Origin of the sequence: Micromonospora trifolii (assembly GCF_022229005.1) — a bacterium.
Taxonomy (GTDB): Bacteria; Actinomycetota; Actinomycetes; order Mycobacteriales; family Micromonosporaceae; genus Micromonospora; species Micromonospora trifolii.
The window spans coordinates 1-55,570 of record NZ_JAKKFD010000058.1 but is presented as its reverse complement, the minus strand read 5'-3'; the positions used below and the strand labels follow the sequence as shown (position 1 = coordinate 55,570).

The following is a 55,570-nucleotide window of genomic DNA, read 5'->3' as shown; positions in this document are numbered from 1 at the left end:
TCACCCCTTGACCCCAAGCCGAGGCGGCGGGCGATAACCTCATGATCAACCGGATGAGGCTGGGGGCCCGGGGGCTGGGGGGTTAGGGGAGGAGGGCTGCGGCGTGGCGGCCGGCGGCGGCCGCCGCCAGGAAGTACGCGTGGTCGGCGTCGAGGCCGCGGCCCATGGTGGACAGCGGCACGGCGCTGGCCCGCAGCGCGGCGTCCAGACCGTCGGTGGACACCCGGACGATCCGGTGCCGGGCAGCCAGGGGCGCCAGCGCCGCGTGCACCTCGGTCGCGAGCGACGGCGCCAGGTCCTCGGGCACCACCAGCTCCGCCGGGGCGAGCGCCACCCGGCCGTACGCGGTGAGGCTGTGGTGTGACACGCCCCGGTGCCGAGGGCGGGGGTCGGCGTCGGAGATGCGCAACGAGCCGACTGGCTTTCCGCCCAGCGTGGCGATCGCGTTGACGGCCTCGCCGACGGCGACGCCGGAGAAGCCCCACCGGGTGCCGGTGCCCAGGTTGCCCGGCCCCTGCGCCACGATCGCCACGTCCGCTTGGAGCACGTACCGGGCGGCGAGCAGACCGCCGTGCAGGGTGGTGGCCTCCAGGTCGCCGCCGAACGCCTGCCCGACGGTGATCGTGCCGGCCAGCTCGGCCCGCAGCCCGGCGAGGGTGCGGGAGAACCAGGCGGGCAGCGCCCCTCCGTCGGTGAGCAGGTACGCCACCCGCGCCTGCGGGGCGTCGGCCCGGATACCGGCCAGGATCGCCGGGAGCGCCGAGTGTAGGTCGGCGGTGACCACTGGCAGGCCGCCCAGGCCGTCCGCGTCGGCCAGCACGTCGCGGTGCGGGGACGCCTCCTCGTCGACGCCGAGGAGGATCGGCTGCAATGGCGTGTAGCGGGCCTTGACCAGGTGCCCGGCGTCGCGGGTGTCGGCCACGTCCGGCGGGTCCGGCGGCAGCCGGTCCGGCAGGGCGACCACCAGGGCGTACCCGCCGGTGCCCAACCCCATCAGCAGGGCGCCGGCGTTGAGCAGCACCCGGTCGCCGGGCTCGGGCGTGCCGACCAGCTCCGGGTAGGCCAGCGCCCGCATCCGGGTGCCGTCGGGCAGGTCGACGTCCAGCTCCACCGCCCCGGTCCACTGCCGTCGCAGCGTCGCCACCGTCCCCGTACGCCATCGCACCATGACGGGCACGCTAGCCGCGCGGGCCCGGCGGCCCGCGCCCGGGTGTGGGTCAGGTCGGTTCGGGGCCGCCGGCGTCCGGGCTCGGCCCGGCCTGGGTGTGCCGGGCCGTGCCGGTGGCGCCCGGCATCGAACGGGTCGGGTCGAGGAAGACGAACCGGATCTCCGGGTACCGGTCGGTGAGCCGCAGCTCGGCCTCGTCGGCGGCGGCCTCGATCTGCGCGCCGGTGGCCTCGTCGCGGAAGTCGACCTTCGCGGCGACCAGGATGTCCTGCGGGCCGAGCTGCATGGTCAACAGCGTGTCGATGCGCTCCACCTCGGGCAGCCCGGCCAACTCCTGCTCGATCTCGTGGCGCAGCCGCTCCGGGACGGCCCGGCCGACCAGCAGCGACAGGTTGTTGCCGGCGAGGACCCCGGCGACCGTCAGCAGCAGGAGCCCGATCAGGATCGACGCGACGCCGTCCCACACCTCGTCGCCGGTTGCGTGCGACAGGCCGACGCCGAGCCCGGCCAGCACCAGGCCGATGAGGGCCGCGCTGTCCTCCAGGAAGACCGCCTTGACCGTGGTGTCGGCGGTCAGCCGCAGAAACCGCCGAGGCGTGGTCTGCCAGCGTCGCGACTCGCGGCGGACCTGCCGCACCGCCCGGGCCAGTGAGATCGACTCGATGACGAACGACACCCCGAGCACGATGTACGAGATCAGGTAGTCGCCGCTGTGCTCGTGCACCAGGATCGTGGTGACGCCGTGGGTGACGGCGAAACCGGCGCCGGCGACGAACGTGAACATGGCCGCGAAGAACGCCCAGACGTAGCTCTCCTTGCCGTACCCGAAGGGGTGCCGCTGGTCGGCCGGGCGGGCACCGCGGCGCAGCGCCTGGAACAGCAGCACCTCGGTGGTGGTGTCGGCGACCGAGTGGGCCGCCTCGGAGAGCATCGCGGCGGACCCGGAGATCAGCCCGGCGACCAGCTTGGCGATCGCGATGGCGAGGTTGGCGGCGCCGGCGACGACGACGGTGCCGACGCTCTCGCTCTCGGGCCTGACGTCCGCTTGCGACATGAGGATCACCCTATGACCGCGGGCGGCGACGCGCCGGGGGAGGCCCCGATCCGAACAAGTGTGCGGCACGCCCGCGTGGGTGCACGGTCTGGGCGGGTCGGCTGCTAGCGTCTACCGCGTGTCGCGGACCCGCACCGAACGCCTGGTCAACCTGGTGATCTGCCTGCTGTCCACGCGACGGTTCCTGACCGCCGCGCAGATCGCCGCGACCGTGCCCGGTTACGAGCACGATCCGGACGACGCGCGCGACCACGAGGCGTTCCAGCGCAAGTTCGAGCGGGACAAGGCCGAGCTGCGCGAGTTGGGTGTGCCACTGGAGACCGGCACGGCGAGCGCCTTCGACGCCGAGCCCGGCTACCGGATCGCCCACCGCGAATACGCGCTGCCCGACATCCTGCTCGAACCGGACGAGGCCGCCGCTGTCGGCATCGCCGCCCGGCTGTGGCAGCACGCCGGGTTGGCCGCCGCCGCGTCGTCGGGGCTGGCCAAGCTGCGCGCCGCCGGGGTGGACGTGGACCCGCAGGCCACCCTCGGCCTGGAGCCGATGGTCACCGTCGACCCGGCGTTCGCGCCGCTGACCGCCGCCGCCCGGGACCGCCGCGAGGTGGGGTTCGACTACCGGGTGCCCGACCGCGACGCGCCCAGCCGGCGTCGGCTGCAACCGTGGGGCGTGGTCTGCTGGCGCGGCCGGTGGTATGTGGTCGGCCACGACAAGGACCGGGAGGCGACCCGCTGCTTCCGGCTGTCCCGGGTCGTCGGCGCGGTCCGGGTGTCCGGCGCCCCCGGCGCGTACGAGCCGCCGGCCAACGTCGACCTGATCAGCCACGTCGCCCGCTGGTCGGGTCCGGTGGAGCGCACCGGTCGGGCCACAGTGCTGGCCGCGCCCGGGCGGGCCGCCGGGCTGCGCCGCTGGGCGGTGGAGGTGACCGCCGGGCCGGACGGCGACCGGCTGGTCCTGCCGTACGCGGACCCGGACGGGCTGGCCGGTCATCTGGTCGGCTACGGCCCGGACGTGCGGGTCCTCGACCCACCGGAGGTCCGCGAGGCGGTCATCCAACGACTCAAGGAGATCGCCGTGCGCCACGACGAGCTGGCCGTCAGCGGGGGCGCCCGGTGACCCGCCCGGCCGGCCGCAACGGTTCCCGCGCGTCCGCCGACCGGTTGGCCCGACTGCTCAACCTGGTGCCCTACCTGCTGGCCCGGCCCGGCATCGAGGTCGCCGAGGCGGCCGGTGACCTGGGCGTCACCGAGCGCCAGCTCCGGGAGGATCTGGAGCTGCTCTGGGTGTGTGGGCTCCCCGGGTACGGCCCCGGTGACCTGATCGACATGGCGTTCGACGGTGACCGGGTGACCATCACCTACGACGCCGGCATCGACCGGCCGTTGCGGCTGACCCCCGACGAGGCCCTGGCGCTGGTGGTGGCCCTGCGGATGCTGGCCGAGACACCCGGGGTGGCCAACCGGGAGGCCGTCGAACGCGCCCTCGCCAAGATCGAGGCCGCCGGCGACCTGGTGGGCGCGCCGGTCGCGGTCCGGTTGCCCGGGGACACCCCGCGGGTCGAGGCGCTGCGCGCCGCCGTGGAAGGCGGCAAGGCCCTACGGATCACCTACTACACGGCCGCCCGGGACGAGACCACCGAGCGCGTCATCGACCCGCTGCGGATTCTGATGGTCGGCGGCCGGGCGTACGTGGAGGCGTGGTGTCGGCGTGCGGAGGCCGTCCGACTGTTCCGCGCCGACCGGATCGACGCGGTCACCGAGTTGGACGAGCCGGCCACGGTGCCGCCGCAGGCCGTCCCGCACGACCTCACCGAGGGCGTGTTCCGCCCCTCGGCCGACCTGCCGCTGATCACCCTGCGCATCGGTCGGGGCGAGCGGTGGATCACCGAGTACTACCCGTGTGAGCGGGTGGAGGCCGGCGACGGCGACCAGTGGCTCGTCTCCCTGCGGGTCACCGACCTGGGGTGGGCCCGCCGCTTCGTGCTGGGCCTCGGGCCGGAGGTGACTGTGGTCGCCCCGGTCGAGTTGGCCGAGCAGGTGCGGGCGACGGCGGCCGCCGCGCTGGACGCGTACGCCGTGCCCACGCCCCGGCCGTCGGAGGTCGACCCGGAGCGCGCGCCGTCGGGTGACCCGGCGGTGGCTGGCCGCACCCAGTAGGCTGACCGCCGTGCTGATCTGGATCGTGCTCGCGGTGGTGCTGCTACCCCTCGTGGCGCTCGCGTTGGCCGTGCGCCCGGTGCTGGCCCGGCTGCCCCGACTGCAACGGGCCGCCGTGGCGTTGCAGCGGCGGGCCGCCGAGGCCGAGGCGCTACGGGAAACCGCCGAGGCGCTGCAACAGCGTGCCGAGGAAGTCCAACGGCGGCTCGACACCACATCCCAGCGACTCGCGGTGATCAAGGCCAAGCGCGGCTGATCGAGCACGCACCCGACGGTGGTTGACGGATCATCGCGGGTTGGTCAAGACTTCACCCTCCCGCCCAGACCACCACCACCCAGCGGGTGGCGGGCAGCCGATCCGCACGTACGATGGGCTGCGTACCACCCCCCGGACACAGAGCGACTGGAGCTTCTCATGGGTGCCCTCAAGCCGTGGCACATCGCTGTTCTCGTGGTTGTGCTGATCCTGCTCTTCGGTGCGAAGCGGCTCCCCGACGCGGCCCGTTCGCTGGGTCGGTCGCTGCGGATCATCAAGGCCGAGACCAAGAGCCTGCAGGACGACGACCGCGACCTCGCCGAGAAGGCCGACGCGCAGGCCGGCTACCAGCCGCTGCCGCCGCACGCCGGGCAGCAGGCGCCGTACGCTGGCCAGCCGCAGCAGGCGCCCTACCAGCAGGCGCCGCCGCAGCAGCCGGTCGTCGACCCGGTGCACCGCGTCCGCGACAACTGACCGAAGGGCCCCACCACCGTGGCCTTCGCACTGCGTAAACGCGCCCCAAAGGCGTTCGAGCGGGCCGCCGACGGGTCGATGACGCTCATCGAGCACGTCCGTGAGCTGCGCAACCGCCTCTTCCGCGCGTCGCTGGCGATCATGATCGGCTTCGGCGTCGGCATCTGGCTGGCGAAGCCGGTCCGGATCCTGTTGTCGGAGCCGTACTGCAGCCTCGACGCCTCGCTCGACCCGGTCACCGGCAAGTGCAAGTTCGTCCAGCTCGGTGTCGCGGACGTCTTCCTGCTGAACCTGAAGATCGGTCTGTGGGTGGGCCTGATCATCGCGGCGCCCATCTGGCTCTACCAGCTGTGGGCGTTCATCGCGCCGGGTCTGCACCGGCACGAGCGGCGCTACGCGTACATCTTCACGGCGCTGGCCGCGCCGCTGTTCGCGGCCGGCGCGGTGCTGGCCTTCTTCGTCACCACCAAGGGCCTCGAGTTCCTGCTCAACGTGTCCGGCGATGACATCGCGACGAATCTGGAAGTCACCCGGTACATCTCGTTCGTCACCAACCTGATCCTGCTGTTCGGTGTGGCGTTCGAGTTCCCGCTGATCGTGCTGATGCTCAACTTCGTCGGCCTGGCCAGCGCGAAACGGCTGCTCAGCTGGTGGCGGGTGGCGATCTTCGTGTTCTTCGCCTTCTCCGCGGTGGTCACCCCGACACCGGACCCGTTCGGGATGACCGCTCTGGCGCTCTGCCTGACCGCGCTCTACTTCGCCGCGGTCGGCGTCGCGTTCATCAACGATCGGCGGCGTGGGCGGGGCAAGGAGGTCTACGCCGGCATCGACGACGACGAGGTGTCGCCGTTGGAGTTCGACGCGGACCCGGTCGTGGCCGGGCAGCGGGTCGACTCGACAGCGCCGATCGGCGTACCCGAACCGGTCGCCCCACCGGCGCCGATCGAACGCCGCTACGACGACATGACCTGACGGCCCCGCGCCGACTGGTCCACCGACGCCGTCCCCGTTTTCCGGGGGCGGCGTCGTCGCGTCACCTCGCGCGCCCGTAGCGGAACTGATGGTGACGACACCTGCCCCTGGTGAACGGCGGGCGTCCGACCGGTACGGTGCTGCCCGTGACCGCAGACGATCACCTGCCCGGCCCGGTCGCCGTGCTCGCCAACCCGACCGCTGGTCGCGGACGGCACCGGGCGTTGCTGCCCCGGTTGCTGGACGGCTTGGCCGCCGCCGGGCGGCCGGTCCGGTTGCTGCCGGCGTCCAGCCCCGCCGAGGCGGAGGCGGCGTGCCGGGCCGCCGTCGCCGAGGGCGCTGGCGCGGTGGTGGCGGTCGGTGGCGACGGCACCGTGCACCGGGCGTTGCAGGCGGTCGCCGGGACCGCCGTGCCGTTCGGCCCGATCCCGGCTGGCACCGGCAACGACTTCGCCCTGGACACCGGCTTCCCGGCCGATCCCCTCGCGGCGGCGGCGGTGATCGCCGAGGCGGTGCGTGACGGCCGCAGCCGACCGGTCGACCTGGCCCGGATGGTCGGCGTCGACGGCGTCGAGCGCTGGTACGGGGCGGTCCTCGCGGCCGGGTTCGACGCGATCGTCAACGAGCGGGCCAACCGGATGCGCTGGCCCCGCGGCCCGCGCCGGTACGACCTGGCGATCCTGGTCGAGCTGGCCCGGCTGCGCCCACGCCGCTACACGCTGCGCCTCGACGGGGTGTCGCACGACCTGGACGCGGTGCTGGTGGCGGTGGGCAACTGCCCCACGTACGGCGGTGGGATGCGGATCTGCCCCGACGCGGACCCGACCGACGGGCTGCTCGACGTGGTGGTGGCGGGTCGGGTCAACCGGCGGACGCTGGTGCGGGTGAAGCCGAGCATCTACCAGGGCACCCACGTCAGCCACCCGTTGGTGCGCAGCTTCCGGGCCCGCACGGTGGAGTTGGCCGCCGAGGGCATCACCTCGTACGCGGACGGGGAACGTTCCCTGAAGCTGCCGCTGACGATCAGCGCGGTTCCAGGCGCCCTGCGGCTGCTGCGTTGACCCGTACCGCGCCGATGCTGGCGGCGATGACCAGCACGATGGCGGCGCATTCCAGCACCGTCAGCGCCTGCCGCAGCACCAGCCACCCGGCGAGCGTGGCGACGGCCGGGCCGAGGCTCATCAGCACCGCGAAGGTGGCGGTGGGCATCCGTCGCAGCGCCAGCAGCTCCAGGGTGTAGGGCAGCCCGGAGGCGAGCACCGCGAGGACGGTGCCCAGCGCCAGCACCTGTGGGTCGAGCAGCACCGCACCCCCGTCGACGATGCCCAGCGGCAGGGTGACCAGTGCGGCGAGGGTCAGCGCCAGGGCCAGCCCGTCCGCGCCCGGGAACCGCCCGCCGACCCGGGCGCTCAGCACGATGTACGCGGCCCACATCGCGCCCGCGCCGAACGCGAAGGCCACCCCGACCGGGTTCAGCCGGTCGAAGCCGCCCTGCCCGAGCAGCGCCACCCCGGCCAGTGCCAGCCCCGCCCAGCCCCAGCTGGCCAGTCGTCGCGCGGTGAACACCGACAGCGCCAACGGGCCGAGCACCTCCAGCGTCACCGTCAGGCCCAGCGGGATGCGTTCGATGGCCTGGTAGAACAACGAGTTCATGCCGGCCAGCGCCAGCCCGAACCCGCCGGCCGCGAGCCAGGCGGACCGGTCGTGTCCGCGCAGTCGGGGCCGGCAGATGATGAGCAGCAGCACCGCCGAGATGGTCAGCCGCAGGGTCACCGCGCCGGCCACTCCGGTACGCGGGAAGAGCAACGCGGCCACGGCGGAGCCGAACTGCACCGACAGGGCCCCGCCGAGCACCAGCCCCACGGCGGCGACGCCACCGCGCCGGGCCGGTCGTGTCTCGCCCGAGGGTGGCGTGGGCAGCAGGGTGTCCGTCACGGGCACGACGGTAGGCCGTCAGCTCCGGCTACCTCGCGGCGGTGTCCACCGGCGTGACAAACGGCGGGCACGGCACGGCACGGGCGGTACCGGTCAGCCCGGCAGGGCGAGGTCGAGCACCGCGCCCAGCCCGTTCTCCCGGCCCGGGTCGGCTGCCGGGAGCACCAGCACCGAGCAGCCGGCGGCCACCGCGCCCGCGTCCGCCGGGGTGTCACCGACCATCAGGGTCTGCTCCGGGTCGACGCCGAGCATCCCGCAGGCACGCCAGAAGATCGCCGGGTCGGGTTTGCAGCGCCCCACCTCGTACGAGAGCACGAACGCGCCGACCAGGTCGGTCAGCCCCCAGGTGTCGAAGTGTGGCCGCAGGTCGAAGCCGATGTTGCTGACCACCGCCACCGGCACCCCGGCGTCGCGCAACGCGGTGAGAGTGGGGGCGGCGTCGGCGTACGGCAGCCAGCCCTCGGCGGTCAGCAGCCGCTCGTAGAGCGCGTCGGCGAAGCCCTCGATGCCGGCGTCGACGGTCTCGGCCAGCCCGGTGTACGCGCCCCGGTGGGCGTGTTCGTAGAGGTCCCGGTCGGCCCACAGTTCGGCGAGTCGGGGCGGCACCCGCGCCGGCAGTGGCCCGCCGGCGCGGCCGGCGGTCAGCAGTCGGTCGGCCAGCGAGGTGGCGCGAACCCGGTCCAGGGTGACGCCGCACGCCGCCGCGGCCTCCAGCACCCACCGCTGGGGGTCCTCCACCTGGGCCAGGGTGCCGTGGAAGTCGAAGAGCACCGCCTTGACAGGGCGTCGGGACGCCCGGCGGGCGGCGGGCGCCTCGGCGGTGCCTGGCGGACTGGTCTGGGGCGGTTCGGCATGGTCCGGCACGCCGTGCACCCTACCGACCGCCCCCGACCGTGCCTCCGGACGGCCTTGTGGGGTGACATGACTCGGCACGCACTAATCTTGGTGCCATGTCGAGCCCCGCCGAGCGGTACGCAGCGGCGCGCCGCAAGGCCGCACAAGCCGCACAGTTTCCGGCGCTGGACGAGTTCGCCCTCGAGTTGGGGTTCGACCTCGACGACTTCCAGCGGGAGGCGTGTCAGTCGCTGGAGCGGGGCAGCGGTGTGCTGGTCTGCGCTCCCACCGGCGCCGGTAAGACGGTGGTCGGGGAGTTCGCCGTCCACCTGGCGTTGCGGGGGCGGCCCGACGATCCGGTGCCAGCGGTCGACGCGACGACCCCGCCGACGCGGCGCAAGTGCTTCTACACCACGCCGATCAAGGCGTTGTCCAACCAGAAGTACCACGATCTGGTCGCCCGGTACGGCGCCGAGCAGGTCGGCCTGCTGACCGGCGACAACGCGATCAACGGCGACGCGCCGGTGGTGGTGATGACCACCGAGGTGCTGCGCAACATGCTCTACGCGGGCTCCAGCACCCTCCAGGGCCTCGCGTACGTGGTGATGGACGAGGTGCACTACCTGGCCGACCGGTTCCGCGGTGGGGTGTGGGAAGAGGTGATCATTCACCTGCCCGCCTCGGTCACCCTGATCTCGTTGTCGGCGACCGTCTCCAACGCCGAGGAGTTCGCCGACTGGCTGGTCACCGTGCGCGGCGAGACCGCGGTGGTGGTCAGCGAGCACCGGCCGGTGCCGTTGTGGCAGCACATGCTGGTCGGCAAGCGGATGTTCGACCTGTTCCACGACGCCGACGCCGCCCGCAAGCACGACGTGCACCCGGAGTTGCTGCGCTACACCCGGGAGACCGCGCGGCGGTTGGAGTTGGGCGAGGGGCGCAGCGCGGGGCCCGGTGCCGGCCGGCGCGGCCCGCGCTGGCGTGGTCCGTTGCGCCCGGACATCGTCGACCGGCTGGACCGGGAGGGTCTGCTGCCGGCGATCCTGTTCATCTTCAGCCGGGCCGGTTGCGCCGCCGCTGTGCAGCAGTGTCTCGCCGCCGGGCTGCGGCTCACCTCGGCGGAGGAGCGGGCCGAGATCCGCCGGGTCGTCGAGTCCCGGGTCACCGCCATCCCCGGCGACGACCTGTCGGTCCTGGGCTACTGGGAGTGGCTGGACGGCCTGGAACGCGGTCTGGCCGCCCACCACGCCGGCATGCTGCCGGTGTTCAAGGAGATCGTCGAGGAGCTGTTCGTCCGCGGCCTGGTCAAGGCGGTCTTCGCCACCGAGACGCTGGCGTTGGGCATCAACATGCCGGCCCGGTGCGTGGTCCTGGAACGGCTGGTCAAATACAACGGCGAGGCGCACGTCGACCTGACCCCGGGGGAGTACACCCAGCTCACCGGGCGTGCCGGCCGCCGAGGCATCGACGTGGAGGGGCACGCCGTCGTGGTGTGGTCCCCGGAGATCGACCCACGGCACGTGGCCGGGCTCGCGTCCACCCGCACCTACCCGCTGCGCTCCAGCTTCCGGCCGTCGTACAACATGGCGGTGAACCTGGTAGGCACTGTCGGCGCGGAGCCGGCCCGGGCCCTGCTGGAGTCCTCGTTCGCCCAGTTCCAGGCGGACCGGTCGGTGGTCGGCCTGGCCCGGCAGGTGCAGCGCAACACCGAAACCATCGAGGCGTACGGCGTGGAGGCCGCCTGCCACCACGGCGACTTCGACGAGTACTTCGCGCTGCGGGTGGCGATCGCCGACCGGGAGAAGGCGATCGCCCGGCAGGGGCAGACCCAGCGCAAGGCCGCCGCGGTGGCCTCGTTGGAGCGGCTGCGGGTGGGCGACGTGATCCGGGTGCCGTCGGGCCGGCGGGCCGGGCTGGCAGTGGTGCTGGACCCGGCGACCGGCGGGTTCGGTGAGCCCCGGCCACTGGTGCTCACCCAGGACCGCTGGGCCGGGCGGGTCAGCCCCGGCGACTTCACCACTCCGGCCGAGGTGTTGGCCCGCATCCGGGTGCCCAAGCACTTTAACCACCGGTCGCCGGGCGCCCGGCGGGATCTCGCCGCCGAGGTCAGCGGCACAGGCCTGGACCGGCACGGTGGCCGACGTGGGGGCCGTTCCCGGCAGGTGACCGGCGAGGACCACCGGATCGCCCAGCTCCGCACCGAGCTTCGCAACCACCCCTGCCACGCCTGCCCCGAGCGGGAGGAGCACGCCCGCTGGGCGGAGCGGCGTCGGCGGCTGGAGCGCGACACCGAGGAGTTGCACGAGCGCGTCAACAGTCGTACGGGGTCCCTCGCGCGGACGTTCGACCGGATCGTGGCGCTGTTGACCGAGCGTGGCTACCTCGCCGGCGACGGCGCGGTCACCGACGCCGGTCGGATGCTGGGCCGGATCTGGACCGAGGCTGACCTGCTGGTCGCCGAGTGCCTGCGCCGGGGCGTGTGGAACGGGTTGTCTCCGGCCGAGTTGGCCTCCGCGGTGTCCGTGGTGGTGTTCGAGGCGCGCCGCGATGTCGACGAGCGGGCGTCGCTGCCGCGCGGGCCGGTGGCCGACGCGGTGGACGAGACGCTGAAGCTGTGGGGGGAGATCGAGGCCGACGAGGCGGCGCGGGGGCTGAGCGCGACCCGGGAGCCGGATCTCGGTTTCGCCTGGCCCGTCTACCGGTGGGCCCGGGGCGAGGCGCTGGCCAAGGTGCTCGGCAGCGGGCACGAGATCGATGGTGAGATGCCCGCTGGTGACTTCGTCCGGTGGGCCCGACAGGTCGTCGACCTGCTGGGTCAGATTGCCGACTCCGGCGGTGCCACAACGGAGCTGCGGTCCACCGCTCGACAGGCTATAGCGGCCGTCAATCGGGGCGTTCTCGCGTACCACACGTCAGCCTGACAATTACTCTCAGTCATTATCGTCGTCGAATCGACGCAGCGGACGGTCACTGCAACGGCACCCCTCGGATAGCCCGGGGGGCACTGTTGCGCCTGATCACAGCACCCCTGATCATTGCCGAGGCGTCTTGTTGACGCGTCGGTAACGAATGGGGAGAAAGCCGCCGTGGCGGAGATCAATCACTTTGAGTACGGGTGGATCACGCCCGCGCTGAGTTACGCGCTGTCCGTGCTCGGTTCGATCCTCGGTCTGGTCTGCGCTGGGCGCATCCGTACGGCCCGGACGAACGGTCAGCGGGCGTGGTGGGGTCTGCTGTCGGCCTGGGCGCTCGGCGGCACCGCCATCTGGGCGATGCACTTCATGGCCATGCTCGGCTTCGCCGTCGAGAACACCCGGATCCGCTACGACGTGCCGCTGACCGCGGCCAGCACGGCCATCGCCGTGGTGGCGGTCGGTATCGGTCTGGCCATCGTGGGCACCGGCCGGCTGAACCCGGTACGACTGATCGCCGCCGGCGTCTTCACCGGCGCCGGCGTGGCTTCCATGCACTACACCGGCATGGCCGCGATGCGCCTCAACGGCAGCCTCGGCTACGACACGGTCCGGGTCGTGCTCTCGGTGGTCATCGCCGTGGTGGCGTCCACCGTCGCGCTGTGGCTCGCGATGACCGTCCGGCGGGGGTTGGCGATCTTCGCCTCCGCGCTGGTCATGGGGATCGCCGTCAACGGGATGCACTTCACCGGCATGAGCGCCCTGTCGGTGCACCGCCACGAACGGGCAGGTGAGGTGACCGGCGCCGGGGTGAGCACCCTGCTGGTGCCGATCGTGCTGGCGGTGATCTTCGGGGTGGTCGGTCTGCTCTACGCGCTGCTCGCCGCTCCGACCGACGACGACCGAGCCGCTGCCGCGTACCTGGACGGGCGGCGGCTCTCGGAGCCGGCGGCCCCGGCGCCCACCGCTGCTCCCGACCCGGTCGGGTTGCGTGCTCGCTCCACCCTCGGCCAGCCCGGCACCCCGTTCCCGTCGCGCCGGGACACGCCGCCGCGCTGACACCGGGCGGCCGGCTTGCGCCAGGTTGCTGGCGGCCTCGTGGATCAGGCCGCAGCCGTGCCCCGCTACGGAGGTGGATCAGGCCGGCCGCCGGCCGGGTCGGCCGCGGTCGATGCTGAGGGTGACCAGCAGCCCCGGGTGGTCGGTCGCCCCGTACATGGGTACCAGGCTGCGACAGCAGAGCGCGATGTCGGTGGTGGCCGTGACGTGTTGCAGTCGGCCGTCGTCGATCCGCTGATGGCCCGGCGGAGTGCAGGACCGCACGTCGGGGTCGTGGCCGGCGCGCAGGTTGAGGTCGCCGGCCAGCACTGTGGGCTCGTATCCGGCGTTGCGGCTGATCGTCGGCAGGATGGTGTCGACCAGATGGTCGCACTGGGTGAGCGCGACGCGGTAGCCGGTGGCCGACAGGTGCGTGGTGCAGGCGAGCAGGCCGCCGTCGACGTCGACGCAGAGCCAGGCTCGTTCCTCGGGGTCCGCGAGGTCCTGTGTCGGATGGGTCCCGGCGTACACGGTGTTCGAGGTGGCCGGCGCCCGCACGTGGGCCAGCAGCCCGATGCCGAACCGCTGGCCGTTGCGGCAGCGGGTGTCGTCGCCGCTCGGACGGTCACCAGCGGCCTGGAACGCGGCCACGACGGTCCGCCCAGGGTGGACTGTTTGGAACACGCCGTGCAGGGCGGACACGTCAGGCTCGCAGATCTCGTTGAGGGTGACCAGGTCGGGTGCCTCCATGGTGATCACCTCGGCGGCTCTGGCCATCGCTCGGCCGGTGTAGCAGCCGGCGCGGCCACTGTTGCAGAGGTTCAGCTGGAGCATCCGTAGGACCGTGGGCTGCGCGGCGTCCCCGGCGAACGGTGATGTGGTCGGCCGGTTGGCCGGGAGTGCGGCGGCGGCGAGCAGGCAGCCCACGGCCAGGGTTCGGCGCAGGAACCGGTACGGACGGGCGGCCACACGGACTCCGGGGTGCACGAGGCGACAGTCATCGCCGAGGTGCGAGTGATCCTACCGGCGGCCGAATCGGCGGTCGGGATCCAGAAGGGTGGGCCCGAGGGGGCACGGGCGCGGCGCGTACCCCCTCGGGTCGCTCAGTGGGCGCGGACCGCGACGGTCGTGTACGGCGTGGTGGGGGTCGGCGGCGTGGTGAACCGGGCGTTGGGCAGGTACAGCCGGCCCAGCGCCTTGGCCACCGTGGTGGGAACGTCGAAGTTCGGATCGGTGATGGTGCCGGTGAGCGCTCCGGCGGTGCCGGCGTGGTTCAGCCGGACCACAGCGATCTGGTTGAGGCGGTTCTGCACGACGTAGAGGGTGCGGCCGAGCAGCAACAGTCCGTCGCCGTTGGTGAAGGTGTGGCCCGGCACGTCCACGACGGTGCTCGCGCCGGTCGCCGGGTCGACCCGGTACAGGGTGCCGGTGCTCGACTGGACGACGATCAGCGCCCGGCCGTCCGGTGTGGTGGCGATGCCGTTGAGGTTCACACCGGTGCCGACCTGCTCGTACGCGCCGGTCAGCGTGATCGTGGTGAACGCGTCGGCGGGCGGCAGCGCCCCGCCGCGACCGAGCGGCAGCCGGTAGAGAACCGGCCGGTTCGAGTCGGTGAAGTATGCCGCGTCGCGGGTCAGCACGACGTCGTTGACGAACGTCGGGGCGGTGGCGAACTGGTAGCGGGCCAGCACCTCGCCGGTGCGGGTGTCGAGCACGCGAGCGTCGCCGGCCGTGCCACCGGAGACGAAGAGCCGGCCACGTGAGTCGACCTTGAGGCCGAGCGACGGCGTGCCGGTGGCCGCGCCGATCGTCGTGCCCCGGCCGGTGACCAGGTCGACGCGCTGGATGGCACCGGTGGCGCGGGAGCCGAAGTAGGCGTACCGGCCGGCGGTGGCGATGCCCTCGGGCTGGAACCCGTCAGGGAGGGCGAGGACGGCCGGCGGCCGCCCTGCGGGGTGCGCCTGCGCCTGCGCCGGCGCGACGGCGACGGTGGCCAGCATGGCGGCGGTCAACGCGCCGCCGAGCGTGGTGCGGAGGGGGCGGTTCACTGTGCTCCTTCCGGGCGGAAGCGGCACGAGCCGACACGTCCGCCACGTTCACTGGGGCCAGGACCCTCCCCACTGTACGACCGCCGGCGGGCGCCCGCTCGGCGTCACCGGCGCGGCCTTCGGGTGACCGCGCCGGTGAGCCCGTCGAGCGGGGCGGAGATCAGGCGTTGCGGACCAGCCTCCACCGGTTGTCCGCGCTGCCGTTGTCCGGATCCTGCACGGCCTGCGCTCCCCAGGCGGTCGACCCGTTCAGGATTCCGAGCAGCTTGTTGCTGTTGACGTTGCGGATCTTGTAGGTGCCGTCGCCGTTGTCCACGAGGATCCACCGGTGATCGGCGGTGCCGTTGTCGGCCCACTGCATGACCCGGGCGTTGTCGGCGGTGGACATGTTCTCCACGCCCAGGACCTTGCCGCTGTTGACGTTGCGGAACCGGACGGCGTTGCCGTCGGTGATGACCACCCAGTTGTGGTCAGCGGTGCCGCTGTCGCTCCACTGCACGGCCAGACCACCGTCGGCGGTGGACATGTTCTGCACACCGAGGACCAGCCCGGTGCCGACGTTGACCAGGCGGTAGCTGCCGGTGGGGCCTCCGCTGCCGCTGGTGTTCCAGTAGACCGTGTAGTTGTAGCCGTGGGCGTCGTAGAAGGGGGCGAGGTTCACTGTGGACCCGTTGGCGCTGGCGGAGAACGCGAGCGAGCTGGTGCTGGTCCGGGTGATCGAGGAGACGGTGAGGGTGGGCAGGGTGCTCAGGGCCGTGTTGCCGTAGTTGCCGGCCAGCACCGAGGGGCCGTAGGTGACCGCGCCGACATTGGCGTTGTCGTTGGCGGCCTTGACGGCGAGCTGCATCGGCAGCCGCACCGTGATGGTGTCGCCAGCAGCCCAGGTACGCGTGACAGTGGCGTAGCTGCCCGGCGTGGTGGTGACGTTCTCCACAGCGCCGTTGACGGCGATCGTCGCGCCGCTGGTCCAGGACGGGATCCGCACCCGGATGCTCCACGACCCGCTCATCGAGCCGGACAGGGTCAGCGTGCTGGTGTCACTGACCGGGAAGCTGGTGGTCTGGGTGACAGTGATGCCGCGCTGCGTCCAGTTCAGCACCGACGGCGTGAACAGGTTCACGCTCAGTGTGGTGCCGTTGTAGAAGTAGATGGAGTCCATCAACCTCGTGTTGATCTCCAGGCCCGTGCCCTGGCAGCACCAGAACGAGTTGTAGTCGGTGCTCCAGGTGCCGCCACCCCACGCCGGGCCCACACCCCGACGTCCGCCCGGCCGCAGCGGGGTGAAGTAGGTGATGTGGCCGTGGCTGTCTGCCGGGTTCTGCCCGCCGATCAGGTGGTTGATCAGCGCGCGCTCGTAGAAGTCGAAGTAGTCCGCCCGGTTCGGGTCGAGCAGCCACAGCTCCCGGGTCAGCTTGAGCATGTTGAACGTGTTGCACTGCTCGCAGGTGTCGTTGCTGAGGTAGCCGGCGATCGCGTTGGGCGGCCGGAAGTGCTCCGCCTGGCTGTTGCCGCCGATGACGTAGGTGTGCGCGCCGACGGTGATGTTCCACGCGTTGCTGGCGATGTTCCGGTAACGGGTGGTCCCGGTGGCCTTGAACTCCCGGGCCGCGCCGATCCACTTGGGCACCTGCGTGTTGGCGTGCTTGCCGTTGAGCTGGTCCTGGTTGTTGGCCAGCGGGTCGAACACGGCGGCGTGGTCGAACCGCTGCGCGGTGGCGAGCCACCGGCTGTCGCCGGTCTGCTGGTAGACGTCGGCGAGCACGTCGTTCATGCCCCCGAACTCGGTGCCCAGCATCGACTGCATTTGGCTGGAGCTCAGTCGGCTCGTTCGGGTGTCGACCCAGCCGGCGAGGGACAGCAGCACCGTTCGGGCCTGGGTGTTTCCGATGTAGCGCCAGACGTCGAGCAGACCGGCGAGGGTCTTGTGGATGCAGTAGTAGGGCACGTTGCCGTTGGACAGCGTCCGTGCCTCGAGCGCGGTGAAGTCGGACTCCGGGAAGCCGGAGAGGTAACCCGCGCCGAACCCGGCGGCGGAGTTGTTGGCCTGGCACTTGGCCAACTCGGCCACCATGTAGTTGGCCTTGTCCCGGCAGGTCGTGTCGCCCAGCACCGCGTACGCGTACGCCCACGCGCTCAGGAAGTGGCCCTGCATGTGGGTCCGGAACGGGAAGTTCGGCGCGTCCCAGCCGCCGTTGGTGGCGGCGCCGTTCGTGGACAGCCGGTGGTTGGCGCGGAAGTTGTAGAGCATCCGGTCGACGTCGACGAACCGCAGGTAGTTGAGCGTGCGGGTCTGGTTGTCCATCCAACGGCCGGAGCTGAGTCGGACCTGACCCGGGTCGAAGGCGTACGCCGAGACGCCGATGTCGGACCGGGCCGGGGGCACGACGGCGGCGGACGCGCTCCCGGGGGAGATGGCGGCGCCAGTCGCGGAGACCACCACTGTGGCTCCGGCGGCCTGAAGCAGGTGGCGGCGGCTGAGGGGCGGGGGTGGTGGCATGGGGAACCTCCAGGTGGCCGGGTACGACGGGGCCGCCATCGATGGCGGTGGGTGGTCGGCGGTAAAGGAGCCGACGTCGGGTGCGGTGTGGTGGGTGGGACGTGGGTCGCCGTGGACGCCGGGTGCCCACCCCTGCGCTTATCGCGGCACATCGATGTGATCGCTAACATAGTTCGTCGTTAACACGCCCGCAACCCCCGGGGCACCTCGTCGACCCATCCCTGTGGCGGCCTGGCCCGGTGCCGCCTGGCTCGGGGGCAGCTATGGCCCGAAACGGACATCCACCCGGATCACGATCATCGGAGCGTGACAGTGGGTGACGGGATGCCGAGGGCTCCCGTCCGTTGACGTCCGTCCGGCCGCTCAGTACGGTGCATCGTAATTCTTCGATGTCAACGTCGATACATCAATGCTGCGATGTGGTTACGACGGTCATCCCGCCTCACATAAATCCAGGTCAGATGGGGGAGGGGGCATTCAGGAAAGGCTGTTAGCGCTAACACGTCCGCCAGTCACTGCGGTGGCTCACCCAGTCAGACATCGCGCACGGCGCACTCTCCGTAGGAGCAATAGTGGAAGTGAAAAACCGAACCACAACCCGGGTCGGCCACCGGACCAGTCGCGCCATCGCCTGGCTGGCCAGCATGGTCTGTGTTCTCGCACTGATCCCGGGCACGGCCAGGGCCGACAACCCCATCGTCCAGAACATCTACACCGCCGACCCGGCGCCGATGGTGCACAACGGCCGGGTCTACCTCTACACCGGACATGACGAGGACGGTTCCACCTACTTCACAATGCGTGACTGGCGGGTGTACTCGTCCGCCGACATGGTGAACTGGACCGATCATGGATCGCCGATGAATCTGGCGACGTTCGCGTGGGCGGACGCCAACGCGTGGGCCGGACAGGTCGTTCCGCGTAACGGAAAGTTCTACTGGTACGTGCCGGTGCGCCAGCGCTCCAACGGGCAGATGGTGATCGGCGTCGGCGTGGCCGACAGCCCGACCGGGCCGTTCCGCGACGCACTCGGTCGACCACTGGTCGGCAACAACGAAATCGACCCGCACGCGTTCATCGACGATGACGGGCAGGCGTATCTGTACTGGGGTAACCCGGGTCTGTGGTACGTGAAACTGAACCCGGACATGATTTCGTTCTCCGGCAGCGCGACCCGCATTCCCCTCACGACGGCGGGATTCGGTACCCGTAACGGCAATGCGAGTCGGCCGACGCTGTACGAGGAGGGCCCGTGGGTGTTCAAGCGCAACGGGTTGTACTACAACGTGTTCGCGGCGGAATGCTGCTCGGAGTTCATCGCGTATTCCACGGCGACCGGACCGACCGGGCCGTGGACCTATCGGGGAACGATCATGCCGCGGCAGGGCGCCAGCTTCACCAATCACGCGGGCGTGATCGATTTCCAGGGTGGTTCGTATTTCTTCTATCACAACGGGGCGTTGCCCGGTGGTGGTGGTTACACCCGTTCGGTCGCTGTGGAGAAGTTCAGCTACACCAGCAGTGGCCTCTTCCCGACGATCACGATGACGAACACGGGTGCCCCACAGGTGGGCACGCTGAACCCGTACGTGCGGCAGGAAGCCGAGACGATCGCGTGGGGCTCGGGGATCGAGACCGAGGCGTCCAGCGAGGGCGGGATGAACGTCGGTTGGATCGAGAACGGCGACTACATCAGGGTCAAGGGCGTCGCGTTCGGCGCGGGTGCCACCTCGTTCAGCGCCCGGGTCGCGTCGGCCACCAGCGGCGGCCGGATCGAGGTACGCCTCGACAGTGCCAGTGGTCCGACAGTGGGCACCTGCACAGTGGGTGGCACCAGCGGCTGGCAGACCTGGACCACCAGCACCTGCGCGGTCAGCGGAGCGACCGGCACCCATGATCTCTACCTGCGCTTCGCCGGCGGCAGCGGCAACCTGTTCAACATCAACTGGTGGCAGTTCGGCGGCACCGGCGGCGGTAGCACCACCAACCTGATCACCAACGGCGACGTGGAGAACGGCACGACGGGCTGGGGTGTGCACGGCAGCGGCACGCTCGCCCGGAACACCACTGTCGCGCACGGCGGCAGCGGGTCGCTGTCGATCACCGGCCGGACCGGTGCCTGGAACGGCCCTAGCCAGGACGTGACCGCCAAGCTCACCAACGGCAAGAGCTACACCACGAACGTCTGGGTACGAGCACAGAGCGGCACCCCGTCGGCGAAGGCGACCTTGTCGCTGACCGCGAACGGCACGACGAACTACCTCCAGCTGACGCCGGCGGTGGGGGTGAACGTCAACGGCTGGACCCTGCTCACCGGCACCACGACCGTGTCGTGGAGCGGCACGTTGTCCAGTGCCGCCTTCTACGTGGAGACGGCCGACGGCACCGACAGCCTCCTCGTCGACGACGCCTCGTTCCAGTGACGGGTGCTGCCGGAGCCGTGCTCGGCGCGGCTCCGGCAGCACGGCGACGTGCCCCACCACTGCGACGGAGCGACAGGTGCCCGGCGCTGTTGGTTACGACTTGACGAACGGCATGTTATCGCTCACAGTCGATGGTTGAGGGTAGCTGCACCCGTGGTTCACCGGGCGAACCTGCTGTGGCACCTCGGCCCGCGACGTCCGCCCAGGGCATGCCGGACGTCGGGTCAGGACTCCCCGCACCGCTGCCGCGACGGCGACCGTTGCTGACGTCTCCCATGTCGCAGGAGCAGATTCGGGCGTGCGTCTCCATCGCTGCACCACCACAGAGAAGGAATCCGCATGAATCACAGAAGAGCCCTGCGGGCGGCGGTGACCGTCGCGGTCACCGGCGCCCTCGCCGCCGCCATGACGATGACGCTGACCTCCACGGCCAGCGCCGGCACCACCCTCCGGGCCTCGGCGGCCGAGAAGGGCCGTTACTTCGGTGCAGCCGTCGCGACCGGCAAGCTGTCCACCAGCGCGTACGTGACCGTCCTGAACCGTGAGTTCAACAGTGTCGTGGCCGAGAACGAGATGAAGTGGGACGCCACCGAGCCGCAGCAGGGTCAGTTCCGGTACACCGGTGGTGATCGTCTGGTCAGTCACGCGCAGGCCAATGGCATGAGTGTGCGGGGCCATGCGTTGTTGTGGCACCAGCAGGAGCCGGGTTGGGCGCAAAGCATGTCGGGCAGCGCGTTGCGCAGCGCGATGATCAACCACGTCACGCAGGTCGCGACGCATTTCCGGGGGAAGATCTATGCCTGGGATGTGGTGAACGAGGCGTTCGCCGATGGCGGTAGCGGTGGGCGTCGGGACTCGAACCTTCAGCGCACCGGCAACGACTGGATCGAGGCGGCGTTCCGGGCTGCGCGGGCGGCGGATCCGGGTGCGAAGTTGTGTTACAACGACTACAACACCGACGGGGTCAACGCGAAGTCGACGGGCATCTACAACATGGTGCGGGACTTCAAGTCCCGTGGCGTGCCGATCGACTGTGTGGGCTTCCAGTCGCACCTGGGCACCTCGCTGGCCGGTGACTACCAGGCCAACCTCCAGCGGTTCGCCGATCTCGGTGTGGATGTCCAGATCACCGAGCTGGACGTGATGACCGGCGGAAACCAGGCCACCATCTACGGCGCCGTCACCCGCGCCTGCATGAACGTCTCGCGCTGCACCGGCATCACGGTGTGGGGTGTACGGGACTGCGACTCGTGGCGTGGATCGGACAACGCGCTGCTGTTCGACTGCAACGGCAACAAGAAGGCCGCGTACACGAACGTTCTGAACGCCCTCAACGCCGGGCCCTCCATCCCCACGGACCCGCCGACGAACCCGCCGACCGATCCGCCGACGGACCCGCCGACCGACCCGCCGACGGACCCACCGGCGGTTGGTTGTTCGGCATCGGTGTCCCTGAACTCGTGGACCGGTGGATTCGTGGCCACCGTGAAGGTGACCGCCGGCTCCGCCGGCACGAGCGGGTGGAACGTCGGCTTCACGCTCCCGAGTGGCGCCAGCGTCACCAACACCTGGAGCGCGACGGCCAGCGGCTCTACCGGCACTGTGCGGTTCGCCAACGTGAACTACAACGGCCGGCTCGGCGCGGGCCAGGTCACCGAGTTCGGCTTCCAGGGCACCGGCAGCGCCTCCGGCGTCACGCCGACCTGCACCGCCTCGTGATCACCCGATGACCGACTGAACAATCGACGTCGGCCGGTGCGGAGGACCGATCCTGGTCCTCCGCACCGGCCGACGTCATGTCGCGCCGTGCCTGTCGATCAGGAGTACGGAAGCCGCAGCACCGACTGGTTGCCGATGCCCACTGTGGTCGGGTTGTTGCCGATCGCCGACCAGACCTCCACCCGGACCGTGCCGTTGCTCAGCGCGCCCAAGGTGCCGGTGGCCGAGGACAGGCCCGCGTTCTGCGTGTAGTGCTCGTAGCCGGTGACCGGGTCGGTGGCGAAGTAACGCAGCGTCTCCACCCGCTCCCAGCTGCCGTTGCCGGTGAGGTCGTAGGAGATCCGCACCTGCACGCCGTTGCCGACCGCCGTCCCGGCGTCCACGAACAGGTCCAATGCCGTCTGCCCGCCGGTGTAGGCGAGGTTGAGGCCGGTGGCCGTGAAGACCTGGGCGTTGGTGGGCGTACCGTCGTGGTTTCCGTTTGCCGCCGCGACCGTCGTCGTGGCCGCGCTACCGGCGGCGCCCAACCCGCCCCCGGGCAGCAGGTACCGCGTCGGGTTGCCCGGGGTCGTCGGCGGGTCGGTCGTCGGCGGGGGGTCCGTCGGCGTCGTCGGCGGGACACCTCCGGCCGCGTTGCCGCCACTCCAGGTGTACGCCCCGGTGGTGGCCGTCTTGCCGGCGCCCACGCTGAGCGTGGTGCCGTTGGAGAACGTCACAGTGATCGGCGTCGCCGTCGGGTTCGACGCCACGTAGGTGCGGGCCCCGTTGCGGGAGAAGACCGCGGACAGCGGATGGTTTCCGGTCACCGTCGTGTCGACATTGCCGAGGGCGGCGAGGTTACGGATCCAGTGGAACGTGTGTGCCCGACTCTCGCCCTCCTCCGGGGTGTAGCCCGGGTTCGCGCGGAGGTTCGCCAGCGCCGCGTCGGGGTCGCCGAGGGCCTGGAACTGCCAGAGGATGTCCTGCCACACCGTCGGTTGTCCGCCGTTGTTGCGGACGAGTTCGGCGTAGTTGGTCCGCACGTACGCCGGGTTGTTGCCCAGGTAGAGGTGCCCGCCGGTGACCGGGAGCAGGTTGATGCCCTGGATCATCTCCGGCTCGCCGCTGAACCAGGTGGCGTACGCGCCGCCGTCACCCCAGACCATGCCGACCGTTGAGTGCCCGAAGGCGGCGGGGAAGTTCTGGTCGCTGACATCGAACCAGTACTCCTGGATCGCCGCGGCCTGGGTGGTGTAGAGGAAGACGCCGGCGTCGCGGACGGCAGTGTTACCCGTCGTCTGCCCCCACTGGATCAGGGCGCTCGCGAAGTTCATCCCCTCCGACGACGACTCCTGGTTGTTGCCGGAGCCGAACGAGCCGTGCCCGGACGCCCAGTCGTGACCGGCGTAGATGTCGAAGTCGCGCAGGTACGGGAACTGGGTGTCGCCGCGGCGGTAGTTGTTGGCGTCGCGGATCAGCAGGTCGACCATGCCGCCGTAGCGGCTGGTGGCCGCCCAGGCCGGGTCGAACTTCGCCAGCGTCGCGGCGGCGGCGATGTAGTAGCCGTAGTGGAAGTGGTGGTCGTTGAGCTCCTGGTCCGACCCGTACGACGCCGGGTAGCCGATCAGGGTGCCCCAGTTGCTGTCGTAGTAGAAGACCCGGCTGGTCTTGCCGCTCGACGCGGTGAACCAGTCGGTGAGCGTGCTACGGATCGCGTTCAGCGCGCTGTCGCGCGTCGTGGTGTCGTTGACCAGGTCGGCCATCTCGGCGATCCGCGCGGCGCGGCCGAGCCCCTTGCCGGTCCAGTAGGTGTCGTTGCCGCGTTGGTCCATCGGGTTGGCGCGGGTGGCGGTCAGGTGCCCGGTGAGCGTCGACAGGTCACCACCGCTGCCGTCGCCGACGGCCGGCAGTTCCGGCAGGATGCCCTGGAACTTCATGGCGGTGCGGAACTGGTTGACGCCGGTGAGCACCTTCATCCGGCCGCGCGCCGACGGGTAGGTCGGCGTGATCGCTGTGGAACCGCTCAGCGACTTCCACTGGTGCGGGTAGAGGCTGACCACCGTCTGCGTGGCGGTGCCCTCCCGGGCGGTCGTGGTGAACGCGTACGTGGTGGTCAGGCCGCTGGTCGCGGGATTGTAGGCATACGACACCTGGGTGCCGGTCACGTGGGCGTGCGCGTACTGGCCGTAGGTCGCGGCCAGTGCGGCGCGCTCGGTCGCGCTGGACGTCGGCGGCAGCAGGGCCACGGAGAAGTAGCCGCGACCGGCCAGGGTGGACGAGATCCGGCCGGAGGCCACTGTCCAGTTGGCGCCGCTGGGCGCGAACCCGACGTAGTCGTGGCCGTTGACCCGGAAGCCGATGGTGGCGCCGCTGTTGGACCAGACGTCGGGGGTGCCGGCGGTGCTGATCTGCGCGTTCCCGCCGGTGGTCTGGAAGTACGCGAAGGGCAGACCGTGGCCGATGGTCGCGCGCATGGTGCGCGTGCCGTCGCTCCAGTGCGGGCTGACCGTCCAGTCCGTCCAGCCGTCGACCTTCACCAGTGGTGCGGCGAGCCCGGCCACACCGACCCGGATGTCCTGCACGTACGGGTAGTGGAACTCACCGACACCGGTGGCGGTGCCGCTGATGGCGGGCGTGGAGTTGGCGGAGAAGCCGAGCCCGTCGCCGAAGGTGTCGTACGAGATCGGGTGGGCGTGCAGCGGCTCACTGAAGGAGCAGTCGGTGCGCTTCCACAGCAGTGAGGACCACCAGTCGTTGGTGGGGATCGGCCCGGCGGGCGCGTTGGCGGTGGCGAACTGACGGGGGTTGCTGGACATCGCGCCGCAGCCGCTGGGGAGCGCGCCGACCGGGGTGGTGGTGTAGCTGCCGGCGCCGACGGGCGCGGCCTCGGCTGCGCGGGTGACCGGGATCGTGAGGCCGCCGACGACCAGGGCCAGCGCGGTGGCGGCGGCCAGGGCCCATCGGCGGTGGGGGACGGGAGGTTTCATCGTGCCTCCATCGCGCGCGCCGGGTGCGGCCCTTGCCGGGTCCAGCGCTTTGCGTCTGAATTGGGGGGAAGGTCAGGTGAGAGAGCGCTCTCTCGGCAACGGTAATGGAGTACCGAGATCCCCGTCAATGTGTCCAACCCGTTGCGTGCTGATGTCGCTATTTGCCGGCGCCCGCACGGTCGCCCAGTGGCTCGCCCGCACGGTCGCTCACCAGCGAGTCCGGCACGCGCATCCGCCACGCGTCGGTCACCAGCTCGGTCAGCCGGTCCAGGTCGACCGCCGCCAGGCGCAGCAGCACCAGGGGCAGGCCGTCGTAACCGGGCGCGGTGAAGAAGACCTCGGGCTCCCCGAGCAGGAGAGCCTGCTTCTCGGCCTCGTCGCCGACGAACAGCACCGCGACGTCGAGCCGGAGCACCCGCGGCTTGCCCGGTATCCGCTCCGGATAGGACCAGACGAAGCCCTTGTCGGCCACCCGGTAGTCGAAGCCGTCACTGGCGATCTCCACCGTGTGGGGCAGGCCCAACGCCACCCGGCGTACGTCGTCCGCGTCAGCCACCGAGCCCCCTCGCACCGCGCACCATCCGCATGCGCCGAGATTACGCGGTGGACAGCTCGATGGTCGTGGCGCCGACGATCGCCCGTTCGCCGTTCTCCTGGACATAGCCGACCACGCTGGCGCTGCGTGGATCGAGGCCAGGCGGTGTCGCCAGCTCCACCTGCCCCCGCTCGGCGTCCAGGCCCACCGACCGGAAGGCGCGCACGACGTTGTCCTGCCGCAGCGTCCGCCCGGCGTTCTCCCCCCGGGCGATCTCGCTGGTCAGGTCCCGTTCCACGACCGCCACGTGCAGCACCGCGCGCTCCGGCGGCTGTTCGGTGCGGTAGTCCACCATCACCCGGTCATTGCCGAGGTTGGCGATGGAGAGCGCCACTGGTGTGGTGGCCGTCGAGGCCATGGCGGACATGATCGCGGCGGCCGCCCGCCGGCGATCGGAACCGACGAACTCGACGGTGCCGTTGACGACCATCTGCGGGGTGTACAGACCTCGGGTACCGAACGCGCGGGCGTACGCCTCCTGCCGCGCGGTGTACGCCGCGTCCGCGAACTGGTCGGGCCAGCCCAGGTCGTCCCAGTAGTCGACGTGGAACCCGAGGGCGAAGACGTTCTGGCCCCGTTCCCGTGCGTCGCGCTCGATCTCGCTCAGCAACTCCTCCGCGGGAGGGCAACTGTTGCAGCCCTGGGACGTGAACATCTCGACGACGGCGAAGCCGCCGTCCGTCGATGGGTTCGTCATGTGGCGTGTCTCCTCCCACTGTCGTGCCCGGCGATGGCGCGTCTCCCGGTGCCCGGCGGCGTTGCGTCTCCCGTTTCGGCCGAGACAATGCGCGGGGGTCGCGTCCCCGGCCGGCCTCGCGGGTGGCGCCGCCGGGGCGGGTGGTTGGATGGTCGGGTGCAGTTCACAGTGACAGACGCGCCGGCGCGGGAGCGTTTCGAGGCGCGCGACGAGGCGGGCGCGGTCGTCGGGTTCGTCACCTACCAGCTGACCGGCTCGATCATCGCCTACACCCACACCGAGGTCGATCCGGCGTACGAGGGCAAGGGCCTGGGGTCGACGCTGGCGCGGGCCGTGCTGGACGACGCGCGGAACAAGGGCCGGACCGTCGTGCCGATCTGCCCGTTCCTCGCCGACTGGGTGGTCAAGCACCCGGAGTACGAGAGCATCGTGGTCCGGTCCACCCGCAAGATCAAATAACCGCAGCCCCTGGTCGCGTGGTGTCAGGCGTCCGGTAGGAGCTTGGCGGCGAGGGTGCGGGCCGTCGCGGTCAGCGTGTCGATGCCCAGCCCCGTCCGCCCCATGAACACCAGGCCCTGCTGAGCCGCGAGCAACGCCCGCGCCGTCTCGACCGGGTCGACGTCGCGCGGCAGGTCACCCTCGTCCTGGGCCCGCCCGACGCTCTCGGCGACCAGGGCGGTCGTCGCCTCGTAGGTGCGCCGCGCCTCGGCGAGAACGTCGGGGTCGCTGGTGGCGAGTTCGGACGTGCTGTTGGCCATGAGGCAGCCGCGTCGGGCGGCAGCTCCACCCGGATCGTTCACCGGCGCCATGACGAAGGCGCGCAGCGCGTCCAGGGCACGGGGAGCGGACGTGAGCATCTCGCGCAGGTAGCCGCCGCTGGTGTCGGTGTATTCCCGCAACGCCCGCAGGAACAGTCGGTGTTTGTCGCCGAAGGCGCCGTAGAGGCTGCCCTTGCCGAGCCCGCTGACGCGCACCAGGTCCTCCAGCGAGGTCGCCGCGTAGCCGGCGTCCCAGAACTGGTCCCGGACGGCGCGGATCACCTGCTCCTCGTCGAACTGCCGTGGCCTGGCCATGTGACCAGCGTAGCAATTATTGACCGTACGGTCCACCAAACGTATGGTGGGCGAGTTCCTGGCCAGCCCCGCGGCCTCGTCCATCACCGGCGCCGTGCTTGACTCCAACGGCGGATACACCGCCTGAGTTCCGCCCCTCCGCAGCCCCGTCGGGAGACCACAACGATGACAGCCTCCATCTTCCGTGCCCTGCACCACGACCGTGCCGCCGGTGACCCGCTCGTCCTGCCGGGCCCCTGGGACGCGGCCAGCGCCCGAGTGCTGGCCGACGCCGGTTACCCGGCGCTCGCCACCCCCAGCGCGGGTGTCGCCGCCTCGCTCGGCTACGAGGACGGCGCGACCCCGCCGGACGAGATGTTCGCGGCGGTCGCGCGCATCGTCCGGGCCGTGTCCGTTCCCGTCTCCGCCGACGTCGAGGGCGGTTACGGTCTCGCCCCCCGCGAGCTGGTCGGACGCCTGTTGGAGGCCGGTGCCGTCGGCTGCAACCTGGAAGACTCGGAGGGGTCCGCCACCCTCAAGGACCCCCGGCGGCACGCCGACTGGCTGGCCGAGGTGCGCGCGGAGGCGGGCGACGCCCTCTTCATCAACGCCCGCGTCGACACCTTCCTGGTCGGCACGGGTGACCCGGCCGATGCTGTGGAACGCGCCCGTCTCTACGTGGCTGCCGGCGCCGACTGCGTCTACCCGATCCTGGCGCCGTCGCAGGTGCTCCCGCAGTTGCGGGAGGGCATCTCCGGGCCGATCAACATGGCCGCCGGCCCGGACCGGGAGTCCGTGGCCGAGCTGGGCCGGCAGGGCGCCACCCGCATCACCTTCGGTCCAGGAATGCAGCGGTACGCGATGGCGTCGATCGGTGACCTCGCGGCCGAGCTGCGCGCCTGAGCCTGGACGTCACCCGCGCCGCGGGGTGATCGACTCGGGTCTCGGGAAGTCGGGGTGTCCCGGTCGGGTGGATCGCGCGGTTTCCTGAATGCCGAGTCGATCACCCGGTGAGCGGCGGGGGCATCCTCGGCCACCTACGGCCGAGCCCCCGGCGCGCCGTCGCGGTGGACGGTTGCCGGGGGCTCGAATGCAGGCGATCAGCCCTGGTTGCTGCCCGGCAGCAGCGAGGCCATCTCGTCGCCGGCACCGGCGAGCACGCGGGCCTGCTGCGGCCAGCTGGCCAGCCCCGGTGCGGCGCGCAGGCCGGCGGCCCGGATCAGGTCACGCAGAGCCGGCTCGTCCAACTCGCCGAGCTGGCCGTACGTGCGCACGCCCGCGTCCTGCAACGCGGCCGCCATCTTCGGCCCGATCCCCTGGATCCGGCGGAAGTCGTCGGCCGGGCCCGTCGGGTCGGCGTCGACGTTGCCGATCGCCGCGTCGGCGGCCGAACGGACCGGAGGGGTGGCGGTGCTGACCGGTCGGACCGGTGGCGTGGCCACCGTCGACCGCTCGGCCTCCGCGTCGGCGACCACGGGCTCGGCGTTCACGGAATCGGCGTGCACCGGCTCGGCATCGGACGTACCTGCGGTCGTCAACGCCCCTGCCGGCGTCGCGTCGACCGCCGTCGCCGTGGTTTCCACGTCGTCGGCCGGGGTGGCCGCTACCGGCGCATCGTCGACCGGCGTCGTGTCGACCGGCGTCGTGTCGGCGGGCGTGGTGTCGGCGGGCGTGGTGTCGGCGGGCGTGGTGTCGGCCGGGGTTGCCGCTACCGGCGCATCCTCGACCGGCGTCGTGTCGACCGGTGCCGTGTCGGCGGACGGGATATCGTCAGCGGGCTGGCGGGGAGCGACCACGGCCGCCGGGGCGGGCTGCTCGTCGGCAGTGACCGGCTCGGGGGCCGATTCCACGTCCGGCTCCTGCCGCAGCTCAGCGGCGTCGGGCTGCTCGTTGGCCGGAACCGGCGGCGGGTCCTCGGTCAGGGCCATGTCCGCCGAGTCGACGGTGCTCGGGGCGTCCGCCGGCACGGGCACCGGGGTGGGACCGTCCGGTTCGGTCAGCGCGCCAGGCGCGCTGACCGTGTCGACCGGTACCGGCTCGTCGGCGACCGCGACCGGTGCCGGGTCGACGGCGGCCGCAGGCCGGGCCTCGTCGGTGGTGGCAGCCGGCGTGGGCGTGTTGATCACGGCCAGACCGGCGACGGGGTCACCATCCACAATCGAATTGCCCTGTACGCCCCGCCGGCCGCGCAGCAGCCACCCGGCGGCCAGGCCCAGCAACAGTGCCAGTACCACTATCAGCGAGTGTCCGAAAGACCACGCCACGGCGAACCTCCCTCTCAGCTCGTTGGAAAAGTCACGAGAAAAACTCGCCGCAGCTTCGCACACGCGTATTGCCGCCGACAGGCAGGATCGGCCGTCAGCGGTGCGGGTGGGACAGCCACCTCAGCCGGTGCCTGCCGGGTGACACAGCGTCGCCCGATCACACCAAAACCCGACCCGGTGAGACCGGGCCGGGCACGGATCGGTCGGCGGAGCGCTCCGGACACGATGAGACCCGGGCCCGGCGTGAGACGCCGAGCCCGGGTCGGGCGATGCGGAATTCAGTCCCGGTCGCCCTCGTAGGTGTGGAAGTCGTCGACGAACCGGCGACGGAGCCGTGGGACCCGGCTGGTCACTCCGAAGTAGCCGCGCGCGCCGAGCAGCGCGAGCCGTCCCACCACAGGTCGGTACATCCGGTCGTCGCCGCTGGTGCCGCTGCGGTTCAACGATTCGGCGACCCGGGCGAAGCCGTACGGCGCCATCACGGCCTCGTAGTCGGCGACCGCCTGGAGCAGCGTCTTGTCGCCGGCGGTGGCGCGGCTCAGCTGTGCGCAGAGAAGGCGGGCGTCGCGCAGCGCGGTGTTGGCGCCCACACCCCGACCCGGGGTCATGGTGTGGATGGCGTCGCCGAGCATGGTGACGGTGCTGCTCTTCCAGGGCGGCACCGGTTCGGACGTGGACACTTTGATCGGCAGGGCGCTGGCCGGGTCCGCGTGGGCGAGAAGCTCCCGTAGGTACGGGTGCCAGTTCGAGGTGAGGTCGAGGGCGACCTGCACCAGGTCCTCGCCGCGGCGTTCCATGATGTCGGCCGGGAACCGGTTGGCCGCACTCCAGATGATCAGGTTGATGTTGTCGGTGGTGGTGTCGTGGGCCAGACCGGGCCAGTCTCGAAGCAGTGCGGCGTCGGGCTCGCCGACGCCGGGCTTGATGGCGCGTTCGGCGTCCCACTTGAACTCCATGACGTGCAGCACGCCCATCATCCCGCCGACGCCGAAGATCAGCGAGATGCCCTGCTGGACCCGCTGCGGGATGAGGCCGCTGGTGTGCGGGGTCAGCGGGATCCGGGTGGCGATGTTGATCGTCCCGGCGTCGCTGGTGAGGGCGTGCGGCAGGTACTGGCGGCGTACTGCGGAATGGGTACCGTCGGCCGCCACCAGCAGGTCGCCGGTGGCGCTGGTGCCGTCGGCGAAGTGCGCGGTGACGGTGCCGTCGTCGCGCTGCTCGTACCGGGTGAAGGTCTTGTCGAAGTGCACCACGTCCTCCAGGCCGGTCAGCAGCACCTGGCGCAGCACCATCCGGGCCACGGAGTGTTCGGTGCGTACCGGGTCGGTGCTCGGCCGCAGCGCGAACGATGCGGTCTGGCGCAGCCCCTGGGTGACGACGTTGAAATAGTGCGGCGGCCGGGCGCAGGTGGCCAGGAAGGTGGCGAACAGCTCCGGGGGCAGGCACTCCCGCAGCGCCCGGCTACCGGTGGGGCCGATGCCGACCCGGTAGCCGAGCAGCCCCTCGGCGCGGTCGCGGTGTCGTTCGTAGACGGCGACGCTGATCCCGGCGCGGCGCAGGCCGTGCGCCAGGCACAGCCCGCCTGTGCCCGCGCCGATGATCAGGACGTGCGGCGGCGCGGCGGACATGTCAGCCGGCCGGGTGCGCGGCGGGCGCCTCGGTGCTGGCCGGGCGCGGAGCGGGCAACTCGGCTGCGTCCCAGCGGTAGAAGCAGCCGGCGATCGCGTCCCGGGGGGAGCGCCAGGTCGGCAGGTACGGCGACGTGTGCGCGGAGAGCCGCTCGTTGACCTGCTGGAAGAGCGGGTGGTTGCGGGCCGCCGCGAGCGCGTCGGGGTCGACGTCGTCCGAGGTCTCCAGCAGGTGCACGCACAGGTCGTGCAGGCAGTACAGGGATCGGTGCGTGACACCGGTCAGGCTGGGGAGTTCGGTGGCGTCGGACTCGGCGAAGATCTGCGCGACGCGACCCTCCGCTCCCGGGATGATCCGGCTGACGATCAGTAGACGACTCATGGGACCCCTTCCGCCGGTGGCCTGCCCGAACCCTCGGGGATCGGTGCCACGTGCACTGTGCGCCCACAGTGCCGCACCGCCTGTCACATCACCGTCACGTACGCCGAACGGCCGGTGACGGGCGGTCGGTGATGGCCTCGCGGCTGGCCTGGCGGATCGGGGCGAGGGTGTCGTCGAGCAGGGCGGACATGGCGGGGCTCGGCTCCAGCCGCAGCTCCCGACGTAGCAGGTCCCGGTAGACGTAGAAGGCGTGCACAGCTTCGAAGGCGTTGCCCTCGGCCAGGTGGATGCGGACCACCAGTCGGTGTGGTGTCTCCCGTAACGGCTCGGCGGCCATCGCCTCCAACGCGGCTTCGAGGGCCTCGCCGTGCCGCCCCGCGGCCAGGTGGTGCCCGGCCACCTGTTCCAGCATGTGCAGGCGGAGTTGGCGCAGGCGTTCCCGGTCCAGCAGCACCCAGTCGTCGTACCAGCCGGGCAGGAGATCGTGCCGCCCGGCGGCGAGCGCCCCGGCCGCTGTGCGCGGGTCGTCGCCGTCCCGGACCCGGGCCGCGGTGCCGACCAGGTCGTCCACGTCGAGCCGGACCGCCGAGCCGAGGCGTACGGTGTCGCTGGCCACTGCAATCGGGCAGCACGGGTCCTGTCGTAGCCGCCACAGGGCGGTGCGCAGGGAGGACAGCGCCCGTTCCTCCGACGCGTCCGGCCAGAGCAGCCCGGCGAGCTGGCTGCGGGTGGCGCCGGGGCGGAGCCCGATCAGCGCGATCACCCGTTGCAGCCCGCGCGGCACCACGACCGGCACCGCCTCGCGGAGGAGTCGGAAGCCACCGAGCAGGTGCAGTGAGACGCCCTCGTCGGGCGGTTCTCCGGCGGTCGGCACGGACGTATCAGCGGCCACGGCGGCACCCCCTGCGGAACGCTCGTCCCGACTGTCTGCTGTGTCCCGGATCGGTTGCCCTCGACGCCACTGTCGACCCCGCCGATCGCGGCGTGGCCGGGCGCGGCCCCGCCCGCCGAGGCCGCCGGGCTGACCACGCTGAAGATTATCAATAATGGTCACGTTGCGTCAACGCTGGCGTGGACCTTCTATTAGCGACAGTCAACCCGAGATCGGTTCTGAACTGCACAAACATTAGCGCTTGCAGCACACCGGGCACATAGCTGATACACAGGTTGCGTCAACGCAGCGTCACCACCATCCGTCGCTGGCCGACCGGGCGCGGTGACGCCGCCGTGACGAGGATCGGCGCATCGTGTCGGCAGTCGTCCAGCGCGTCCGGGGGCCACCCGTCGCCGGCCGGACGCTGTGGGGGGAGGCCCAGTATGGACCGATCGCTGATCGTCGCGAAGGTGGATCCGACCGCCGAGGATCGGGTCGCCGAGATCTTCGCCGAGTCGGACGCGACGGAGCTGCCGCGCCTGGTCGGTGTCCGGCACCGCTCGCTGTACCGACTGCACGACCTCTACGTCCACCTGCTCGAGACCGCGCAGCCGGCGGAGGGCGCTGTGGAGGCCGCTCGTGACCACCCCGAGTTCATCCGGGTCAGCGACCGCCTGCGCCCGTACGTGTCGCCGTACCTGTCGACCTGGCGCTCGCCGCGCGACGCCATGGCGCGGTGCTTCTACCGGTTCGACGCCCCGGACGCCGGGCGGCGGTCGTGACGGCCACCGCGCCGCGCGAGGAGCAGCTCTGGTCCCGCTGCGCGGGCTGCGCCAGCCTGCTCTACCGCAAACGGCTGCGCCGCAACCTCGACGTCTGCCCGGAGTGCGGCGAACATGCCCGACTCGGCGCCCCGGAACGCCTGCGCCAACTGGTCGACCCGGGTTCGCTGCGCCTGCTGCCCGACCGGCTGCCGGAGGCGGACCCGCTCGACTTCGTCGACGTGCTGCCGTACCCGCACCGGCTCACCGGGGCGCGGGCCAGTACGGGTCTGGCCGAGGGGGTCGTCTGCGCCACGGCCACCATCGGCGGGCATCCGGTGGCCCTGGCGGTGATGGACTTCCGCTTCCTCGGCGGCAGCCTGGGCTGCGCGGTGGGTGAGCTGATCACCCGGACCGCCGAACGGGCGCTGGACGACCGCACCCCGCTCGTCCTGATCACCGCCTCCGGTGGGGCGCGGATGCAGGAGGGCGCGCTGTCGTTGATGCAGATGGCGACCGTCAGCCAGGCCATCGCCGCGCTACGCGAGGCGGGACTGCTCACCGTGAGCGTCCTCACCGACCCGACCTACGGCGGGGTGGCCGCCTCGTTCGCCACCAACACCGATCTGGTGCTCGCCGAGAGTGGCGCGCGGATGGGCTTCGCCGGCCCCCGGGTGATCCGTCAGATCACCGGGCGGGCCCTGCCGGAGGGCTTCCAGACCGCCGACTTCCTGCTCCGACACGGGCAGGTCGACATGGTGGTGCAGCGCCGGTCGCTGCGCGGACGGCTGATGGCGCTGCTCGCCGCGACCCGCGCCGGCCGTCCGGCGCGTCCGCCCGTACCCCGGCAGGAGCCGGCGTCGCGCCGCGAGCGTCTCGCCGACGACGGCGCCGCCCTGGCGGACCCGGCGGCCGAGGGAGACGCCGGCACCCCGGGAGCGGAGGACAACCCGGCGGTACGCGACGCGTGGGACACCGTCCGGATGGCGCGGCACCCGGGGCGACCCACCACACTGGATTACCTGGACTCGGTCTTCGACGGGTTCGTGGAGCTGCACGGCGATCGGCTCGGCGCGGACTGCCCGGCCATCGTGGGCGGGGTGGCCCGGTTGGCCGGCCGGCACGTGATGGTCATCGGTCACCAGAAGGGGCACACCACCGCCGAGCTGGTCGCCCGCAACTTCGGCATGGCCAGCCCGGCCGGGCACCGCAAGGCCCTGCGGCTCATGCGCCTCGCGGCCCGGCTCGGTCTGCCAGTGGTCACCCTGGTGGACACCCCCGGCGCCGACCCCGGGGTCAGCGCCGAGGAACAGGGCCAGGCGGCGGCCATCGCCGAGAACATCCTCACCCTCACAGTGCTGCCCACCCCCGTGCTCGCGGTGATCACCGGCGAGGGCGGCAGCGGCGGCGCGCTGGCGCTGGCGGTGGCCGACCGGGTGCTGATGCTGGAGAACGCCGTCTACTCGGTGATCAGCCCCGAGGGGTGTGCGGCGATCCTGTGGCCGGACCGGTCCGCGGCGCCGCAGGCCGCCCGCGCGTTGCGACTGACCGCGCCCGACCTGCGCCGGCTCGGGGTGGTCGACGAGGTCGTGTCGGAGCCGTCGAGTGCCGCGCACGACGACCCGGCGGAGACCGCCCACCGGTTACGCGCCGCCCTGCTGGCCAACCTCCTGCCGCTGCTGGACGTGCCGCCGGCCATGCTGGTCCGGCTGCGCCGGCAACGTTTCCGACGATTCGGCGCGAACCGCGTCGGCACTCGGGCGGGCCTGCGGTGACCGCCGGCGACCGCGCGCTGTCGACAGTCGACGCGTCCGACGACGTGGGGGTGGACGGCGAGGAGGCGCTGGCCGGGCTGCGCCGGCAGGCGCAGCACCTGATCGCCGAGCTGGCCGGGCCGGTGCGCCGGATCCGGCTGCGCAGCGGGCCGGCGGTGCTGGAGGTCGAGTGGCACCCCGAGGACGCGACCCGGCCGGACGTACCACTGCCCCGGGCCGAGACGGCACCGGCGGTCGTGCCGGCGCCCGGCGCCGCACCCGCGGTACTCCGGCCATCGGTGCCCGGGCGCGCCGCGGTGCGGGCACCGATCGTCGGCACCTTCTACCGGGCGTCGGAGCCCGGCGCGCGACCGTTCGTCGCGGTGGGCGACCTGGTCCGCCCGGGGCAGCCGGTCGCCATCGTCGAGGCGATGAAGCTGATGAACGAGGTGACCGCCGATCGGGCTGGCCGGGTGGCAGCGATCCTCGTCGAGGACGGCCAGCCGGTCGAGTACGACCAGCCGCTCGTCGAACTGGACCCGGCATGACGGCGCGGGGTGGTTGACCATGTTCGAGACCGTGCTGATCGCCAACCGGGGCGAGATCGCGCTGCGGGTGCTGCGCGCCTGCAAGGAGCTCGGCGTGCGAACTGCTGTGGTCTACTCCGCCGCCGACGCCGACTCGGCGGTGGTCCGCCTCGCCGATCAGGCTGTCCGGATCGGACCGGCGTCTAGTCGACGCAGCTACCTCAACGCCGCCGCGATCGTGGAGGCGGCCCGGCAGGTGGGTGCGCAGGCCGTGCACCCCGGCTACGGCTTCCTCTCCGAGGACGCCGACTTCGCCGAGATCTGCGCCGACAACGGGCTGACGTTCATCGGCCCGCCGCCGGCGGTGATGGCCGCGCTGGCCGACAAGTCCTCGGCACGGGCGCTGATGAGCCGCGCCGGCCTGCCGCTGTCGCCGGGCAGTGTCGCGCCGGTACCGACCGCCGCCGAGGCGGCCGAGGTGGCCGACGCCGTCGGCTACCCGGTGATCGTGAAGGCCGCCGCCGGGGGCGGGGGCCGGGGGATGACAGTGGTGCACACCCCGGGCGAGCTGCGCCGGGCGTACACCCGGACCCGGGCCGCCGCGCAGGCCGCCTTCGGCGACGACCGGGTGTACGTCGAGCGCTACCTCACCGAGGCCCGGCACGTCGAGGTGCAGGTGCTCTGCGACGCCCACGGCAACGGGGTGCACCTGGGCACCCGGGACTGCTCGGTGCAGCGCCGGCACCAGAAACTTGTCGAGGAGGCGCCCGCCCCGGCGCTGCCCGCCGCCGTTCTCGACGCCATCGCCGAGACCGCCCTGCGGGGTGCGCTCCAGGTCGGTTTCGTCGGTGCCGGCACGCTGGAGTTCCTGGTCGACGCCGAGGAGAGGTTCCACTTCCTGGAGATCAACTGCCGGATCCAGGTGGAGCATCCGGTGACCGAGATGGTCACCGGCATCGACCTGGTGCACGAGCAGCTGCACATCGCCGCCGGGGTGCCGCTGCGGTGGCGGCAGGAGGAGATCCGCCTGCACGGCGTCGCGGTGGAGTGTCGGGTCAACACCGAGGACCCCGAGCGCGGCTTCGCCCCCACCCCCGGCCGGTTGGAGCGGTTCACCCCACCCGGCGGCCCGTTCACCCGGGTGGACACGCACGCCAGCGCCGGTTACCTGGTCGGTCCCTGGTACGACTCGCTGCTGGCCAAGGTGATCGTCTGGGCGCCCGACCGGGAGTTGGCCCTCAACCGGCTGGAACGTGCCCTGGACGAGTTCGACATCGCCGGTCCGGGCGTGCACACCACCATCCCGTTCGTCCGGCGGGTGCTCGACGACGCCGCATTCCGCAAGGGCCGCTACACCACCGGCCTGGTCGACCGTCTGCTCGCCGCCCCCGCGCGGGGGCCGGCGGCCACCCCCGCACCGCGCACCGCGCCCGCCGCAGATCCCGACGCAACCCACAGGAGGACCCGATGACCGTCACCCATGGTCGACCGATGACCGCCGAGATCACCGACATCCTGGTGGCGCACTGCGGGCTGGACGCCGACGCCGCGGCGCGGGCGCCCGCCGCGTCGCTGGAGGAGCTGGGCATGGACTCGCTCGCCCTGCTGGAACTGTCGGCGGTCGTCGCCGACCGCTGGCAGGTGGCCATCCCCGAGCAGGCCGGGCAGTTGAGCATCCCGGCGGTGGCCGACCTGGTCGCCCGCCGCGCCGACCCGCCCGGGCACACCGAGAACAGCGTGGTCATCGACGCGCCGCTGGGGCTGGTCTGGGAGATCACCAACGACGTGGCGAACTGGACCGAGCTGTTCACCGAGTACGCCGTGGTGGAGATCCTGCACCGCGAGGGGCACACGGTGCGGTTCCGCCTCACCATGTACCCCGACGAGAACGGGGTGTCCTGGAGCTGGGTCAGCGAACGCACCGCCGACCCGGTGAGCAGGCAGGTTCGGGCGCACCGGGTGGAGACCGGGCCGTTCGAGTACATGCGCATCCACTGGCGCTACACCGAGGAGGCCGGCGGCACCCGGATGACCTGGACGCAGGACTTCGCGATGAAGCCGACCGCGCCGGTGGACAACGCCGCGATGACCGAGCGGATCAACACCAACAGCGTGATCCAACTCGCGGTGATCAAGGACCGGGTGGAGCGGACCGCCTGGCAGCGCGCCGACCAGGGCAGCCCGACCGCCAGTGACGCACCGACGGAGGCCGACGATGAGTGACCTGAGCACCCGCCCGATCGCCGCCCGGGACGTACCCGCCGACCGCCGGCGCGGCGGCGAGCTGCGGGTGCTGCTCGGCCCCCGCACCGTCGGCAGCACCTCGGGTTTCCTCGGGGTGGCCACGCTCGAGCCGGGGGAGCGGATCGCCGAGCACTACCACCCGTACAGCGAGGAGTTCCTGTACCTGGTCCGGGGCGCGATCACAGTGGACCTGGACGACCAGCCGACGCTGCTGGCCGCCGGCGAGGGCCTTTTCGTGCCGGTGAACGTGCGGCACCGCCTGCGCAACACCGGCGTCGAACCGGCCGAGGTGGTCTTCCACCTGGGCCCGCTCGCCCCCCGGCCCGAACTGGGTCACGTCGACACCGAGCTTGTCGAGCAGCGGGGCGGGTCATGAGCGCGAGGAGTGAGCCGGGTTTGCGAGCCCCGCAGTTGCGAACAGAGGTGGCGCGATGAGCGGGCGCCGCACGGTGGTGACCGGGATTGGGGTGGTCGCCCCGGGCGGCGCCAGCCGCGACCGCTTCTGGAAGACCATCACCGAGGGGCGGACCGCCACCCGGCGGATCAGTTTCTTCGACCCGTCGGCGTTCCGGTCGCAGATCGCTGCGGAGTGTGACTTCGACCCGGTCGCGGCGGGGCTCAGTGAGGCCGAACTGCGGCGGGCCGACCGGTACGTGCAGTTCGCGCTGGCCTGCTCCGCCGAGGCGGTGGCCGACGCCCAGTTGGTGCTCACCGACGCGGAACGGGACCGGGCCGGGGTGGTGTTGGGCACGGCGGTGGGCGGCACGATGGCGTTGGAGCAGGAGTACGTCACAGTGAGCGAGCACGGCCGGCGTTGGCTGGTGGACGGGGCGCGCGGTGGCCCGTACCTCTATCAGGCGCTGGTGCCCAGCAGCCTCGCGGCGGACGTGGCCTGCCGGCACAGGTTGCACGGCCCGGCGCAGGTGGTGTCCACCGGCTGCACCTCCGGCATCGACGCCATCGGGTACGCCCACCAGATGATCGTGGACGGTGAGGCGGACGTGATGCTGGCCGGCGCGTCCGACTCGCCGATCTCGCCGGTCACTGTCGCCTCGTTCGACGCGATCAAGGCGACCAGCCCGGACAACGACGACCCGGCGCACGCCTCCCGCCCGTTCGACGCCGACCGGCACGGGTTCGTGCTGGCCGAGGGTGGGGCGGTGCTGGTGCTGGAGGAGGCCGGGCACGCCCGGCGGCGGGGAGCGCACATCTACTGCGAGGTGGCCGGCTACGCCAGCCGCAGCAACGGCTTCCACATGACCGGGCTACGGCCGGACGGGCTGGAGATGGGCCTCGCCGTCACCGACGCGCTCCGGCAGGGTCGGATCCTGCCCGAGCAGGTCTCCTACATCAGCGCGCACGGCTCGGGCACCCGGCAGAACGACCGGCACGAGACGGCCGCGTTCAAGCGGGCGCTGGGCCAGGCCGCGTACCGGATACCCATCAGCTCGATCAAGTCGATGGTCGGGCACTCGCTCGGCGCGATCGGGTCGATCGAGATGGCCGCGTGCGCCCTCGCCATCGAGTTCGGTGTGGTGCCGCCGACGGCGAACTGGAGCACCCGGGACCCGGAGTGCGACCTGGACTACGTACCCAATGAGGCTCGGGAGGTGCCGGTGGACGTGGCCCTCTCGGTGGGCAGCGGATTCGGCGGTTTCCAGTCGGCGATGGTCTTCCGTCGGATGCTCGGCGCGGTGACGGCGTGAGCGAGCGTAGCGAGCGAACCATCAGGCGCAGCAGCGTGGCGTCTCGCGCCGGCGCGGAGCGAAGCGGAGTGCTGGCGTGAGCGAGCGTAGCGAGCGAACCATCAGGCGCAGCAGCGTGGCGTCTCGCGCCGGCGCGGAGCGAAGCGGAGTGCTGGCGTGAGCGCCGCTCCGCACGGTGGCGGCGCGACGGGCCGGGCGGTGGTGACCGGCATCGGGGTGGTCGCACCGAGCGGCATCGGCGCGGACGCGCACTGGCGCACTGTCCTCGCCGGCACCCGCCGGACCGGCCCGATCACGTTGTTCGACCCGGCCGGTTATCCGACCCGCTTCGGCGGGGAGGTTCCCGGCTTCACCGCCGACTCCTACGCCGACAGTCGACAACTGGTGCAGACCGACAGGTGGACGCACCTCGGCTTCGCCGCCACCCGGCTGGCGCTGGCCGACGCCGGCCTGCCCGACCGGGCCCCCGACCCGTACGGCTACGCGGTGACACTGGCCAGTTCGTCGGGGGGCAACCTGTTCGGTCAGCGGGAGCTGCAACGGCTGTGGGGCGGCACGTCCCGGACGGTCGGGGCGTACCAGTCGATCGCCTGGTTCTACGCGGCCAGCGTCGGGCAGCTCTCCATCCACCACCAGTTCAAGGGCCCGAGCGGGGTGCTGGTCGCGGAGTCGGCCGGCGGGCTGGACAGCCTGGCGCACGCCGCCCGCGCGGTGCGCCGGGGTACCCCGGTCGTGATCGCCGGGGCCACCGAGTGCCCGTTGAGCCCGTACGCGCTGGCCTGCCAGCTGCGCTCGGGGCTGCTCAGTGACGTCGCCGACCCGGAGCGGGCGTACCGGCCGTTCGACGCCTCGGCCAGCGGTTTCCTGCCGGCCGAGGGTGGAGCGGTGTTCGTGGTGGAGGAGTTGGGGCACGCAGTGGCCCGGGGCGCCCGGGTCTACGGCGAGGTGAGCGGCTGGGGCTCCACCCACGACGCCGCGCACACCACGGCGGAGAGCACCGGCGACCCGGCCCAGTACGCGCGGGCGATGCGTCTGGCCCTGGACCGGGCGGGCGTCGCCGCGGCCGGAATCGACGTGGTGCTGCCCGACGCGCTGGGTGTGCCCCGCTACGACCGCAGCGAGGCCGAGGCGCTGCGCGCCGTGTTCGCCGACCGGCCGCCCCCGGTGACCACGCAGAAACCGCTGACCGGTCGGGCGTACCAGGGCGGCTCGGCGTTGGACGTGGCCACGGCGCTGCTCGCCTTCGCCCACGACACGTTGCCCGCGTCGGCGGGGCCGGACGAGGTGGCCGAGGGCTGCGAGCTGGACTTCCTGCGAGAGCACCGCCGACCGCGCAGCCGACTCGCCCTGATCTGCGCGCGGGGCTTCGACGGGTTCAACAGCGCGCTGGTCCTGCGCGGGGCCGCGCCGATGAGGGGAGAGGCGTCATGAGCGACAAACGAGCCCGGGTGGTCTTTCTGGTACGGGTGCCGGCGCCACGCACCGAGCAGTTCCTCGCCGCGTACGAGGAGGTGCGGCACCTGGTCGCCGGCGGTGTGCCGGGGCACCTGGTCGACCAGGTGTGCCGGTCGTCAACCGACCCGGAGCAGTGGTTGATCACCAGTGAGTGGGCGAGCCTGGCCGACTTCGAGGAGTGGGAACGCAGCCCCGAGCACCGGGACCTGGTGCGCCCGATGCGGGAGTGCTTCACCGACGCCCGCTCGCTGCGCTTCCACATCCAAGCCCAAACCCCAGCCCTGCCCTGACAGCTCCACCGCCCCGTCTTCCCCCGCGCCCCGCCCCCGCCCCCGCCCCCGCCAATCATGGAGTTGTGGTGGGTGACAAAGTGCCCGGTATCAGGACGAAGTGCGGCACCACAACTCCATGATCGACGGACCTCCCCCCGATCTTGCACTTGCTGTCGCGGCATAGGGGGCATTTAACGCGTCTCGACGACCGAAAGTGCAAGATCGGCGTGGCGTGGCGTGGCGTGGCGTGGCGTGGCGTGGCGTGGCGTGGCGTGGCGTGGCGTGGCGGGACGGGTAGGGCCGCGCCCTGCGCCGCGCGGGGTCGACATCGGGGCGAGTGCGCGTAGGGTCCGTAGCCATGAAGGTGCTGATCTCGGTCGACCTCGAAGGCATCTCGGGGATCGTGCACCCCACCGAGACGAACCCGGATCGGTACGACTACGAGCGCGGCCGGGCGCTGATGACGGCCGAGGCGAACGCGGTGATCGCCGGGGTCCTCGATGCCGAGCCCGACGCCGTGGTGTGGGTCGCCGACGCGCACGGAACGTTTCGGAACATCCTGCCGGAGGACCTCGACCGGCGTGCTCACCTTGTGCGGGGCAAACCCCGCCCGCTGGGCATGCTCGCGGGGCTGGACGAGCAGACGGATGCCGTCCTGCTTGTCGGCTATCACGCTCGGGCCGGTGCCGGGCCCGCCGTGCTGGCGCACACGATAAGCGACGCCGTCCTCGACGTGCGGGTGGCCGGACGATCGCTGGGCGAGATCGGCCTCAACGTCGCCATGGCGGGGCACCTGGACGCGCCCGTCGTCCTGCTCACCGGGGACGACACCGCCTGCGCCGAGTTCGGTGAGCTGGTGCCCTCGGCCGTCACCGTCGCCGTCAAGCAGACCCTGGGGCAGGCCGCCGCTGTGGCCCTGCATCCGCAGGAGGCACGGGAGCGGCTGCGCCACGCCGCCGCCGACGCGATCGCCCGGCGCGCCACTATTCCCCCGGCGAAGCTGGCCGGACCGTTGGACGTCGAGGTCGACCTGTACGGCCCGTACATGGTCGACCTCGCCACTCTGGTGCCGGGTGTGACCCGCGTCGGCGGCGGGCGGACTGTCGCCTTCCGCGCCGTCGACGTCGCCGAGGCGTACCGGCTGGTTCAGTTGCTGGTCCAACTCGCCAGCATCAAACCGAGCTAGCGCCCGAGAATCGTCGGGCTCACTCGGAGACCGCGACGCCATCGGCCGTCCGGCTGGGGCCACGCGCCGGTTGTACGAGGCGTCATGCCTCGGTGACGCTCCGCCGAATCGCCCGCCCGATCCTGTCGGCCGAACGGGCTGTCGGCAATCCGGCTGGCCGCTTCTTTTGATCCATCCATTCGCATCTAGCAATGGCCCTGTGAGCGTCGTATGGTTCCCCGCAGCACCCCAACAAGCGTACGTGATGGGCGGATTCGCCCTCTTTCATGCTGGGCGGTGAACGGCAGTGACGGCAGAAGATCCTACGGCGACCGACCCGGGATGGGTGGACGAAGTCCTGTTTGCCGGGCACCCGACCGACGTATGTCTCCGTCTGCCCGAGCCCGTCGACCGGGCCACCCTGCACCGGCTGGTCACCGCCGCGCAGGACCGGCTGACCTCCGCAGGGCTGCGCCCCGGTGGTGCCGCGGCACTGCGGTTGCCGCCGTCCCTGGCGTACGTGGTGAACCTGCTGGCCACCTGGCGCGCCGGGGGGCAGGCGATCCTGCTCGACCACCGGCTCACCGACCACGAGGTGGACCGGGCGCTGGCCCGGTTGACCCCGCAGGTGGTGGTCGCCCCGTTGCGGACCGGTGGCGGCGCGCTGAAGATCTTCGTCGACGTCACCGAGGCCGTCACCCGGTACGCCGACCGTCCGGCGGTCAGCGGCCACGCCGTGATCCAGCTCAGCTCCGGCTCCACCGGCCCGTCCAAGGTGATCGGCCGCACCGCTGCCGACCTGGTCGCCGAGGTGCACCGCTACACCCGGATCGACGGGGTCGCGCTGCCCGGCGAGCGGATCATCCTGCTGCCCTCGATGGTGCACGTGCTCGGCCTGGTCGGCGGCCTGCTCTACGGGCTGCACGCCGGGGTCGAGCTGGTCCCGCCGGAGCGGCTCAGCGGCGACGCCGTGCTGGCCGCGATCGGTGCCGGCACCTCACCTGCCACAGTGCTCGGAGTGCCGTTCCACATCGGACTGCTCGCCTCCACCCGCCCGGCCGGTCCGCTGCCGCAGCTGCGCCGGATGACCACCGGAGGCGAGCTGGTGCCGGCCGCCGTCGCCCGGGCGTTCACCGACCGGTACGGGGTGCCCCTGGGCAACATGTACGGGATGACCGAGGTCGGGGTGATCGGCACCGACCTGCACGGCGCCCACCGACCGTCGATCGCCCCGGCGCCCGGCATCGAGGTTCGCGAGTCCGGCGGCGAGCTGTGGGTGTCCTGCCCCGCGTCGCCGTACGTCGGACTGAGCGACCCGACCCGCTGGTCCGACGGTTGGCTGCACACCCGTGACGCCGGCACCGTCGATGAGGACACCGGCCTGGTCACGGTGCGCGGTCGACTCGACTCGCAGGTGTCCGTCGGCGGGATGAAGGTCGACCTGACCGAGGTGGAGGCCACCGTCGCCGAGTTGACCGGGGTGGCCGCCGCTGTGGTGGTCTGGGACGGCGGCATCACCGCGTATGTCCAGCCCGACGGCCCGCTGTCGGAGGAGACGCTGGACAAGCTCCTCGCCGAGCGGTTGGCCGGTTACAAACGGCCCCGCGCGCTGCACCTGCTCGATCAGTTGCCCCGTACCACCACCGGCAAGCTGGTCCGCTCGACCGACGCGCTGCGCTCGGCGGTCACCCCGTGAGCGGGCCGCTGCACCACCTCGACGTCGACAGGCGCGCTCGCCCGCGCGGCGACCGCCAGGACGAGGTCCCCGCCCAACTGCGGGTGACCGACCCAGAGGGGCTCGGCACCGGGCACCTGTCGCAACGGCAGCCCCGGCACCGGCATCAACCGGCGCAGCCCGCCGTTCCGCAACCCCCGCCCGAGCGCCTTACCGACCGACTCCTTGGCGGTCCACAGCCGCAGGAAGTCCACCGTCCGGCCGGCCTCGGGCCGATCGCTCAACCAGGCCAGCTCGGCGGGCGGGAACCAGCGGCGGGCCAGCGCGAGCGCCGGAAGCTGACGGATCCGCTCCATGTCCACCCCGAGCGCACCGGCCCGACGGGCGGCGACCACCACCAGACCGGCGGTGCGGCTGACGCTGACCGCCAGCTCGACCGACCCGGTCACCTCGTCGACCCGGACGACCGGCCGTCCTTCGCGGTCGTGCGTCAGCACCAGCTCGGCCTCCGGGCGACCGAGCAGCAGGGCACCTGCCCGCCGCAACAGCACAGCGGCCGGATCCGGCTGACCGCCGGTGTCCCGACCGACCCACACGTAGGCAGTGTCCCGACCGGACACCGTCAGCTGAGCCACGCAGAGAGGGTATCCATGAGAGCCGAGGTCCGCGCCTTCGTCGTCGAGCAGCTCGCCGACATGAACTACGACGTCGAGGGGCTCGACGACGACACCACGCTCGGGCCCTCCGGCGTCGACCTGGAGTCTCTCGCCCTGGCCGACCTGTCCGTCCGGGTCGAGGACCGGTACGGCCTGACGTTCGCCGACGACGAGTCGGAGCAGCTGGCCCTCATGACGGTCGGCGAGTTCACCACAATGGTCGCCAATCGCGTCACCGAGGCGACGAGCGACAAAGCCTGATGAGCGGTCAGCCCGATCTGGGGCGAGCTGACCTGATGACCATGCTCGCCGAACTCACCGCGAAACCGGCTGCCGAGGTGTCCGACCGGATCGGCTCGATGGAGCTTGCCTGGCTGGTGCACCTCGTCGAGCAGCGCTACGAACGCCGGCTCGACATCACCGACGACGAACTGGCCGGCATCCGCACCGTCGACGACGCCCTGCTGGTGTTCCGGGCGTCGCTGACCGCCTCCGCAGATGGTTGAGGCGCGGGTCGCCCAGCTCACCGGTGTGCACGCGGTCAGTGCCCTGGGACGGGGCGCCGAAGCGCAGCTCGCCGGTGTGCTGGCCGGGGTGCCGGCGTTCGGACCGGTGGGCCGGTTCGACACCGCCGCCCGCCGGGTCACAGTGGCGGCCACAGTGTCCGAGGTCGGTACGCTCCCCGACGAGCTGGCCGCCGCGATCGACGCGGCCTGTCGGGCGGCCGGTCTGGACCGCGCGCAGCGCGCCGGGTGCGCCCTGCTGCTCGCCGTGCACGGCGGCCCGGCCGTGGGCCCGACTCCGGCCGTGCTCGCCGGTCAGCTCGCCACCCGATGTGGACTGTCGGGTCACACCCGGGTCTACACCAGCGCCTGCGTGTCGGCGAGCACGGCGGTGGCCGACGCCGCCGCCCGCATCACCCGAGGTGACGTCGAGCGGGTGGTGGTCGCGGCCGGCTACCTGGTGGAACCGGACCAGTTCGCGCTCTTCGACGCCGGTCGCGCCCTCGCGGTCGACGGGGCGGTCCGCCCGTTCAGCGCTGGTCGCCGAGGGCTGCTGCTGGGCGACGGCGTGGCCGCCGTGGTGCTGGAATCGAGCACCGGCCGACGACGCGGTGTCGATCCGGTGGCCACAGTGGCCGGTTGGGGGCGGGCCGGTGACGCGTTCCATCCCTGCCAACCGGAGCCCGGCGGCACCGGGCTGGCCCGCGCGGTCGACGGCGCGCTGCGCCGGGCCGGGCTGCCACCGCAGTCCGTCGGCTACGTCAACGCCAACGCCACCGGTACCGCGCAGAGCGACACCGCCGAGGCGGCCGCCCTGCGCCGGGCCCTCGGCGGGCATGCCAGCCGGGTTCCGGTCAGCTCCACGAAGTCGGTGCACGGGCACGCGCTGGAGGCGTCCGGGTTGCTCGAACTGGTGGTCACCGCGCTCGCGCTGCGCCACGGCGAACTGCCTGTCAACGCCGGCTGGCTGGGCCCCGACGACTCCTGCCCCCTGAACGTCGTCAGAAATCGTCCACAGAGGACAACGGCAACTCACGCCCTGACCCTCAACGCCGCCTTCGGTGGCGCCAACACCGCTCTCCTGGTCGGCGTCGGATGACCGCCCCCCACTCCCCGCGATCCTGCACTTTCCGCCCCGACGAATCCGACCAAGCACCGAAACCGACAACGGCAATCGCAAGATCGCCGGGGGAGAGGGCTCGCGCTTCGTGGCCTGAGGGTGGGGACGTTGACGGCACGGTGGCGGGGGTGCCGGGGTTTGTGCACTCGGACTTCGCGCCGGTGGTGGTGGCCGTCGCCGAACGGTGTCTGCGGCGGGCGTACGGCTCGGCGGGAGTGCCCGCCGGGATGCGTACGGGGATCGTGCTGGTCAGCGCCAGCGGTGATCTCGCCAGCGCCCAGCACGTACGGGCGACAGTCGAGGCCGGCGGGCGGATCGGCCCACTGTTCTTCTTCCAGTCCGTGCCCAACAGCGCCGCCGGGCACATCGCGGCCCGCTGGAACCTGCGCGGCCCGGTGGTCTGCCTCAGCCCGACCGGCGACCCGTACACCGACGGCGTCGGCGAGGCCGACCTGCTGCGCGACGACGGCGACGCCGACGAGGTGTTGCTGATCCTGATCGAACAGGCACCCGACAAGCCGACCGAGGCCGTCGCGGTGCTGCTGGGGGGAGGAGCACGACCATGAGGAAACGGGGACTGCGCGGCGCACTGGCCGCCGACACCGAGCTGGGTGCGGGCAACGTCCTGGCCCGGGTACTGGCGCACGGCGCCGACCCGGACGGGCCCGGCCTGACCTTCGACACCGCCGTCGACGGGCACCCCGCCGAGACGCCACTGACGCTGGGGCGGCTCGACGAGCGGGTCGCCGCCCGCGCCGCCTGGCTGCACGAACAAGGGGTACGCCCCCGCGACCCGGTCGCCGTCTGGGCAACCGCCGCCGCCGACATGGTGCTCAGCTACCTGGCGCTGGCCCGGCTCGGGGCGATCCCGGCGCTGATGAACGGCAAACTCCGCCCGGAGATCGCCGCCGAGTACATCCGCCGCCTGCGGGGCGTCGGTGTGCTGGCCGACGACGCGCACACCGCGATGCTGGCCGGGCACGACCTGGGCGTACCAGTGCTCGGCACCCCCGCGCAGGCCGGCACGGGCGACCCGGCCACGGCCCCGGCGCACTACCGGCACCACCCGGACGACCCGATCGTGATCACCCACACCTCCGGGACGACCGGGGTGCCCAAGGCGGTGCTGCACTCGCACGCCAGCCTTTTCGCTGCCACCCGACACCTGCTCACCATGCCGCAGGCGCAGGGCACCACCCGGATCCTCAACGCGCTGCCCGCACCGCACACCGCCACTGTGCTGATGGTCAACCAGGCGCTGGGCAACCGTGCCCAGATGTTCCTGCTCTCCGAGCAGGGCGGCGAGCGGGTGCTGGACGCCATCCAACGCTGGCGCCCCGACGGGGTGTTCGGTTTCTCGGTCACCTGGGCGGAGCTGGCCCGCTTCGACCTGTCCGGGTACGACCTGGACTCGGTGCGGCTGTGGTTCAACACCGGCGACGCCTCGCACGAGCCGCACATCCGACGCCTCGTCGCCGTCGGTTGGCACGACACCGTCACCCGCGACGGGGTAGCGAAGGTGCCCGGCTCGGTCTTCATCGACGGGCTGGGCTCCAGCGAGATGGGACACTCGATGTTCCACATCACCCACCGCGCCGACACCGACCGGTACGGCCGCTGCATCGGCCGCCCGTACCAGTTCGCCACTGTCGCGGTGCTCGACGCCGACGGCGAGCCGGTGCCGGTCGGCGAGGTGGGTTTCCTGGGCATCGACTCGCCGTCGCTGTTCCGGGGCTACTGGAACGACTCGGTCACCACCTACCGCTTCCGCCAACGGGGCTGGTACCTCACCGGTGACCTGGTCCGCGCCGACGCCGACGGCCGCTACTACCACCTGGACCGGGCGGTGGACTCGGTCGACGCCGGTGACGGGCGGCGCTTCTACACCGCGCTGTCCGAGGAGCGCATCCTCGCCGCCTGCCCGGACGTCACCGACTGCACCGTGGTGATCGTCGCCGAGGCCGGCGTTGTCGTCACCGACGTGCTGCTGGAGCTCACCGCCGGCGCCGACGAGGCCGAGGACCGCACCGAGCGGGTCCGCGCCGCCCTCGGCCCGGACGTCGGCGCCACACTGCGCCGGGTCGTGCCGGTGCGTTCCGCCGACATCCCGGTCACGGTGACCGGCAAGGTCCGCAAGGTGGTCCTGCGCGAGCGCTACCTCACCGAGGCGAGTTCATGAGCGAGCGGAGCGGACGAAAAAGGCAGCCCACCAGCTCTCGCGCCGCCGCGGAGCGAAGCGGAGCGGCGGCGTGACCGCCCTGATCACGGGGATGGGTCTGTTCACCCCGGTCGGGCGGGGCGTCGAGGAGACCTTCGACGCGCTGACCACCGGCCGGTCCGGGCTGACCCGCCCGCCCGAGGGGCACCCGGTCAGCACGTCACTGGACGTGGCCGGCCTGCTGCCCGACATCGACCCGCGCACCGTTGCGTCCGGGCCGGAGACCCGGGTACTGGACCGGATCATCGTCCTCGCCCTGCTCGCCGCCGCCGACGCTCTCGCCGACGCCGGCATCGAGGTGGGCCGCGACGTCGACCCCGACCGGATCGGTGTGATCGTCGGTGGGGTCGGCGGGATGGCCACCCTGGAGTCGCAGGTGCTGGCCCGGGCGGCCCGGGGTCGGGCGGCGGTCAGCCCGTACCTGCTCACCGGGATCCTGCCGAACATGCCGGCGGCGCGGATCGCCATCGCGCACGGCATCCGGGGCTACAGCTCATCGGTCGGCACCGCCTGCGCCTCCGGTGCCCAGGCGGTCGCCGACGGGGTACGACTCATCGCTACCGGAGAGGTCGACGTGGTGCTCTGCGGGGCCAGCGAGGCACCGCTCTTCCCGACCTTCGCCGACACCTTCGGCAACGCGCGGGCGTTGGCCCGCGCCGGCACCGACCCGGGCCGGGCGAGTCGCCCGTTCGACACCTCCCGCAGTGGGTTCGTCCTGTCCGAGGGGGCCGCGCTCCTGGTGCTGGAGCGCGCCGAACACGCGGCGGCGCGCGGCGTCGTCGGGTACGCCGAGGTGGCCGGCCACGGCGCGACGACTGACGCGTACCACCCGACCGCCCCGCGCCCGGACGGCGCAGGCGCGGCGGCGTGCATCCGTCGGGCGCTGCGCAGCGCCGGAGTGCCGGCGGCGGCGGTCGGTTACGTCAACGCGCACGGCACCGGCACGAAGCTCGGTGACATCGCGGAGACCACCGCCCTGGCCGACGTCTTCGGCGTCGGCGGTGTGCCGGTCAGCTCCACCAAGGCGCTCACCGGTCACCTGTTGGGGGCCTCCGGGGTGCTGGAGGCGGCGGCCACCGCGTTGGCGCTCGGTCGGGGGCTGCTGCCGCCGACGTACCACCTCGACGATCCGGACCCGGCCTGCCCGGCGGACCACATCCGTGGGACGCCCCGCAAGGCCGACCTGGAGTACGCGGTCACCAACTCGTTCGGGTTCGGCGGCCAGAACGTGAGCCTGCTGCTGGCACGCGTCGCCGAGCCGAGGGGGTGATCGAGGCGGCATTCCGGGCGGGGTGTGCCCGGACGGCAACACAGGGGGAATCGGGTGGGAAGGGTTTCAGGGGACATGGACATCCGTGGTATCGACCACATCGAACTCTACGTGGGGGACGCCCGACAGGCGGCCTTCTACTTCAGCACCGCCGTCGGCTTCGAGATCTGTGGCCAGGGTGGTCCGGAGACCGGGCTGGCGGGGCAGCGCTCGCTGCTGCTCTGCCACGGTGACATCCGGTTGCTGCTCACCTCCGGGCTGAGCGCCGAGCATCCGGCGGCGCGGTACGTGCAACGCCACGGCGACGGCATCGGTGTCGTCGCGGTCGAGGTCGACGACGTGTCGGCCGCGTACGCCGAGCTGGTGGGTCGGGGTGCGACCGGGGTGATGCCGCCGACCACCCACACCGGCGCGGACGCCGAGGTGGTGATCGCCGAGGTGGACGGCTTCGCCGACGTGCGGCACCGGCTGGTGCAGCGCCGGGGCGAGGGGGGCGGGTTCCTGCCCGGTGCCATCACCGCGGCGGCGTCCACGACGGACGGCCACCCGCCGGTGCTCGCGGAGATCGACCACCTGGCGGTCTGCGTGCCGCCCGGCCAGCTCGACGAGACGGTCCGGCACTTCGAGGCGTTGTTCGACTTCGCGCAGATCTTCGAGGAGCACATCGAGGTCGACGGGCAGGGGATGAACTCCAAGGTGGTGCAGAGCCCGTCCGGGCGGGTCACAGTGGTGCTGCTCGAACCGGACCGCACACGGCGGCCCGGGCAGATCGACGCGTTCCTCGACCAGCACGCCGGTGGGGGAGTGCAGCACCTGGGGCTGCGCACCGACGACATCGTCGGCGCTGTGGAGGCGTTGGGCCGGCGCGGGGTGCGCTTCGCCGGCACCCCCGCCAGCTACTACGACGCCCTGGAGGCGCGGGTCGGCCGGATCGACGCTCCGCTGCACCGGCTGCGCGAGCTGGGTGTGCTTGTCGACTCCGACCACGACGGTCAGCTGTTGCAGATCTTCGCCGAGTCGATGCACGTGCGTCGGACGCTCTTCCTGGAGCTGATCGAGCGGCGCGGCGCTCGGGGCTTCGGCAGCGGCAACATCAAGGCGCTCTACGAGGCCAAGGAGCGGGAGTTGGCCGCCGTGGCGGCCACACCACAGGGGGTGGGGGCGTGAGCGCGAGGAGTGAGCCGGGTTTGCGAGCCCCGCAGTCGCGAACCAAGGAGGCGCAGTGACCGCTACCGACTACGAGCCGACACTAACCGCCGAGGAGCGGGCGCTGCTGCCGTCCGACGACGACGTGCGGCACTACGCCGAGCATGGCTGGTACCTGTCGGGGAAGGTGTTCACCGACGACGAGGTGGACGCCCTCGCCGCCGCCGCGCAGCGCTACTACGACGGGGAGCGGGACCGTCGGCTGCCGGTGCGCCCACCGAAGCTGGCCTACTGGGAGCAGTCCTTGGGCCCGGTGCAGCGGCACAACGACTACGTCCACCACGAACACGACGGGCTGGGCGCGATCCTGCGCAAGCCGCTGCTCGGCGCGGTCGCCGCCCGGCTGGCCCAGGCCGACGAGATCCGGGTCTTCCAGTCCACGTTGATCTACAAGCCGCCGATCTCCGGCGAGCCGAGCAACATCGTGCCCTGGCACTTCGACAAGCACTACTGGGCGTCCTCGTCGTCGGAGAAGATGCTCACCGCGTTCATCCCCTTCCACGACTGCGGGGAGGAGATGGGCACCATCACCATGGTCGACGGGTCGCACCGGTGGAAGGAGATCGGCGCTGACGACACAGTGGTGCGGCACTTCGCCGACCGGGACCGCAGCCAGCTGGAGGAGATGCTGGCCGAGAACGCCGCGTACAACGGCGCGGAGATCCGCAAGATCCCGATGGTGATCCCCAAGGGACACGTGAGCTTCCACCACTGCCGCACCTACCACGGCAGCGGCCCCAACGTCAGCGGTCGCCCCCGACAGGCGATCTCGCTGCACCTGCAGGACGGCGAGAACGCCTGGCGGGAGTATCCGCTCTCCGACGGCACGCTCGCCGCGTACAACCACGACGTGCTGGTCCGCCGCACCCACGACGGGCGGCCGGACTACGCGGACCCCGACTACTGCCCGGTCATCTGGCGCCACCGCGCCCAGCAGGGAGGCTGACATGTCACGCTACGACTGGGGTAAGACGCACCCGGGCATCGAGCGGTTGGAACGGGCGGTGACCGACCGGCGCGACGCAGTGGTCAAGCACCCGCTCTACGCCAACCTCGACACCCACGAGGCGCTGGTCACCTTCATGCAGCACCACGTCTTCGCGGTCTGGGACTTCATGTCCCTGCTGAAGTCGCTGCAACGGCAACTGACCTGCGTCAGCGTGCCGTGGATCCCGACCGGCCCGACCGGCAGCCGCCGCCTCATCAACGACATCGTCATGGTGGAGGAGAGCGACGAGCTGGGCGGCGGCTACATCAGCCACTTCGAGCTGTACGTGCAGGGCATGGCCGAGGCCGGTGCGGACACCACGGCGGTGAACTCGCTCATCGACCTGCTGCGCGCCGGCCGGCCGGTCACCGAGGCGCTCGCCGAGGCCGGGGTGCCGGCCGCGTCGGCGAGGTTCGCCGCGACCACCTGGCAGATCATCGAGTCCACCCCGGTGCACTGCCAGGCGGCGGCCTTCGCGTTCGGCCGGGAGGACCTGATCCCGGACATGTTCACCCAGGTCGTCTCGGTCAACGAGCACAGCAACCGGCTGCACACCTTCGTCGACTACCTGGAACGGCACATCGAGGTCGACGGCGAACAGCACACCCCGATGGCCATGCAGATGCTCGCCGACCTGTGCGGCGACGACGACAGCAAGTGGCAGGAGTGCGCCGACACTGTCAACACCGCCCTCGCTGCCCGGGCCAGGCTCTGGGACGACATCCTGGCCGCCATCAAGGGGCCTGCGTGACCGACGCCGACCCGGTCCGGCTCTACCGCACGGTCCGGCTGATCCGCCGGTTCGAGGAACGGGCGGTGGAGCTGGTCCACGGCGGGCAGATCGTCGGCGGCATCCACCCGTACCTCGGTCAGGAGGGGATCGCCGCCGGCGTCTGCGCCGCGCTGGACGCCGACGACGTGCTCGCCGGCACCCACCGCGGGCACGGGCACGTCCTGGCCCGCGGGGCAGACCCGGCCCGGATGCTCGCCGAGCTGTGCGGTCGGGTCACCGGCCTCAACGCCGGCCGGGGTGGTTCGATGCACGCCGCCGACCTGAGCATCGGCGTGCTCGGCGCCAACGCGATCGTCGGCGCCTCCGGTGCGATCATCACGGGCGCGGTCTGGGCCCACCGCCGCCAGGGCCGCGACACCGTCGGGGTGAGCTTCTTCGGCGACGGCGCTGTCAACGAGGGGATGCTGCTGGAGGCGTTCAACCTGGCCGCGCTCTGGCGGGTGCCGGTGCTGTTCGTCTGCGAGAACAACGGCTACGCCACCACCATGCCGGTCTCCGGCGCGGTGGCCGGCAGCATCGCCGGCCGGGCTGCCGCGTTCGGCATCCCGGCCGTGCGGGTCGACGGCCAGGACCCCGAGACGGTACGCGTCGCCGCGTCCGCTGCCGTCGACCGGATGCGCGCCGGCGGCGGCCCCGAGCTGATCGAGGCCCGGACCTACCGCTTCGACGTGCACCACACCTTCGAACACGTGGTACGCCTCGACTACCGGCCACCCGACGAGGTAACCCGTGGTCGGGCCCGGGACCCCGTGCGCATCCAGGGCGAACGCCTTCCCGACACCGACCGCGCCGCAGTGGACGCCGAGGTCGAGTCGACCCTCGACGCGGCGGTGCGGTTCGCCCTGACCAGCCCGGGACCGGACCCGGCCGACGCGTTGACCTACCTGTACGCCAGTGGCCTGACCGCCCGCACCGGAGGTGGCTGAGGTGCCCCGACTGTCGTACCGCCGGGCGTTGACCCGTGCCCTCGGCGACGAGTTGGCTCGCGACGAGGCGGTGTTCCTGCTCGGCGAGGACGTCCAGGTCGGGGCGTCGCTGGTGACCACCGGGCTGGCCAAGCGGTTCGGGACCGAACGGGTCCGTGACACCCCCCTGTCGGAGCAGGCGTTCACCAGCTTCGCCACCGGGGCGGCGCTGGCCGGGTTGCGGCCGGTGATCGAGTTTCAGATTCCGTCGCTGCTGTTCCTGGTCTTCGAGCAGATCGTCAACCACGCGCACAAGTTCCCGCTGATGACCGGTGGGCAGTGCAGCGTTCCCGTCACCTATCTGGTGCCCGGCTCCGGCTCGCGTACCGGGTGGGCCGGGCAGCACTCCGACCACCCGTACAGCCTCTTCGCACACGTCGGCGTGGTCACCGTCGTGCCGGCCACCCCGGCCGACGCGTACGGGCTGCTGGTCACAGCGATCCGCCACGACGACCCGGTGGTGGTGTTCGCGCCGGCCGGCGCCATGGACGTGCGCGACGACGTCGACGACCTGGCGCCGGTGCCGCTGGGCCGGGGCCGGATCCACCGCTTCGGCGACGACGTGACAGTGGTCGCGATCGGGCACCTGGTGCACGACGCGCTCGCCGTCGCCGAGGAGTTGGCCGACCAGGTCTCGGTGGAGGTGTTCGACCCGCGCACCCTGTACCCGTTCGACATCGACGGTCTCACCGAGTCGGTGGGCCGCACCGGACGCCTCGTGGTGTTCGACGACGGCAACCGTTCCTGCGGGATGGCCGCGGAGATCATCGCCTCGGTGGTGGAGCGGGTCCGGCTGCTCGCCCCACCGCGCCGGGTCACCCGCCCCGACGGGGCGGTGCTGCCGTTCGCCCCCGCACTGGACCGGGCCGTTCAGCCCGGCCGGGACCAGCTCGCCACCGCCATCCACCTGACAGTGAAGGACGGACCATGATCGACCCGAACTATCAGTGGCCGCCGGCCGACCGGGCCTGGACCGACCTTCCGGAGCCGGCCCGTCGGGCCATGGTGGCCAGTGGCGCGGCGGCCTGGGAGCAGGTCTTCCACGGCCGGGCCACCTACAACAAGCAGTGGCGGTTGGCCCGCCCCCCGGTGCTCACCGCCGACGCCTGGCGGGAGCTCAACGAGGTCTGCGACCGGCTGGCCCAGCTCATCCTCGACGCCTGCCGTCGGCGGGCCGGCACCGCCGGTGAGCTGCGCCGGCTGCTCGGCGTACCGGCGGGGGAGACCCGGCTGCTGGACGAGGCCGAACCGCTGACCGAGGCGCTGCTGGCCGCGTACCGCCCGGACGTGATCTTCTCCGCCGGGGTGCCGAAGTTCGTCGAGTACAACATCGACAGCAGCCTCGGCGGCGGGTTCGACGCCGACACCGTCATCCAGCGGTACGCGGGCCTCTACCGGGAGCGCGGCATCCTCGACGACCTGCCGGTACGGGCCGCGCCGTCGCTGCTGGACCAGCGGTTCGTGGCGATCCGCGAGGAGCTGCGGCTGCCCGAGGGCGCCCGGGTGGCGTTGCTGATGGACTTCGACGGCGACTACCCGGGCCTCGACGACCCGCAGACGTTCATCCGGATCCTCGACCCCCTCGCCGTACGGGCCCGGGACTTCGGCATCGACCTGGTCATCGCCCCGGTCGCCACCGCCACGGTGGACGCCGACAACCGCCTGGTCGTCGACGGCGCGCCGGTCGACGCGCTGTTCCGGTTGTTCGTGCCCAACCGGGTCACTCCGACCGCCGGCCTGGAGGCGGTGGCCGTGGCCCTCGCCGCCGGCACCCTACCGATGTACGTGTCGGCGGCGGCCTGGCTGCTCGGCAACAAGACCACGTTCGCCTGGCTGTGGGAGGACGTGGACGGGCTGCCCGCCGACGACCAGACACTGATCCGCCGGCACGTGCCGTACACGGTGCCGTTGACCGCCGCGGTGCTCGACCGGGCCATCGCCGAGCAGGCCACGCTGGTGGCGAAGCCGGCCGACGGTTCGGCCGGGCACGGCGTGCTGCTGGGCCCGGAGCTGAGCGCGGCGGACTGGGCCGACGGTGTGCGGGCCGCCGTCGACGAGGGCGGTGCCATCCTCCAGGAGTACCTGCCGACCGACCGGGTGTCGATGGACTTCGTCCAGGTCGAGACGGGTGAGACGGTCACCGCCGACGTGCCGTACTCCCTGGCCCCGTACCTGTTCGGTCGCCACGCCTCCGGCGGCCTGGCCAGGGTCGGCTACCCCGGCTGCGACGGAATCCTCAACCTGGCCCACGGCGTTCTCCTGACCGGAATCCTCCTGACCGACTGACCCCGCCCTCGGGCCTGGCCATGGTTGATCATGAAGTTGTTGCCACGACACGCCGGGTGGTTTC

General features: G+C 71.9%; 51 protein-coding genes. 35 read left to right on the top strand and 16 right to left on the bottom strand.

Translation table 11 applies throughout. From position 1 onward, the window contains the following. Positions 1-82 precede the first annotated feature (82 nt). Both NIE79_RS29980 and NIE79_RS29975 read right to left on the bottom strand, forming a co-directional pair. Positions 83-1,168, bottom strand: a complete 1,086-nt coding sequence (locus tag NIE79_RS29980) for a DUF3866 family protein (protein WP_238681766.1) — start codon at positions 1,166-1,168, stop codon at positions 83-85. 49 nt (positions 1,169-1,217) lie between these two features. Further along, complete coding sequence (locus NIE79_RS29975; RefSeq protein WP_238681765.1) at positions 1,218-2,222, bottom strand: cation diffusion facilitator family transporter; 1,005 nt, start codon at positions 2,220-2,222, stop codon at positions 1,218-1,220. A 118-nt stretch (positions 2,223-2,340) separates the two neighbouring features. On the opposite strand from NIE79_RS29975, the gene NIE79_RS29970 reads away from it, so the two are divergent. From NIE79_RS29970 to NIE79_RS29945, 6 genes are all read left to right on the top strand, one after another. Beyond that, complete coding sequence (locus NIE79_RS29970; RefSeq protein ID WP_238681764.1) at positions 2,341-3,339, top strand: helix-turn-helix transcriptional regulator; 999 nt, start codon at positions 2,341-2,343, stop codon at positions 3,337-3,339. Then, positions 3,336-4,379 carry a helix-turn-helix transcriptional regulator gene (locus tag NIE79_RS29965; protein ID WP_238681763.1) on the top strand — a complete coding sequence of 348 codons (1,044 nt, stop codon included), beginning with the start codon at positions 3,336-3,338 and terminating at the stop codon, positions 4,377-4,379. The genes NIE79_RS29970 and NIE79_RS29965 overlap by 4 nt, the downstream gene beginning before the upstream one ends. 10 nt (positions 4,380-4,389) lie before the next feature. Further along, the gene (locus NIE79_RS29960) at positions 4,390-4,635 is read left to right on the top strand and encodes a hypothetical protein (RefSeq protein WP_238681762.1); all 246 of its coding nucleotides are present in this window, start codon (positions 4,390-4,392) and stop codon (positions 4,633-4,635) included. Positions 4,636-4,794: 159 nt separating this feature from the next. Continuing rightward, entirely contained in the window at positions 4,795-5,109 is a 315-nt protein-coding gene (gene tatA, locus NIE79_RS29955; protein ID WP_124855346.1) for a Sec-independent protein translocase subunit TatA, read from the top strand. 18 nt (positions 5,110-5,127) lie between these two features. Further along, a complete protein-coding gene (gene tatC / locus NIE79_RS29950; protein WP_238681761.1) occupies positions 5,128-6,081 on the top strand; it encodes a twin-arginine translocase subunit TatC in 954 nt (317 codons plus the stop codon). A gap of 137 nt (positions 6,082-6,218) precedes the next feature. Continuing rightward, positions 6,219-7,142 carry a diacylglycerol kinase gene (locus NIE79_RS29945; RefSeq protein WP_238681770.1) on the top strand — a complete coding sequence of 308 codons (924 nt, stop codon included), beginning with the start codon at positions 6,219-6,221 and terminating at the stop codon, positions 7,140-7,142. On the opposite strand, the gene NIE79_RS29940 is transcribed toward NIE79_RS29945, so the two are convergent. Beyond that, on the bottom strand, positions 7,105-8,016 hold the full coding sequence (locus tag NIE79_RS29940; protein WP_238681760.1) for an EamA family transporter: 912 nt from the start codon (positions 8,014-8,016) through the stop codon (positions 7,105-7,107). The genes NIE79_RS29945 and NIE79_RS29940 overlap by 38 nt on opposite strands. 93 nt (positions 8,017-8,109) lie before the next feature. Then, positions 8,110-8,880 carry an HAD family hydrolase gene (locus NIE79_RS29935; protein ID WP_238681759.1) on the bottom strand — a complete coding sequence of 257 codons (771 nt, stop codon included), beginning with the start codon at positions 8,878-8,880 and terminating at the stop codon, positions 8,110-8,112. Positions 8,881-8,966: 86 nt separating this feature from the next. Here NIE79_RS29935 and NIE79_RS29930 point away from each other — a divergent pair, with 86 nt between their 5' ends. Together NIE79_RS29930 and NIE79_RS29925 are read left to right on the top strand one after the other, a co-directional pair. Further along, positions 8,967-11,768 carry a DEAD/DEAH box helicase gene (locus tag NIE79_RS29930; RefSeq protein ID WP_238681758.1) on the top strand — a complete coding sequence of 934 codons (2,802 nt, stop codon included), beginning with the start codon at positions 8,967-8,969 and terminating at the stop codon, positions 11,766-11,768. A 165-nt stretch (positions 11,769-11,933) separates the two neighbouring features. Then, positions 11,934-12,818: an MHYT domain-containing protein gene (locus NIE79_RS29925; RefSeq protein WP_238681757.1), complete on the top strand. Its 885-nt coding sequence runs from the start codon at positions 11,934-11,936 to the stop codon at positions 12,816-12,818. A 78-nt stretch (positions 12,819-12,896) separates the two neighbouring features. Here the strand turns inward: NIE79_RS29925 and NIE79_RS29920 are convergent, their stop codons facing one another. From NIE79_RS29920 to NIE79_RS29910, 3 genes are all read right to left on the bottom strand, one after another. After that, on the bottom strand, positions 12,897-13,766 hold the full coding sequence (locus tag NIE79_RS29920; protein WP_238681756.1) for an endonuclease/exonuclease/phosphatase family protein: 870 nt from the start codon (positions 13,764-13,766) through the stop codon (positions 12,897-12,899). A gap of 134 nt (positions 13,767-13,900) precedes the next feature. Then, positions 13,901-14,845, bottom strand: coding sequence for an SMP-30/gluconolactonase/LRE family protein (locus NIE79_RS29915; RefSeq protein WP_238681755.1), 945 nt, complete (start codon positions 14,843-14,845; stop codon positions 13,901-13,903). A gap of 160 nt (positions 14,846-15,005) precedes the next feature. Next, positions 15,006-17,342 (bottom strand): beta-L-arabinofuranosidase domain-containing protein, encoded by a 2,337-nt coding sequence (locus NIE79_RS29910; RefSeq protein WP_238681754.1) that lies wholly within the window; start codon positions 17,340-17,342, stop codon positions 15,006-15,008. A 644-nt stretch (positions 17,343-17,986) separates the two neighbouring features. Between NIE79_RS29910 and NIE79_RS29905 the strand changes: the two genes are divergently transcribed. Both NIE79_RS29905 and NIE79_RS29900 read left to right on the top strand, forming a co-directional pair. Beyond that, positions 17,987-19,765 carry a family 43 glycosylhydrolase gene (locus NIE79_RS29905; RefSeq protein ID WP_238681769.1) on the top strand — a complete coding sequence of 593 codons (1,779 nt, stop codon included), beginning with the start codon at positions 17,987-17,989 and terminating at the stop codon, positions 19,763-19,765. Positions 19,766-20,104: 339 nt separating this feature from the next. After that, positions 20,105-21,484 (top strand): glycoside hydrolase family 10 protein, encoded by a 1,380-nt coding sequence (locus tag NIE79_RS29900; protein WP_238681753.1) that lies wholly within the window; start codon positions 20,105-20,107, stop codon positions 21,482-21,484. A 98-nt stretch (positions 21,485-21,582) separates the two neighbouring features. On the opposite strand, the gene NIE79_RS29895 is transcribed toward NIE79_RS29900, so the two are convergent. From NIE79_RS29895 to NIE79_RS29885, 3 genes are all read right to left on the bottom strand, one after another. After that, positions 21,583-24,450: a glycosyl hydrolase gene (locus tag NIE79_RS29895; protein ID WP_238681752.1), complete on the bottom strand. Its 2,868-nt coding sequence runs from the start codon at positions 24,448-24,450 to the stop codon at positions 21,583-21,585. A gap of 157 nt (positions 24,451-24,607) precedes the next feature. Then, on the bottom strand, positions 24,608-25,006 hold the full coding sequence (locus tag NIE79_RS29890; protein ID WP_238681751.1) for an MmcQ/YjbR family DNA-binding protein: 399 nt from the start codon (positions 25,004-25,006) through the stop codon (positions 24,608-24,610). A gap of 40 nt (positions 25,007-25,046) precedes the next feature. Continuing rightward, positions 25,047-25,742, bottom strand: a complete 696-nt coding sequence (locus NIE79_RS29885) for a DUF1223 domain-containing protein (RefSeq protein WP_238681750.1) — start codon at positions 25,740-25,742, stop codon at positions 25,047-25,049. A 156-nt stretch (positions 25,743-25,898) separates the two neighbouring features. On the opposite strand from NIE79_RS29885, the gene NIE79_RS29880 reads away from it, so the two are divergent. After that, positions 25,899-26,201 carry a GNAT family N-acetyltransferase gene (locus tag NIE79_RS29880; RefSeq protein WP_238681749.1) on the top strand — a complete coding sequence of 101 codons (303 nt, stop codon included), beginning with the start codon at positions 25,899-25,901 and terminating at the stop codon, positions 26,199-26,201. 23 nt (positions 26,202-26,224) lie between these two features. Here the strand turns inward: NIE79_RS29880 and NIE79_RS29875 are convergent, their stop codons facing one another. Then, the gene (locus NIE79_RS29875; RefSeq protein WP_238681748.1) at positions 26,225-26,815 is read right to left on the bottom strand and encodes a TetR/AcrR family transcriptional regulator; all 591 of its coding nucleotides are present in this window, start codon (positions 26,813-26,815) and stop codon (positions 26,225-26,227) included. Between the two features lie 165 nt (positions 26,816-26,980). Between NIE79_RS29875 and NIE79_RS29870 the strand changes: the two genes are divergently transcribed. Continuing rightward, positions 26,981-27,697 carry an isocitrate lyase/PEP mutase family protein gene (locus NIE79_RS29870; RefSeq protein ID WP_238681747.1) on the top strand — a complete coding sequence of 239 codons (717 nt, stop codon included), beginning with the start codon at positions 26,981-26,983 and terminating at the stop codon, positions 27,695-27,697. Between the two features lie 197 nt (positions 27,698-27,894). On the opposite strand, the gene NIE79_RS34245 is transcribed toward NIE79_RS29870, so the two are convergent. From NIE79_RS34245 to NIE79_RS29850, 4 genes are all read right to left on the bottom strand, one after another. Beyond that, positions 27,895-29,058 carry a helix-hairpin-helix domain-containing protein gene (locus NIE79_RS34245; protein WP_372471890.1) on the bottom strand — a complete coding sequence of 388 codons (1,164 nt, stop codon included), beginning with the start codon at positions 29,056-29,058 and terminating at the stop codon, positions 27,895-27,897. 278 nt (positions 29,059-29,336) lie between these two features. After that, a complete protein-coding gene (locus NIE79_RS29860) occupies positions 29,337-30,686 on the bottom strand; it encodes an FAD-dependent oxidoreductase (protein ID WP_238681746.1) in 1,350 nt (449 codons plus the stop codon). 1 nt (position 30,687) lies between these two features. Further along, entirely contained in the window at positions 30,688-31,068 is a 381-nt protein-coding gene (locus tag NIE79_RS29855) for a TcmI family type II polyketide cyclase (RefSeq protein WP_238681745.1), read from the bottom strand. A 94-nt stretch (positions 31,069-31,162) separates the two neighbouring features. After that, a complete protein-coding gene (locus NIE79_RS29850; protein WP_238681744.1) occupies positions 31,163-31,960 on the bottom strand; it encodes an AfsR/SARP family transcriptional regulator in 798 nt (265 codons plus the stop codon). Between the two features lie 425 nt (positions 31,961-32,385). Here NIE79_RS29850 and NIE79_RS29845 point away from each other — a divergent pair, with 425 nt between their 5' ends. The 11 genes from NIE79_RS29845 (at position 32,386) to NIE79_RS29795 (ending at position 43,522) form a co-directional block, all read left to right on the top strand. After that, complete coding sequence (locus NIE79_RS29845; protein WP_238681743.1) at positions 32,386-32,724, top strand: TcmI family type II polyketide cyclase; 339 nt, start codon at positions 32,386-32,388, stop codon at positions 32,722-32,724. Then, positions 32,721-34,478 carry an acetyl-CoA carboxylase carboxyltransferase subunit alpha gene (locus NIE79_RS29840; RefSeq protein WP_238681742.1) on the top strand — a complete coding sequence of 586 codons (1,758 nt, stop codon included), beginning with the start codon at positions 32,721-32,723 and terminating at the stop codon, positions 34,476-34,478. Before NIE79_RS29845 ends, NIE79_RS29840 begins: the two co-directional genes overlap by 4 nt. Further along, complete coding sequence (locus NIE79_RS29835) at positions 34,436-35,005, top strand: acetyl-CoA carboxylase biotin carboxyl carrier protein (RefSeq protein ID WP_372471896.1); 570 nt, start codon at positions 34,436-34,438, stop codon at positions 35,003-35,005. The genes NIE79_RS29840 and NIE79_RS29835 overlap by 43 nt, the downstream gene beginning before the upstream one ends. A 19-nt stretch (positions 35,006-35,024) precedes the next feature. Then, complete coding sequence (locus NIE79_RS29830; protein WP_238681741.1) at positions 35,025-36,455, top strand: acetyl-CoA carboxylase biotin carboxylase subunit; 1,431 nt, start codon at positions 35,025-35,027, stop codon at positions 36,453-36,455. After that, positions 36,452-37,207: an SRPBCC family protein gene (locus NIE79_RS29825; protein ID WP_238681740.1), complete on the top strand. Its 756-nt coding sequence runs from the start codon at positions 36,452-36,454 to the stop codon at positions 37,205-37,207. Before NIE79_RS29830 ends, NIE79_RS29825 begins: the two co-directional genes overlap by 4 nt. Then, positions 37,200-37,604: a cupin domain-containing protein gene (locus NIE79_RS29820; protein WP_112587250.1), complete on the top strand. Its 405-nt coding sequence runs from the start codon at positions 37,200-37,202 to the stop codon at positions 37,602-37,604. The genes NIE79_RS29825 and NIE79_RS29820 overlap by 8 nt, the downstream gene beginning before the upstream one ends. Before the next feature lie 55 nt (positions 37,605-37,659). Further along, a complete protein-coding gene (locus tag NIE79_RS29815; RefSeq protein WP_238681739.1) occupies positions 37,660-38,934 on the top strand; it encodes a beta-ketoacyl-[acyl-carrier-protein] synthase family protein in 1,275 nt (424 codons plus the stop codon). A gap of 156 nt (positions 38,935-39,090) precedes the next feature. Then, complete coding sequence (locus NIE79_RS29810; RefSeq protein WP_238681738.1) at positions 39,091-40,365, top strand: beta-ketoacyl synthase N-terminal-like domain-containing protein; 1,275 nt, start codon at positions 39,091-39,093, stop codon at positions 40,363-40,365. Next, a complete protein-coding gene (locus NIE79_RS29805) occupies positions 40,362-40,679 on the top strand; it encodes an antibiotic biosynthesis monooxygenase family protein (RefSeq protein WP_238681737.1) in 318 nt (105 codons plus the stop codon). The genes NIE79_RS29810 and NIE79_RS29805 overlap by 4 nt, the downstream gene beginning before the upstream one ends. Before the next feature lie 340 nt (positions 40,680-41,019). After that, on the top strand, positions 41,020-41,847 hold the full coding sequence (locus tag NIE79_RS29800; RefSeq protein WP_238681736.1) for a M55 family metallopeptidase: 828 nt from the start codon (positions 41,020-41,022) through the stop codon (positions 41,845-41,847). A 325-nt stretch (positions 41,848-42,172) separates the two neighbouring features. Further along, the gene (locus NIE79_RS29795; RefSeq protein WP_238681735.1) at positions 42,173-43,522 is read left to right on the top strand and encodes a class I adenylate-forming enzyme family protein; all 1,350 of its coding nucleotides are present in this window, start codon (positions 42,173-42,175) and stop codon (positions 43,520-43,522) included. Here NIE79_RS29795 and NIE79_RS29790 read toward each other — a convergent pair. Continuing rightward, entirely contained in the window at positions 43,450-44,136 is a 687-nt protein-coding gene (locus NIE79_RS29790; protein ID WP_238681734.1) for a 4'-phosphopantetheinyl transferase family protein, read from the bottom strand. The two genes, NIE79_RS29795 and NIE79_RS29790, sit on opposite strands and share 73 nt — an antisense overlap. Before the next feature lie 15 nt (positions 44,137-44,151). Between NIE79_RS29790 and NIE79_RS29785 the strand changes: the two genes are divergently transcribed. The 12 genes from NIE79_RS29785 (at position 44,152) to NIE79_RS29730 (ending at position 55,506) form a co-directional block, all read left to right on the top strand. Beyond that, positions 44,152-44,418, top strand: coding sequence for an acyl carrier protein (locus NIE79_RS29785; protein ID WP_196922961.1), 267 nt, complete (start codon positions 44,152-44,154; stop codon positions 44,416-44,418). Continuing rightward, positions 44,418-44,663 carry an acyl carrier protein gene (locus tag NIE79_RS29780; protein WP_238681733.1) on the top strand — a complete coding sequence of 82 codons (246 nt, stop codon included), beginning with the start codon at positions 44,418-44,420 and terminating at the stop codon, positions 44,661-44,663. The genes NIE79_RS29785 and NIE79_RS29780 overlap by 1 nt, the downstream gene beginning before the upstream one ends. Continuing rightward, positions 44,656-45,759: a beta-ketoacyl-[acyl-carrier-protein] synthase family protein gene (locus NIE79_RS29775; protein WP_238681732.1), complete on the top strand. Its 1,104-nt coding sequence runs from the start codon at positions 44,656-44,658 to the stop codon at positions 45,757-45,759. The genes NIE79_RS29780 and NIE79_RS29775 overlap by 8 nt, the downstream gene beginning before the upstream one ends. A 74-nt stretch (positions 45,760-45,833) precedes the next feature. Then, positions 45,834-46,346 (top strand): beta-ketoacyl synthase chain length factor, encoded by a 513-nt coding sequence (locus tag NIE79_RS29770; RefSeq protein WP_238681767.1) that lies wholly within the window; start codon positions 45,834-45,836, stop codon positions 46,344-46,346. Next, positions 46,343-47,959 carry a class I adenylate-forming enzyme family protein gene (locus NIE79_RS29765; RefSeq protein WP_238681731.1) on the top strand — a complete coding sequence of 539 codons (1,617 nt, stop codon included), beginning with the start codon at positions 46,343-46,345 and terminating at the stop codon, positions 47,957-47,959. The genes NIE79_RS29770 and NIE79_RS29765 overlap by 4 nt, the downstream gene beginning before the upstream one ends. A gap of 70 nt (positions 47,960-48,029) precedes the next feature. Then, the gene (locus NIE79_RS29760) at positions 48,030-49,268 is read left to right on the top strand and encodes a beta-ketoacyl-[acyl-carrier-protein] synthase family protein (protein WP_238681730.1); all 1,239 of its coding nucleotides are present in this window, start codon (positions 48,030-48,032) and stop codon (positions 49,266-49,268) included. Between the two features lie 75 nt (positions 49,269-49,343). Continuing rightward, entirely contained in the window at positions 49,344-50,435 is a 1,092-nt protein-coding gene (gene hppD / locus NIE79_RS29755; protein WP_238681729.1) for a 4-hydroxyphenylpyruvate dioxygenase, read from the top strand. A 55-nt stretch (positions 50,436-50,490) separates the two neighbouring features. Beyond that, positions 50,491-51,420 (top strand): phytanoyl-CoA dioxygenase family protein, encoded by a 930-nt coding sequence (locus NIE79_RS29750; RefSeq protein ID WP_238681728.1) that lies wholly within the window; start codon positions 50,491-50,493, stop codon positions 51,418-51,420. A gap of 1 nt (position 51,421) precedes the next feature. Continuing rightward, a complete protein-coding gene (locus NIE79_RS29745; RefSeq protein ID WP_238681727.1) occupies positions 51,422-52,213 on the top strand; it encodes a DUF3050 domain-containing protein in 792 nt (263 codons plus the stop codon). After that, positions 52,210-53,181 (top strand): thiamine pyrophosphate-dependent dehydrogenase E1 component subunit alpha, encoded by a 972-nt coding sequence (locus NIE79_RS29740; RefSeq protein WP_238681726.1) that lies wholly within the window; start codon positions 52,210-52,212, stop codon positions 53,179-53,181. Before NIE79_RS29745 ends, NIE79_RS29740 begins: the two co-directional genes overlap by 4 nt. Position 53,182: 1 nt before the next feature. Beyond that, positions 53,183-54,151 carry an alpha-ketoacid dehydrogenase subunit beta gene (locus tag NIE79_RS29735; RefSeq protein WP_238681725.1) on the top strand — a complete coding sequence of 323 codons (969 nt, stop codon included), beginning with the start codon at positions 53,183-53,185 and terminating at the stop codon, positions 54,149-54,151. After that, on the top strand, positions 54,148-55,506 hold the full coding sequence (locus NIE79_RS29730) for a hypothetical protein (protein WP_238681724.1): 1,359 nt from the start codon (positions 54,148-54,150) through the stop codon (positions 55,504-55,506). Before NIE79_RS29735 ends, NIE79_RS29730 begins: the two co-directional genes overlap by 4 nt. Positions 55,507-55,570: the final 64 nt, after the last annotated feature.

Bases quoted from the DNA above. Each gene is read 5' to 3' on its own strand.
- NIE79_RS29980 (WP_238681766.1), bottom strand. From the start codon at position 1,168: ATGGTGCGATGGCGTACGGGGACGGTGGCGACGCTGCGACGGCAGTGG.
- NIE79_RS29975 (WP_238681765.1), bottom strand. From the start codon at position 2,222: ATGTCGCAAGCGGACGTCAGGCCCGAGAGCGAGAGCGTCGGCACCGTC.
- tatA (WP_124855346.1), top strand. From the start codon at position 4,795: ATGGGTGCCCTCAAGCCGTGGCACATCGCTGTTCTCGTGGTTGTGCTG.
- NIE79_RS29930 (WP_238681758.1), top strand. From the start codon at position 8,967: ATGTCGAGCCCCGCCGAGCGGTACGCAGCGGCGCGCCGCAAGGCCGCA.
- NIE79_RS29910 (WP_238681754.1), bottom strand. From the start codon at position 17,342: ATGCCACCACCCCCGCCCCTCAGCCGCCGCCACCTGCTTCAGGCCGCC.
- NIE79_RS29905 (WP_238681769.1), top strand. From the start codon at position 17,987: ATGGTCTGTGTTCTCGCACTGATCCCGGGCACGGCCAGGGCCGACAAC.
- NIE79_RS29900 (WP_238681753.1), top strand. From the start codon at position 20,105: ATGAATCACAGAAGAGCCCTGCGGGCGGCGGTGACCGTCGCGGTCACC.
- NIE79_RS29895 (WP_238681752.1), bottom strand. From the start codon at position 24,450: ATGAAACCTCCCGTCCCCCACCGCCGATGGGCCCTGGCCGCCGCCACC.
- NIE79_RS29885 (WP_238681750.1), bottom strand. From the start codon at position 25,742: ATGACGAACCCATCGACGGACGGCGGCTTCGCCGTCGTCGAGATGTTC.
- NIE79_RS29875 (WP_238681748.1), bottom strand. From the start codon at position 26,815: ATGGCCAGGCCACGGCAGTTCGACGAGGAGCAGGTGATCCGCGCCGTC.
- NIE79_RS29870 (WP_238681747.1), top strand. From the start codon at position 26,981: ATGACAGCCTCCATCTTCCGTGCCCTGCACCACGACCGTGCCGCCGGT.
- NIE79_RS29860 (WP_238681746.1), bottom strand. From the start codon at position 30,686: ATGTCCGCCGCGCCGCCGCACGTCCTGATCATCGGCGCGGGCACAGGC.
- NIE79_RS29855 (WP_238681745.1), bottom strand. From the start codon at position 31,068: ATGAGTCGTCTACTGATCGTCAGCCGGATCATCCCGGGAGCGGAGGGT.
- NIE79_RS29845 (WP_238681743.1), top strand. From the start codon at position 32,386: ATGGACCGATCGCTGATCGTCGCGAAGGTGGATCCGACCGCCGAGGAT.
- NIE79_RS29830 (WP_238681741.1), top strand. From the start codon at position 35,025: ATGTTCGAGACCGTGCTGATCGCCAACCGGGGCGAGATCGCGCTGCGG.
- NIE79_RS29825 (WP_238681740.1), top strand. From the start codon at position 36,452: ATGACCGTCACCCATGGTCGACCGATGACCGCCGAGATCACCGACATC.
- NIE79_RS29820 (WP_112587250.1), top strand. From the start codon at position 37,200: ATGAGTGACCTGAGCACCCGCCCGATCGCCGCCCGGGACGTACCCGCC.
- NIE79_RS29815 (WP_238681739.1), top strand. From the start codon at position 37,660: ATGAGCGGGCGCCGCACGGTGGTGACCGGGATTGGGGTGGTCGCCCCG.
- NIE79_RS29805 (WP_238681737.1), top strand. From the start codon at position 40,362: ATGAGCGACAAACGAGCCCGGGTGGTCTTTCTGGTACGGGTGCCGGCG.
- NIE79_RS29800 (WP_238681736.1), top strand. From the start codon at position 41,020: ATGAAGGTGCTGATCTCGGTCGACCTCGAAGGCATCTCGGGGATCGTG.
- NIE79_RS29785 (WP_196922961.1), top strand. From the start codon at position 44,152: ATGAGAGCCGAGGTCCGCGCCTTCGTCGTCGAGCAGCTCGCCGACATG.
- NIE79_RS29780 (WP_238681733.1), top strand. From the start codon at position 44,418: ATGAGCGGTCAGCCCGATCTGGGGCGAGCTGACCTGATGACCATGCTC.
- NIE79_RS29775 (WP_238681732.1), top strand. From the start codon at position 44,656: ATGGTTGAGGCGCGGGTCGCCCAGCTCACCGGTGTGCACGCGGTCAGT.
- NIE79_RS29765 (WP_238681731.1), top strand. From the start codon at position 46,343: ATGAGGAAACGGGGACTGCGCGGCGCACTGGCCGCCGACACCGAGCTG.
- hppD (WP_238681729.1), top strand. From the start codon at position 49,344: ATGGACATCCGTGGTATCGACCACATCGAACTCTACGTGGGGGACGCC.
- NIE79_RS29745 (WP_238681727.1), top strand. From the start codon at position 51,422: ATGTCACGCTACGACTGGGGTAAGACGCACCCGGGCATCGAGCGGTTG.
- NIE79_RS29730 (WP_238681724.1), top strand. From the start codon at position 54,148: ATGATCGACCCGAACTATCAGTGGCCGCCGGCCGACCGGGCCTGGACC.